Source organism: Streptomyces hoynatensis (assembly GCF_003626535.1).
GTDB classification, from domain to species: Bacteria; Actinomycetota; Actinomycetes; order Streptomycetales; family Streptomycetaceae; genus Streptomyces; species Streptomyces hoynatensis.
On the sequence record NZ_RBAL01000033.1, the window covers coordinates 1 to 51,855 of the forward strand.

The window sequence follows — 51,855 nt, forward strand, 5'->3', positions numbered from 1 at the left end:
AGCACATGAAGCTCCGGGCGGACAGGTTGATCTTGGTCGACAACCCATCTACCAGGAGCTTCACCCATCTCCGCATCCAGCCCTCACCCCAACCCCGCCTGCCCCCAACCAGGTTGGAAAAGGCCCAGTGCCTCGGCCTGGTTGGTCTTGATCGGGCGTAGGTTGGCAAGGTAGTCCCGGCGAGCGCGATTGTGGCGTTCGAGGGCTTGCTCGTCCAACAACTTCAGTTCATCCATGGTCAAGTCTTGTGGACGCGGTGGGTCCGGCGCCTCGGCGAATGCGGCGAAGCCTTCCTTCCTGGTCAAGGTCAGGTTGTCCAGGGCGAGGGCGGTCCAGGCTGGGTCTTGGGTTCCCGCTGCGTGCGGGGTCGGCAGAGTCAAAGGTCCTCCAGCGCGTCGGAGTAGAAGTCGTCCTCGTCGAACTCAACGGCGTCGCCTGGGGTATCGAAGTCGAGGGCGTCGTCGTCGCCTTCGAGTTCCGACTGTGGTGGCTCTGGAACCTTGGACCTGCGGGAGTCCTCCGTTTCGATAGGAAGGTCCGGCTGGTCCAGGGCCATGCGTAGCGCCATCCGCCGTTCCTGCCGTGTCATGCCGAGGCCGAGGTTCCAGCGCTCCAGAAGCAGCCCGACGGCCAACCGATCGTTGGGGAACTCGCACCTTGATGCGGCCAGCTTCCGCCCGAATCGCAAAGCGTCCAGGCTCAACGGCATATCCAGGCCAGCGGCGTGCTCCCAGGTCAGGACATGCCACTTCCGGTCGAGGTCCCGGAAGTACGCGTGGGTGATGTCGTCGGGGTTCACTTGGATAGGCCACTTCCGGTTCCGGTAGTGGCTGGTGTGGCCGGGCTTGTAGAGACCCTCGCCGGTATAGATGCACCCCAGCGCCTCGACGCCGTAGTGCTGCATGGTCCGCCACTCGGTTTGCAGGAACTCCAGCCCCAAGTAGGGATCGCGCGGGACCTCAATGAATCCCGCCCTGGCCATGCCATGCTCGAACATCTGCATGGGCGACATGCGGAACTTCGGCAGGCTCGGCTCCAGCAAGCCGTCGTGGGGCCTGCGGTGGTAGTCGGCCGCGATCCACTGCCGGATCTTGTCAGCCAGCTCGTCCAGGTAGAAGAACGCCTGGCTTTCGGGATTGACGCCGCGCGAGGCGAGGTCGGGGCCCTTGTAACCGGGCAGCGCGTGCAGCAGGTCCTGCCGCAGAGTCTTGAAGAATCGTTCGATCGGACCCTTGTCCCGGCCCGTGCGTAGCCGAGCCGGCTGGATGGAGATCCCCATCCGCGCGCACACGCTCGTCAGATGCGCCGAGACGTAGATCTTCCCGTGGTCCACCACGATCGTCTCCGGCACCACCGCGGGCCCCGCTGCTTTGGCGATGGGCCCGTCGATCGCGTTCCGGTCGAGCAGGACCTGCCGCGGGATGCCGTGCTCAGGCCAGACGGCCTGTGGCGGCCAGTTCGGCAGCACTCGCGGCGGCCGGTAGCACTGGTAGAGCACCATCGCCGCATCCACAGCCTTGGTCGACACCGGGGTGAGCCGCAATCCGACAATGCAGCGGGTGTACCAGTCCATGGCGACCGTCAGCTCACAGTTGACCCACTTCAGCGTCATCGGGTCGAGTGCGAAGACGTCCAGCCTCGTGGTGTCCATCAGCACGTACTCACCCGGCCTGGTCGGCCGGAGTTTGCCGTAGGCGCCCTTCGGGCGGTCGGCGATGTCGCGGTTCCGTTTCGTGCTCCGCCGGAACGTCGGGTGCCTCTTCTCCAACTCCTCCAGGGCCTTGTAAGCCTTGGACCGGCCCGGTATCTCCACCACGCCCTCGCCGTACCGCGCGATGACCCGGGCCTGCGTCTGGCTCAGGACGGTCTTGCCCATCGGGGTGGCCTCGTCGGTGTACTCGACCATCACCTCGACGGCGACTTCCACCCACCGCGGGTCGCACCGCGACAGCACCGTGTCGATGCGGATCGAGGGCGCCAGGCCCGCCTCGCCGTCTTCCCCGGCCGCGGCGACCCACCGACAGATTGTCCGCACCGACAGGCCAAGCTCGGCGGCCTTCGCCTCGTACCGAGCCATCCAGGGCAGGTCCGGAGCGTACTGGGGCCGCGGTTCCCCTGCGGCGGCCAGTTCAGCGCTTCCGGACTTGTAGCCGGTGCAGACCTCCCGAACATGCTCAGCCCGCTCCAGGAGCTTCGCCATTGTCTTCGTATGGACCTTGCCCGCGAACAGAGCCAGCACCGCGCCACTGAGTTCCTTGTCGTCGCTCGACGAGGGCCCCTGGCCGTCGGGCACGATCTGGGCCCGGTCCGAGAAGAGCAGCTCCCTGACGGCGACGCGGAGCAACCGTCCGAGCCGATCCTTCAGCACGACCTCGTTGCCCGCCGCCGTCGCGACGGTCTCGATGACCTCGACCGCCTCGCCGTCATAGAGCAACCGGGTGCCGACCTGCAGCCGAACCGTCCCGGCGGTCACCGCGTCCTCCGAACGACATGCTCTGGCGCGAGCGGGTGGTCCAGGTCCGTGGTCAGGCGGCCCGTCCAGAGCTGATAGAGCACTGCCGCGCGCACCAGGCGGGCGTCGAACTACGGCACTGCGGAGAACGCCTCGGCCAGCGTGCCACCGTCCAGATCGGCACGGTCCAACGCCGCCAGGATCTCAGAGTCGAACAGCCATCCGCGCCGATACCCAGCCAAGAAGCGGATGTTCTCCAACTGTGCGACCGGAGGCTCGCTCCACACCTCATAGCGCCAGCCCCGCGCCTCGATGACGGCACGCGACCAGGCAAAGCAGAAGGCGACCTTGTCATCTGACAGCTTGTGCGCAGGCTTGACGTCGACCACCACCGGCCCGGAGTCGGTGAGCAGTAGGTAGTCGGGGATGTGCCGGCGTTTCGCTCCGTCGACATGCGCTGTCATGTGGAACGGCTGCGCAATGATCCGCGTGACCCTCGGATCGAAGTCGGCGTACAGGACTCTGCTGAGCTCCAGCCGAGACTCGTAGATCACATGGGATGCTTCCGTGGCTGACCAGTAGGTTCCCGAATAGTGCGCCTGGCCCAGATACCAGCGAAACGTTCGCCACGGTGCCGCAGCGAACAACTCCTCCGGTCGTACCTCGCCGAACCCGTACAGCTCAGGCTCGTCCTTGCCGGGCTTCCGTACCTGTAACTCGGCCGTGGATATGACGTCTTGGCCCGACATGCCGATTCAGCCCCCTGCAGTGGCTTCTCAACCTTCATGTCCACAGTGGCGCGCGAGCCCGGCCTCGTCTGCAGCACCACCCCAACGTCACTCCAACGAGTGATGCTCCTGACCTGCACGTCCGCGGGGCATGTCAAATCCGACATTCGCTTGACACCTGAGCGCGGATTTTGACAGCGGAACGCGGATCCTACATGCGCGCTCAGAAGCCGCCCTCCATGTTGACGAAACGGGAGTAGTGGCCCTGGAAGGCGACGGTGATCGTGGCCGTCGGGCCGTTGCGGTGCTTGGCCACGATGAGGTCGGCCTCGCCCGCCCGCGGCGACTCCTTCTCGTACGCGTCCTCGCGGTGCAGCAGGATGACCATGTCCGCGTCCTGCTCGATCGAGCCGGACTCGCGCAGGTCGGAGACCATCGGCCGCTTGTCGGTCCGCTGCTCGGGGCCGCGGTTGAGCTGGGACAGCGCGACGACGGGGATCTCCAGCTCCTTCGCGAGCAGCTTCAGGTTCCGCGACATCTCGGAGACCTCCTGCTGGCGGCTCTCCGGCCGGCGGCTGCCGCCGGTCTGCATCAGCTGGAGGTAGTCGATGATCACCAACTGCAGGTCGTTGCGCTGCTTCAGGCGCCGGCACTTGGCGCGGATCTCCATCATCGAGAGGTTCGGCGAGTCGTCGATGTACAGGGGCGCCTCGTTGACCTCGGCCATCTGCCGCGCCAGGCGATTCCAGTCCTCGTCCGTCATGCTGCCGGAACGCATGTGGTGCAGGGCGACCCTGGCCTCGGCGGACAGCAGCTTCATCGCGATCTCGTTCCGCCCCATCTCCAGGGAGAAGATCACGCTCGGCAGCTTGTGCTTGATCGAACAGCAGCGGGCGAAGTCGAGGGCCAGCGTCGACTTGCCCATGGCGGGCCTGGCGGCGATCACGATCATCTGGCCGGGGTGCAGGCCGTTGGTCAGCGAGTCGAGGTCGGTGAACCCCGTGGGCACGCCGGTCATCTCGCCGCTGCGGTTGCTGATCGCCTCGATCTCGTCGAGCGTGCCCTCCATGATCTCGCCGAGCGGGAGGTAGTCCTCGCTGGTGCGCTGCTCGGTCACCGCGTAGATCTCGGCCTGTGCCGAGTTGACGATGTCGTCGACGTCGCCATCCGCCGCATAGCCCATCTGGGTGATGCGGGTGCCGGCCTGGACGAGCCGGCGGAGCACCGCGCGGTCGTGGACGATCTCCGCGTAGTACTCGGCGTTGGCCGCGGTGGGCACCATGTGCACCAGCGAGTGCACGTAGCCCGCGCCCCCGACCTTGGCGAGCTCCCCCCGCTTGGTCAGCTCGGCCGAGATGGTGATCGGGTCGGCCGGCTCGCCCTTGGCGTAGAGGTCGAGGATGGCGGAGTAGATCGTCTCGTGCGCCGGCTTGTAGAAGTCCGCGCCGCGCAGCACCTCCACCACGTCCGCGATGGCGTCCTTCGACATCAGCATGCCGCCGAGCACCGAGCGCTCGGCGTCCAGGTCCTGCGGCGGAACCCGCTCGAACGCGGCCCGCTCGTCGTCGGGCGGCGGCTCCTCGCCGCCCGTCCTCGGCCGCGCGACCGACAGCCGCTCCTCCGCCTCCGGGCCGCCCCACAGGGGGCCCACGTGCTCCAGGTCGGTCATCGTCCCGCCTCCTCCCCGGCCAGTCGAGCCGCGTCTCCCACGGCACAGTCATACGGCACAGCTCTGACACAGGGGCACAGAGCGGGCCCTACGCTACGGCCAGGAGGGAGGAGCACCAACCAAGTTATCCACAGGCTATGTGGATTTCAGATCGGACCCTGTGGATGACGCGGCGATTCCTGTGGACGAACCGGGGGACAACGCTGTGGACAACTTCGGGGCGCTCCCCACACTCCCGCTCTGACCTGCACGTTCTTCGTCCACCGCCTGTGTGCGGAAAAAAGTTCGCCCGATCGACGAGGTCACGTCAACGCTGCGGTGCCCCCGCCGCGACCACCCGGTAACGTAACGACCATAACCCCATTGCATCCCTTACCTGTGGATGTTTGGATCAGACCATGCCCTCAGCCACCTCGCCGGCCTCGCCCACCGACCCCGCCCCGCCGGCCGGGGCCGCCACGCCGCCCCCCGGCAAGACGAGCGCGCGCCGGCACGACCGGGAGATCCTCGCCCTGGCACTCCCCGCGTTCGGCGCGCTGGTCGCCGAGCCCCTGTTCCTGCTGGCGGACAGCGCCATGGTCGGCCACCTCGGCACCGCGCAGCTCGCCGGGCTCGGCGTGGCCGCCGCCCTGCTCACCACGGTCGTCAACGTCTTCGTCTTCCTCGCCTACGCCACCACCGCGGCCGTCGCCCGCAGCCTGGGGGCGGGCAACCTCCACCTCGCGCTCAGGCGCGGCCTGGACGGCATCTGGCTCGCCCTGCTGCTCGGCCTCGTCCTCCTGGCCCTCGCCCTCGCCACGGCCCCCGCCCTCGTCGACGCCTTCGGCGCCTCCCCCACCGCGGCCCCGTACGCCGTCACCTACCTGCGGATCAGCGCGCTCGGCGTCCCCGCCATGCTCATCGTGCTCGCCGCCACCGGGGTACTGCGCGGCCTCCAGGACACCCGCACCCCGCTGTACGTCGCGGTGGCCGGCTTCGCCGCGAACACCGCGCTGAACGCCCTCCTCGTCTACGGCCTCGACCTCGGCGTCGCCGGCTCCGCGTGGGGCACCGTCCTGGCCCAGCTCGGCATGGCCACCGCCTACCTCGCCGTCGTCCTCCGCGGCGCCCGGCGGCACGGCGCCGGGCTGCGGCCCGACCCGAGGGGCATCCGCGCCAACGCCAGGGCGGGCGTCCCCCTGCTGATCCGCACGCTCTCGCTGCGCGGCATCCTGCTGCTGACCACCACCCTCGCCGCCAGGATCGGCGACACCGAGGTGGCCGCCCACCAGGTCGCCCTCACCGTCTGGACCCTGCTCGGCTTTGCGCTCGACGCGATAGCCATCGCGGGCCAGGCCATCATCGGGCGGTACCTGGGCGCGGGAAACGCGGCCGGGGCGCGCCTGCTGTGCTGGCGGATGGTGTGGTGGGGAATCGTCGCCGGGCTCGCGCTCGGCCTGCTCGTGGCCGCGAGCTGCCCCCTGCTGCCGCGGCTGTTCACCGGCGACGCCGAGGTGCGGGAGGCGCTGCTGCCGGTGCTGATCGCCGTCGCGGTCACCCAGCCCATCGCCGGGGTGGTGTTCGTGCTCGACGGCGTGCTGATGGGCGCCGGGGACGGGCCCTACCTGGCCTGGGCGATGCTGCTGACCCTGGCCGTCTTCGCCCCCGCCGCGCTGCTGGTGCCCGCGCTCGGCGGCGGCGTCGCCGCGCTGTGGTGGGTGTTCGCCGGGCTGATGATGACGACCAGGCTCGCCACGCTGGTCCTGCGCGCCAGGCAGGGCCGCTGGCTGGTCACCGGGGCGGTCCACGGCTGAGCGCGACGCCGTGGCCGCGCCTGCGCCCGGTGTCTGCGCCCTGTGTCCGCCGGGGACGTGCTCCCCGGCCGGGGGCGCCGGAGTCCCGGGACGCCGCCCCCCGCCCGGGGGCGGTGGGGCGGCGTCCGCGGCGCGTTACTTCGCCGGCTCCACCTGGATGCCGACGCTGGCCACGACCTCGGGGTGCAGCCGGACCGAGATCCGGTGCGCGCCCAGGCTCTTGATCGGCGCGGTCAGCTCGACGCGGCGCTTGTCCACCTGGGGACCGCCCGCGTTCTTGACCGCGGTGACGATGTCGGCCGGGGTGACCGAGCCGAAGAGGCGGCCGCCGGAGCCGGCGCGCACCTTCAGCCGCACGGTCACGCCCTCGAGCTGGGCCTTCACGTCGTTGGCCTGCTCGATCGAGGCGATCTCACGGATCTTGCGGCCGCGGCGGATCTGCTCGACGTCCGCCTCGCCGCCCTTGGTCCAGCGAATGGCCACCCCGCGGGGGAGCAGGTAGTTGCGGGCGTACCCGTCCTTCACCTCGACGACGTCGCCCGCGGCACCGAGGCCGGAGACCTCGTTGGTCAGGATGATCTTCATAGCTGAGGCCACCCTTTCCTTAGCGAGCGGTCGAGGTGTAGGGCAGCAGCGCCATCTCCCGGCTGTTCTTCACGGCCGTGGCGACATCGCGCTGGTGCTGGGTGCAGTTGCCGGTGACCCGGCGGGCACGGATCTTGCCGCGGTCCGAGATGAACTTCCGCAGCAGGTTCGTGTCCTTGTAGTCGACGTAGGAGATCTTCTCCTTGCAGAACACGCAAACCTTCTTCTTCGGCTTGCGCGCAGGCGGCTTCGCCATGGTGTCTCTCCGATGAGTTCAAACAGAAGTGTGTGCTGCGCCGAGCGCGCCCGCGCGGCTCAGAACGGCGGCTCGTCCGAGTAGCCGCCGCCGGAACCGCCCCAGCCGCCGCCACCGCCGCCCTGCTGGCCACCGCCCGCCGGGGCCCCGGTGGCCCACGGGTCGCCCGCCGGGCCACCCTGACCACCCTGGCCGCCCTGGCCGCCGCCGGGGCCACCGCCCCAGCCGCCGCCACCGCCGCCCTGCTGGCCGCCGCGGCCCGCCGCCCTGGTGATCTTGGCGGTTGCGCTGCGCAGGCTGGCGCCGACCTCGTCGACCTCCAGCTCGAAGACCGTGCGCTTGACACCCTCCCGGTCCTCGTACGACCGCTGCTTCAGCCGGCCCTGGACGATGACGCGGGTGCCCTTGGTGAGGGACTCCGCGACGTTCTCCGCGGCCTGCCGCCAGACCGAGCAGGTCAGGAAGAGGCTCTCCCCGTCCCGCCACTCGCTGGTCTGCCGGTCGAAGACGCGGGGGGTGGACGCGACACGGAACTTCGCGACCGCCGCACCGGATGGGGTGAAGCGCAGCTCGGGGTCGTCGACCAGATTGCCGACCACCGTGATGACGGTCTCGCCTGCCATTGGAGGTACCTCTCGGCGGGGGTTAACTGCTGTTGCTGCGATGATTACGTATGGCACTGACAGTGCTACTCATGGCCACTGCCCATGACGGCCCGGCTACGGTGAGCAAGCCGCCCGAGCCGGGCCTGAGGCGTTCCGCCGCCCGTGCCGCTCGGCTGTGGACGTCCCGCGCTCAGTGGGTGGCGGGACGGAGGACCTTCGTCCGCATGACCGACTCGTTCAGGTTCATCTGCCGGTCGAGCTCCTTGACCACGCCGGGCTCGGCCCGCAGGTCGATCACGGAGTAGATGCCCTCGGGCTTCTTGTTGATCTCGTAGGCGAGCCGGCGGCGGCCCCAGGTGTCGACCTTCTCGACCTTTCCGTCGGCCTCGCGGACCACGGAAAGGAAGCTTTCGATCAGGGGGGCGACCGCGCGCTCCTCAAGATCGGGGTCGAGGATCACCATCACCTCGTAGTGACGCATGCGAAAACCCACCTCCTCTGGACTCAGGCGGCCACGGACGATCCGTGGCAGGAGGGTCGTGATGCGGTCCCACGCACGCGTGGGGACAGTACACCGTACCCGTTCCCGCCCTTCCGGTTGAAATCAGTGCGGAGACCGGAGCAATCTGGACAGGAAGGGAATATGCGCCTGGAGGTGCCTTCATGACACAGGCAGTGCATCACGGCCCCCTGTACCGCATCGAATCCCTGCTGAACACCGACGGCAGGCCACACCCGCTGCAAAACCGCACGGCGACGGCGACGCTGCTGCTCGGGCTGATCGCCGCGGTCACCTCGATCTTCCCCGGGCTGCACCTGATCAGCTCGTGGGTCGGGCTGGCCGGCATTCTGCTCGGCGGCTGGGCACAGTTGATCTCCGCGACGACGGCGCAGCGCTTCGTGACCGTCATCGGGCTCGGCGCGGCGGGAGTGGGTTTCTACATGGGGATGGCGAACGGCGGTCTCTTCGGGGGCGTCTTCGGCTGAGCGCGCCCCGGCGCCCGCCCCGCGCGCACGGGTGGGGGCGGGCGCCGGGGCACGCGGCTAACCGCCCCTACGGGCAACGGGATAGCGCGGGCGCCGTTAGGCTTCCGGCCAGACCCTGCGATTGACGCAGCCGGCGACCGGAGGAGCGCCCGTATGAGCCTGACCCTGAGGACCATCAGCCGCGAGGAGCATCTGGCGTACATCCGCTCCCTGCCGTCGGCCAGCCACATGCAGGTGCCGGCGTGGGGCGACGTCAAGGCGGAATGGCGGTCGGAGTCGCTGGGCTGGTTCGACGACCGGTCCGGGCAGCTGGTGGGCGTCGGGCTGGTGCTGTACCGGCAGATCCCGCGCATGAAGCGCTACCTCGCCTACCTCCCCGAGGGCCCGGTCATCAACTGGTTCGCGCCCAACCTGGAGGAATGGCTGCGGCCGATGCTCGACCACCTCAAGCAACGGGGCTCCTTCCTGGTGAAGATGGGCCCGCCGGTCGTGATCCGCCGCTGGGACGCCGCCGCCGTGAAGGCCGGCATCCAGAACCCGGACGTGAAGCGGCTGCGGGACGTGGAGGCGACGTTCATCGAGCCGCGGGCCTTCGAAGTGGCCGACCGGCTGCGGCGGATGGGCTGGCAGCAGGGCGACGACGGCGGGGCGGGCTTCGGCGACGTGCAGCCGCGCTACGTCTTCCAGATCCCGCTGCGCGGGCGTTCCCTGGAGGAGGTGCACAAGGGGTTCAACCAGCTGTGGCGGCGCAACATCAAGAAGGCCGAGAAGGCGGGCGTCGAGGTGGTGCGCGGCAGGTACGAGGACCTCGCCGAGTGGCAGCGGCTGTACGAGGTGACGGCCGAGCGTGACCGATTCCGCCCGCGCCCGTTGAGCTACTTCGAGCGAATGTGGCGGGTGCTGAACACCGAGGACCCCGACCGGATGCGGCTCTACTTCGCCCGGCACGAGGGCGAGGCGGTGGCCGCGGCGACCATGCTGATCGTGGGCGGTCACGTGTGGTATTCGTACGGAGCCTCCGCCAACCACAAGCGGGAGGTGCGGCCGTCCAACGCGATGCAGTGGCGCATGCTCCAGGACGCCTACGCGCTCCAGGCGGACGTGTACGACCTGCGGGGCATCGGTGACTCGCTGGAGGACACCGACCATCTCTTCGGCCTGATCCAGTTCAAGGTGGGTACGGGCGGCGAGGCGGCCGAGTATCTCGGCGAGTACGACTTCCCGCTCAATAAGCTTCTCCACAAGGCGTTCGACATCTACATGTCACGACGCTGAACCCGCACACCGGCCACACACAACCGGTCAGGCGGCTGGCAGGCCCAGGCAGAAAAGAAGAGGCAGACGAAGAGAAGGGGTCTCAACGGCCATGGCGCTCACCCTTTACGTCGAGACCGAGCGCTGGCGGGCGCATCAACGATCGGTGATGGCCGACTTCCCGGACCTGGTGCCGGTCTGCAAGGGGAACGGCTACGGCTTCGGCCACGACCGGCTCGCCGAGGAGACCTCGCTGCTCGGCACCGGCATCCTCGCGGTGGGCACCACCTACGAGGCCGAGGCCATGCGGGACCGGTACAGCGGCGACATCCTGGTGCTGACCCCCTACCGGCGGACCGAGGAGCCGGTGCCGCTGCCCGACCGGGTGATCAGGTCGGCCTCTTCCGTCGACGGCGTGTACGGGCTGGTGGGCTCCCGGGTCGTCGTCGAGGTGATGAGCTCGATGAAGCGGCACGGCGTGACCCCGCGGGACCTGGGCAAGCTCCAGGCCGCGCTGGACGAGGTGCGCCTGGAGGGCTTCGCGATCCACCTGCCGCTCGACCGCACCGACGGCACGGACGCGGTCGAGGAGGTCATCGGCTGGATGGACCAGCTGCGGGCGGCACGGCTGCCGCTCGACACCATGTTCGTCAGCCACCTCAGCGCGCAGGAACTGGCCCGGCTGCGCAGGCAGTTCCCGCAGACGCGCTTCAGGGCGCGGATCGGCACCCGGTTGTGGCTGGGCGACCACGGGGCGACGGAGTACCGCGGCGCGGTGCTTGACGTGACGCCGGTCGCCAAGGGGGACCGTTTCGGCTACCGGCAGCAGAAGGCGCCGGGCGACGGCTGGCTCGCGGTGGTGGCGGGCGGCACCTCGCACGGCGTCGGCCTGGAGGCGCCCAAGGCACTGCACGGGATGACCTCGCGCGCCAAGGGCATGGCCAGGGCGGGCCTGGCGACGGTGAACCGGAACCTCTCGCCCTTCGTGTGGGACGGCAAGCAGCGCTGGTTCGCCGAGCCGCCGCACATGCAGGTGTCGATCCTCTTCGTGCCCGCGGAGGCCAAGGCGCCGAAGGTCGGCGACGAGATGCGGGCGATCCTGCGGCACACCACGACGCAGGTGGACCGGCTGATGGACCGCTGAGCGGCGGCCGGCCGGCGTGCGAATCCCGCGGCGGGACGGGTGCGAGCCCCGGCGCGCGGAGTACCCGACAAGCGGCGGCAGCCCCGGGACCGGACCGGGGCTGCCGCTTTCTCTTCTCCGGGGCGGGCGTGCCTAGCGCTCGACCTCGCCGCGGATGAACTTCTCGACGTTCTCCCGCGCGACGTCGTCGAAGTACTGCACCGGCGGGGACTTCATGAAGTAGGACGAGGCCGAGAGGATCGGGCCGCCGATGCCGCGGTCCTTCGCGATCTTGGCCGCGCGCAGCGCGTCGATGATGACGCCGGCCGAGTTGGGCGAGTCCCAGACCTCGAGCTTGTACTCCAGGTTGAGCGGCACGTCGCCGAAGGCCCGGCCCTCGAGGCGGACGTACGCCCACTTGCGGTCGTCCAGCCAGGCGACGTAGTCCGAGGGCCCGATGTGCACGTTCTTCGCGCCGAGGTCCCGGTCGGGGATCTGCGAGGTGACGGCCTGGGTCTTGGAGATCTTCTTGGACTCGAGCCGGTCGCGCTCCAGCATGTTCTTGAAGTCCATGTTGCCGCCGACGTTCAGCTGCATCGTGCGGTCGAGGACGACGCCGCGGTCCTCGAAGAGCTTGGCCAGCACCCGGTGGGTGATGGTGGCGCCCACCTGGGACTTGATGTCGTCGCCCACGATCGGGACGCCCGCCTCGGTGAACTTGTCCGCCCACTCCTTGGTCCCCGCGATGAAGACCGGCAGCGCGTTGACGAAGGCCACCTTGGCGTCGATGGCGCACTGGGCGTAGAACTTGGCGGCGCTCTCGGAGCCGACCGGCATGTAGCAGACCAGAACGTCCGCCCTGCTGTCCTTCAGCACCTGGACGACGTCGACCGGGTCGAGGTCCGACTCGGTGATCGTCTCGCGGTAGTACTTGCCCAGACCGTCGTGGGTCTCGCCGCGCTGCACGGTGACGCCGGTGGGGGGCACGTCGCACAGCTTGATCGTGTTGTTCTCGCTGGCGCCGATGGCGTCGGCGAGGTCGATGCCGACCTTCTTGGCGTCGACGTCGAAGGCCGCCACGAACTCGATGTCCGAGATGTGGTAGTCGCCGAACCGGACGTGCATCAGGCCCGGGACCCGGGTGTCCGAGGCGGCGTCCTTGTAGTACTCGACGCCCTGTACCAGCGATGCGGCGCAGTTGCCCACGCCGGCGATGGCTACGCGAACCGAACCCATTCCGGTTGCTCCCTGTTGTGTGTTTCTGTCTCTCGACGAATGACCCCGCTTCTTCGCGGGGGCGTTAGGTGGTGGTGTCGCCTCGATCGCGCTGGTCGCGGCGATCGCGCTCCTCACGCTCGCTCTCGATGAGCTCGTTGAGCCAGCGGACCTCGCGCTCCACGGACTCCATTCCGTGGCGCTGCAGTTCGAGCGTGTAGGCGTCCAGCTTCTCGCGCGTGCGCGCCATCGAGGCGCGCATCTTGGCGAGGCGCTCCTCCAGCCGGCTGCGGCGGCCTTCCAGCACCCGCATGCGCACGTCGCGCGAGGTCTGGCCGAAGAAGGCGAAGCGAACCCCGAAGTGCTCGTCCTCCCAGGCGTCCGGGCCGGTCTGGGAGAGCAGCTCCTCGAAGCGCTCCTTGCCCTCGGCCGTCAGCCGGTAGACGATCTTGGCGCGGCGGTTCGACAGCGGCGTGCCACGGGGGTCGCCGGGGTCGCCGCCCGGCTCCTCGGCCAGCCAGCCCTGCTGGACCAGCGTCTTGAGGCAGGGGTAGAGGGAGCCGTAGCTGAACGCCCGGAAGACGCCGAGCGAGGTGTTGAGCCGCTTGCGCAGCTCGTACCCGTGCATCGGGGACTCGCGCACGAGTCCGAGGACGGCGAACTCCAGCACTCCGGAACGTCGGCTCACCGGAAAGCTCACCTCCCGTTCTCATCCGTCCGTGCCTTGCCTTCTCGCGGGTCTTCTTCCGGCCGGATCCGATCGTTTCCGACCGGTTGTGCGGCCTTCCCGCCCCGCCCGTTCCTGCATTGCCGTGGTGCCGCGGTGGCGTCACCGTCTCGCCTCGAACCGCCACTCCGGCTCGATACACCGCGCCGATGTATCGGCTCGATACATCCCGACGATAGAACGGCCTCACAGGTATCGGCAAGCGCAAGCGACGTCACAGGGGTCACATCTTCGATTACCGGCGAGCGATTTGCCCCAATTGATTTGCATACCAAGAAAGATGGGGTTTGTCGGTGCGTAGTCTTGGCCCGTGCGCACCACTGAGGCGGGAACCCGGCAAGGCGAGACGACGTCTCTTCTCGTGGTGCAGTGCGCCCTGATGCCGGGCCCCGCCGCACATCGGGGGACCAGAAGCAACCGGTAGTACCTGCCGTCACAGGCGAGCGCCGTCTGTCCGAGGAGTAGCTGTCCATGAGCGAGCACCGTCGCAAGCAGCCGCCATCCCGCGGTCGCCGTGCTGCGGCGTCATCCGGCCACCGGGCCGGCCCGCCACCCCCACCGCCGCCGGGGGCGGACGCGGCACCGGGAGCGTCGCCAGAGCGTCCCTATGGCAGCCGGGCGGAGGCCAGGCGAGCGGCGCAGCGCGGTGGGCGGCGCAGGTCCGGCAACGCGGCGGAGGCCGCCGGCAGGCGCCGGAGACCGCAGACGCCGCGAAAGAAGCGATTCATCGACTATCCCCGCTCGGGATACAGCGGCCTGCGCCGCTGGCTGCCCTCCTGGAAACAGGTCCTGGGCACCGCGATGGGCTTCTTCGGGCTGATGGTCGGTCTCGTCGGCATCGCCTACGCGATGATCGACATCCCGCAGGAGAACGAGATCGCCATCCAGCAGAGCAACGTCTACTACTGGGCCGACGGCACCCAGATGGTGCAGGACGGCGAGAACGGCGTCAATCGGCAGAACCTGTCGCTGGACGAGATCCCGCTCGACATGCAGGACTCCGTGGTCGCCGCGGAGAACGCCTCCTTCTGGAGCGACTCCGGCATCGACCTGATGGGCATCGGCCGCGCGGTGGTCAACATGGCGCGCGGCGGCGAGGTGCAGTCGGGTTCGACCATCACGCAGCAGTACGTCAAGAACATGTACCTGACGCAGGACCAGACGATCAGCCGCAAGGCGCGGGAGATCCTCCTGTCGATCAAGGTGGGGACCTCGGTCTCCAAGGAGGAGATCCTCCAGGGCTACCTCAACACCTCGTACTACAACCGCGGCGCCTCCGGCATCCAGGCCGCGGCGCAGGCGTACTACGGGATCGACGCGAAGGACCTGAACGCCAGCCAGTGCGCGTTCCTCACCACGGTCCTCAAGGGCCCGGCCCTGTACGACCCGTACAACAACGTCACCGGTGAGCTCGACGAGGAGAACCTGCAGCGGGCCGAGGAGCGCTGGGCCTGGGTGCTCGAGCGCCGCACCGAGGTGGAGATCGAGGGCAGGCGGCTGAGCCAGGAGGACTACCAGCACTGGATAGACGAGGGCTTCCCGATGCCGAACGAGCCCACGCCCCCGCAGCAGAAGGCGGGCCAGATCGGCTACCTGGTGGACCTCGCCAACCACTACATCATGGCGCACACCGACCTCACCCAGGAGGACCTGGACCGCGGCGGCTTCCAGATCCACACCACCTTCGACCAGACGATGGTGGATCAGATGGTGGACGCGGTGGAAAGCGTCCAGGACGAGTACATCGATCCCGAGGAACGCGACGCGGACCGGCACGTCCAGTTCGGCGGCGCGGCGGTGGTGCCGGGAGACGGGGCCATCCGGGCCATCTACGGCGGGCCCGACTGGACCGAGCACTTCACCAACAACGCGGACGACCCCCACGCCCAGGTGGGCTCGACCTTCAAGCCCTTCGCCCTCGCCGCGGCGCTCACCACCGGCATCAGAGACCCGGAGGGTTCGGCCGACCAGGGCGAGGACGAACGCATCGTGATCTCGCCGGAGAGCGTCTATCCCGGTAACGACGGGACCCTGATCGAGAACTACGACGGGAGTACCTGGCGCGGGGAGGACGAGGACGGCAACGAGGTCGAGCTGCACCAGAACAACGACGTCGACGAGAATCCGGGCGACATCACGCTGCGGGAGGCGATGGCGATGTCGGCCAACGTCCCCTTCGTGCAGCTGAACATGGACATCGGGCCGGCCCAGGTGGCCGATGCGGCGGTCGCCGCGGGCCTCAGCGAGGACAGCCTGGTCGAGGCGAACGACACCGTGCCCACCTTCGTGCTCGGCGTCTCGCACCCGGGGCCGATCCGGATGGCCTCCGCCTACGCCACCTTCGCGGCCAGCGGCGAGGAGAACGACCCCTACTCGGTCACCAGCTTCGACAACGACACCCGGGGCATCCACTGGGAGCACGAGGACAACCCGACCCAGGCATTCGACTCCGAGGTGGCCGACACGGTGACCGACGTGCTCAGGGACGTCGTCGAGAGCCCGGAGGGCACCGCCCACCGGGCGGCCGAACTCGGCATCCCCGTCGCGGGCAAGACCGGTACCACGGACGACAACAAGAGCGCCTGGTTCATCGGCTACACCAGGGAGCTGTCCACGGCGATCGGCATGTGGCGGGCGCCGGACGACGAGTCCGAGCTCACCCAGGAGGAGAAGGACGACAACGTCGAGGTCGGCGACTTCCTCTCCATGCGCGGGGTGGGCGGCCTCGACCAGGGCCGCATCAGCGGTAACTCGCTGCCGCTGAGCATCTGGATCAACTTCATGCAGCAGGCCACCGAGGGGCTGGCGAACGAGGACTTCCCCCAGCCGCCGGACGACCTCGGCGAGATCTACTGCGCCCACGGCGCCACCGGGCCCAACTGCCCCGGCCAGGAGCCACCCGAGCAGGAGACCGAGGACGAGCCCTCCGATCCCCCGGACCCGACCCAGTCCGAGTCGCCGCCGGAGAGCCCCGACCCGACCGACGATCCGACCGACGACCCGTCCGACGACCCGAGCCCGCCGTGCAACTGGCCGCTGTGCAACGACGGCGGCACGGCCGGCGACGACTCCGGCGCCGATCAGGGGACCTCGCAGGGCAACGGCGGCCCCGAGGGCGACTCCACCGGGGAATCCGACGCCGGGGGCACCGACTCGGGAGCCGACGCGGGCAGCGACCAGGGCGACAGCACGAGCGACCAGGGCGACACGGGCACGATCTTCGGCAGAAACGGATAGTCGTGCCCCGTCCCCTCGACGGGGGGCCGGTGGGGCAGGATGAGGGCATGGTGCATCCGAACCCACGACCGGCCGCCCGGCCCACCGTCGAGGACGAGGTGGCCGCCGCAGGCAGCGAGCTGATCGGCGGCCCCCTCGGCCGGCGTGCGGTGTCCGCCGGCGGGCCGCTGACCGCGGCCAGGGTCCTGGCCCTCGTGGCGATCGGGATGTTCGTCCTCGGGATGATCCAGAAGGCGCCCTGCTACCACAGCGGATGGTTCTTCGGCGCCGGCGCCCAGTACACCCACGCCTGTTACTCCGACATCCCCCACCTCTACTCGGGCCGCGGCTTCGCCGACGGCCTGATTCCGTATGTGGACCGCATTCCGACGGACAGCTCCGGGGGCATGGAGTACCTCGAATACCCGGTCCTCACCGGCCTCTTCATGGAGGTGGCCGCCTGGCTGACCCCGGGTTCCGGCGGGGGAATGGAGCAGGCGCAGGCCTACTGGCTGGTGAACTCCGGGATGCTGATGATCTGCGCGGTCATCGCCGTGGTCTGCGTCAGCCGGGTGCACCGCCACCGCCCCTGGGACGCCCTGCCGGTGGCCCTGGCCCCCGCCCTCGCCCTCAATGCCACGATCAACTGGGATCTGCTGGCGGTGGCCATGGTCTGCGGTGGGCTGCTGATGTGGTCGCGGGGGCACCCGCTCGCCTCGGGCGTGCTGCTCGGCCTCGCCACGGCCGCCAAGTTCTACCCCGCCCTCCTGCTCGGGCCGCTGCTCCTGCTGTGCTGGCGGGCGGGCCGCTGGCGGGAGTTCGGCGCCGCGCTGGCCGGGGCCATCGGCTCCTGGCTCGTGGTCAACGTCCCGGTGATGCTGGTGGCCCCCGAGGGCTGGGCGAAGTTCTACTCCTTCAGCGAGGAGCGGCCGGTCGACTTCGGCTCGCTCTGGCTGATCATCACCCAGCGCACCGGCTCCCCGATGCCCTCGGTCAACACCTACGCCACCGGGCTCTTCCTGCTCGGCTGCCTGGGGCTGGCCGTCCTCGCCCTGCGCGCCCCGCGCCGCCCCCGCCTGGCCCAGCTGGCGTTCCTGGTGGTCGCCCTCTTCGTGCTGACGAACAAGGTCTACTCCCCCCAGTACGTCCTGTGGCTGATCCCGCTGGCCGCCCTCGCCCGGCCCCGCTGGCGCGAGTTCCTGGTGTGGCAGACCTGCGAGGTGCTGTACTTCCTCGGCATCTGGATGTACCTGGCCTACCTCAACACCGAGAACCAGCGCGGCCTGCCGGTCGGCGGCTATCAGCTCGCCATCCTGGTGCACCTGGCCGGCACCCTCTACCTGTGCCTGGTCGTGCTCCGTGACGTGCTGCGCCCCGAGTACGACGTGGTGCGCCGCGACGGCTCGGACGACCCGAGCGGGGGCGTTCTGGACGGCGCCCCGGACGTCTTCACGCTGCGGTCCGAGCCCGCGCGGCCGTTCCCGCCGCTCGCGCCCCCGGCGGCCTACGTCGACTGGGGAGTCGAGCGGCCCCCGGTGGCGCCACCCGCGCCCGTGGACGTTTCACGTGAAACGCCGAGGGACGCGTGAGGGTGGAGACGGACGCGCCCCGGGGTGCCATGACGTCCGATCTCCGGGTCCTGCTGCGCCTCTCCGGCTTCCGGCGGCTGATGGGAGTCCGGCTGCTCTCCCAGTTCGCCGACGGCCTCTTCCAGGCCGGCCTCGCGGCCTACGTGGTGTTCTCGCCCGAGGAACAGACCTCAAGCGCCGACATCGCCGCCGCCATGGCCGTCCTGCTGCTGCCCTACTCCCTCCTCGGTCCCTTCGCCGGGGTGCTGCTCGACCGCCTGCGGCGGCGCCAGGTCCTGCTCCACGGGAGCCTGCTGCGCGGCGGCATGGCCGGGGTCACCAGCGCGCTCGTGCTGGCGGGCACCCCGCACTGGATGTTCTACCTCTGCGCGCTGCTGGTCACGGCCGTCAACCGCTTTGTCCTGGCGGCTCTCTCCGCGAGCCTGCCGCGGGTGGTGGACGCCGATCGGCTGCTCATGGCCAACGCGCTGTCACCCACCGCGGGAACCCTGGCCGCCACGACGGGCGCCGGCACGGCCTTCGTGGCCCAGTTCGTGGCGGGCTCCCAGGGCGGAAGGGACGCCACCGCCCTCCTGCTCGCCGCACTGGTCTACGTCCTCGCCGGCCTGGCCGCCCTCAGCATGAACCGGTCCCTGCTCGGCCCGCCCGAGGGCGCCCCCACTCCCCGGCTGGGCACGGCGCTGGCCGACACCGCCCGCGGGCTGGCGGCGGGTCTGCGCCACCTCGGCGCGCGGCCGAGGGCCTCCTGGACGCTCGGCGCCCTGGCCGTCACCCGCTTCTGCTACGGCGCCCTCTTCGTCACCCTGCTGATGCTCGCCCGCTTCTCCTGGACCGACGGCGGGGAGGAGGACGGGATGGCGCTGCTGGGCTTGGCGGTCGCCGTCTCCGGAGCCGGATTCTTCGTCGCCGCCCTGCTCACCCCGGCGGCCGCGGCGCGGCTCGGCGCACTGCGCTGGTTCTCGGCCTGCGCCCTGCTGGCCGCCGTCCTCGTGCCCGTCCTGGGGCTCGGCTTCCGGGTGGTGCCCGGCCTGATCGCGGCCTTCGTTCTCGGGCTCGTCTCCCAGGGAACGAAGATCGTGACCGACACCGTGCTGCAGTCCTCGATCGACGACGCCTTCCGCGGCCGGGTGTTCTCCCTCTACGACATGCTGTTCAACATCGCCTTCGTGGCCGCCGCCGGGCTGGCCGCGCTGGTGCTGCCGCACGACGGCAGGTCGGCCGCGTTGGTGATCGCCGTGGCGGCGCTGTACGCGGCCACCGCCGTGACCGCGCACCGGCTGCACGCGGGCGCTGTTTCACGTGAAACGGAAACGGCCCCGGGGCTCAGCCCTGAGCGGCCCACCACTCCTTGAGCGCGGCCACCGCCGCCTCGCGCTCCATCGGCCCGCGTTCCAGGCGAAGCTCAAGCAGATGCTGGTACGCCCGCCCCACCTGCGGCCCTGGCCGGATGCCGAGGATCTCCATGATCTCGTTGCCGTTGAGATCGGGCCGGATCGCGTCGAGTTCCTCTTGCTCCCGGAGGCGCTCGATCCGCTCCTCCAGGCCGTCGTAGGCCCGGGAGAGGGCTTGGGCCTTCCGCTTGTTCCGCGTCGTGCAGTCCGACCGGGTCAGCTTGTGGAGCCGGTTCAGCAGGGGCCCCGCGTCCCGCACGTAGCGGCGCACGGCCGAGTCGGTCCACTCGCCGGTGCCATAGCCGTGGAATCGCAGGTGCAGCTCCACCAGCCGCGCGACATCCTTGATCATCTCGTTCGAGTACTTCAGCCGCGTCATCCGCTGCTTCACCAGCTTCGCGCCCACCACCTCGTGGTGGTGGAAGGAAACCCGGCCGTCCGGCTCGAAGCGGCGCGTACGCGGCTTGCCGATGTCGTGCAGCAGGGCGGCGAGCCGCAGCACCAGGTCGGGACCGTCCTCCTCCAGGTCGATCGCCTGCTCCAGCACCGTCAGGCTGTGCTCGTAGACGTCCTTGTGCCGGTGGTGCTCGTCGCGTTCCAGGCGCAGCGCCGGCACCTCGGGCAGCACCCTGGCCGCCAGCCCCGTCTCGACCAGCAGCTCGATGCCCTTGCGCGGGTGGTCGCTCAGGAGCAGCTTGTTCAGCTCGTCCCTGATCCGCTCCGCCGAGACGATCTCGATCCGCTCCGCCATGTCCTTCATGGCGGAGCGCACGGGCTCCGCGACCGTGAAGTCCAGCTGGGCAGCGAAGCGAGCCGCGCGCAGCATCCGCAGCGGGTCGTCGGAGAAGGACTCCTCCGGGGTGCCCGGCGTGCGCAGCACCCGCCGCGCCACGTCCCCGAGGCCGTCGTAGGGGTCGACGAACTCCTTGTGCGGCAGCGCGACCGCCATGGCGTTCACCGTGAAGTCGCGGCGGCGCAGGTCCTCCTCCAGGGAGTCACCATAGGCGACGTCCGGCTTGCGGGAGTTCCGGTCGTACGCCTCGGACCGGTAGGTGGTGATCTCCAGCTGATAGTCCCGAAGGCCCGCCTCCTCGCCGCCGCGGCCCCCGGCGCCGGACCCGACGGCCTCGGGGCCCCTCTTGCGGCAGCCCACCGTGCCGAAGGCGATCCCGACGTCCCAGACGGCGTCCGCCCAGGGCCGGACGATCCGCAGCACGTCCTGCGGCCGCGCGTCGGTGGTGAAGTCCAGGTCGTTGCCGAGTCGCCCCAGCAGCGCGTCCCGCACCGAGCCGCCGACGAGGGCCAGCGAGAACCCGGCCCGGGTGAAACGCTCGGCGAGATCATCGGCGACGGGGGAGACCCTCAGCAGCTCCCCCACGGCCTGTCGCTGCGCCTGCCCGAGTTCGGGGGCGGGCCGGTGGGCGCGAGTGTCTTTGGTGTCGTTCGGCACAGCAGCACAGCGTACGTGCCCGGCGCGGGGGCGGGCGTCCCCGCCCGGTCGCCGCCTCCCCGGCCGCCCGGCCGGGCCCCGGCACGGCGCGCTCGCCCGGGCCCGTCGCGCGGCGTTCCCCGGCGGTGTCGCGGCATTGTCCCGACTGCGTCCTGCCTGTGTCCCGACTGCGTCCTGGCTGTGTCCTGGGTCCGCAAACCCCGGCACGGACACATGGCGATCATCGTTACCATGAGGGCGGCTTGCTGACGAGGGAACGGGGCTGAGGCGTGGCAGAGGTGGCCGAGACGACGTCCCGTGCCCGCCGGGGGCGGCGCGCGGGGACGGCGAGTCGCCGGGGACGGCTGAGTTCCCTGGCGGCCACGGCGCTGGTCCTCCCCCTGCTGACCGGCCTCGGCCCGGCCGCCGCGGGCCAGCCCTCCCAGGCCCCCGCCGAGGAGGCGATCGACGACCACACGGCGACGGTGTCGATCACCGAGGTCAGCCCCGAGGTACCCGACGAGGACGACACCCTCACCATCCGGGGCACGCTCACCAACGACGGCAGCTCACCGATCCAGGAGAGCTCGGTCGCCGCCCGTCAGCCGGTCGCGCTGTCGAGCCGCGAGGCCATGGACGAGGCCATGGCGCGCACCGGCTTCGGCAACACCGTCCTGGACGGCGCGATAGTACGCAACCACGGCCAGGACATCGGCACGATCGAGCCCGGGATGTCCCGCACCTTCGTCCTCCACGTCCCCGTCTCCGAGCTCACCCTCGGCGAGGACGGGGTCTACCAGCTCGAGGTCTCGCTCCTCGGCCACACGGAGGACCGGCAGTGGGACCAGAACCTCGGCATCGGCAGGACCCTCCTGCCCTGGCACCCCGACGGCTCGGGCGCCGCGCTTCCCACGAAGCTGACCGTGCTGTGGCCCCTCATCTCCACCACCCACCTGACCTCCAACACCGGCTCCGACGCCACCCAGACCCCCGAGTTCCTCGACGACTCCCTGCTGTCCGAGATCTCCCCCGGCGGCAGGCTCTACGAGATGGTCAAGCTCGGCGCCGAGCTGCCCGTGACCTGGGTCGTTGATCCCGACCTCCTCGCCTCGGTCGACGCGATGACCGAGGGCTACCTCGTGCCCGCGGAGGAGGGCGACGAGCTGGTCGCCGGCACCGGCCAGGACGAGGCCAGGGCCTTCCTGCTCGCCCTCCGCAACGCGGTCCGCGACCAGGAGGTCGTCGCCCTCCCCTTCGGCGACCCCGACGTGGCCTCGCTGGCGCACCGCGGGGAGGACGTCCGCGGGGCCCTCGGCCACTTCACGTCGGCGAGCGCGATGGCCGCCGACACCGTGGAGACCGTCCTGGACGTGACGCCGAGCACCGACTACGCCTGGCCGGTGGAGGGCGCCCTCGACCCGGAGATCGTCTCGGTGGCCACCTCGGCCGGCGCGGACCACGTCATCGCCCGCAGCGACAGCCTCCGGCCGGGCGACATCTCCTACACGCCCAACGCGGTGCGGTCCATCGGCGGCGGCACCTCGGCGATCGTGGCCGACGCCGGGCTCTCCACCCTCTTCGAGGGCGACATGAGCCGCACCGGCAGCGCCGCGCTCGCCCAGCAGGAGCTGCTCGCGCAGACCCTCGCGATCACCGGGGAGGCCCCCTCGGAGCAGCGCAGCATCGTCCTCGCGCCGCAGCGGATGCCCACCGCGGCCCAGGCCGACGCCATGGCCGCCGCCCTGACCACCCTGGAGGAACAGGCCGGCTGGGTCGAGCTCACCGGCCTGTCGGACGCCGCCGCGGCCGAGCCGGACCCGGCGGCCAACCACCGGGTCCCCAGCGCCCGCGACTACCCCGAGCGCCTGCGTGACCAGGAGCTGCCCACCAGCGCCTATCAGTTCATGCGTGAGACCAACCGCACCCTGGACGACTTCACGGTCATCCTCAGCCAGCCGGACCGCGTGGCGGCCCCGGTCGGCAACGCCATCCGCCGCGAGATGTCCACCTCGTGGCGCGACGACAGCGAGGCGGCCGAGGCGTACCGCACGGCCGTCCAAAGCGACCTGGACGACCTGATCGGCCAGGTCCACCTCGTGCAGAAGTCCCCCATCACTCTCTCGGGGCGCAGCGCCACCATCCCCGTCACCGTGCAGAACAACCTGGTGCAGGACGTCCAGGGGCTCGAGCTGCGGCTCACGTCCAGCCGCAGCCTCAGCCTCCAGGTCGACGACGCCGAGGACGTCGCCATCAGCGGCGGCCACAGCCAGTCGGTGAAGCTCTCCGCCACCGCCAGGTCCAACGGAAAGACGGTTCTCCAGGCGCAGCTCTTCACCGCCGACGGCACGCCCCTCGGCGAGCCCATGACCTTCCAGGCCGACGTCACCTCCATCACCTCCGCGGTGATGATGGTGATCGCGGGCGGGCTGCTCCTGGTGGTTCTGGCGGGGATCAGGATGTACACCCAGCGCAAGCGGGCCGCCCGCATATCGGGCTCCGAGGATCCCGAGGCCGGTGCTCCCGCGGGTGAGACCCCCGCCGACACCGACGAGGAGAGCGGCAGCACCCTCCCCGAGAGTGAGAAGCTGGGCCGCAACGATTGAGCTGCCAGCCGGATGCGTAGGACGCCGGCCCGGAAATCCTTTGAGGTGGGGTAGCGATGCAAGCGCCGTACGACCGTGAACGCGGCCAGGCGCCGGGTGGCGGTGACCCGTCCGGTTGGCAGGACCACCAGCCCGAGCGTCCTGAGCAGCCCGGCGCGCACGGCCCGCGGCCCCCGGCCCAGGAGCCGGGACCCTACGACGGCGGCTACGACCCCTACGCCCAGCCCCAGCCCGGCCAGGGTGGCCCCGGCTACGGCCAGGGCTACGCCCCCTCCCCGGGCCAGTCCCCCTACGACCAGCCCGGCTACCACCCCGGCTACGACCCGCGCACCTACCCGCAGGCCCCCCAGCCCGACGCCTACGGCGGCCACCAGGCCCAGCCGGGCGCCCACCAGGGCTACCCCGGATACCAGGAGCAGGGCTACTACCAGGCCCCCTACCCGGGCGGCGCGCCCACCCCGCCCGGCCCCGCCCAGGACGGCTTCTACGACCAGGCCGCGCACCCGCCGCCGTACGGCGCGGGCCACGACCCCGGGTACTACGGCCGGCCCGATCCCTATGCCGCCGGCCCCACTTCCCCCGGCCCGGCGGGCTGGTCCCCCGGCGCGGGCTCCTACGGAGAGCCGGCGGAGCAGACCCAGTACACCAACATCGACGACCTGATGAGCCGGGCCCAGGAGCGGCCTGGCCCAGGTCAGCCCGTCGAGCGCCCGCCGGTCGACGAGGCCTTCGCACACCTCTTCCGCGACCAGCAGGCGACCCCCAGGGGGAGCGCGGCCCCGGGGGCCGCTCCGGCCGCGGCCGCCGCGCAGGGTCCTCCGCCGGCCGCGCAGCCCGCCCCGGCGGCGGGTCCCCCGGCCGCCAAACGGCCCAGCCGCGCCGCGAGCCTGCTGCGTTCCAGCGCGATAATGGCCGCCGGCACCCTGGTCTCCCGGCTCACCGGCTTCATCCGCCAGCTCGTCACCGTGGCCGCGCTCGGCGCCGCGGTGCTCGGCGACACCTACACCGTCGCCTGGGCCCTCCCCTCGATGATCTACTTCCTCATCATCGGCGGCGGCCTCAACTCCGTCTTCGTCCCCCAGCTGGTCCGGGCGATGAAGGACGACGCGGACGGCGGCCAGGCCTACGCCAACCGCCTCCTCACCCTGGTGATGGCCGCCCTCGCCGGCCTGGTCGCCATCGGCATGCTGGCCGCGCCGCTGCTGATCAGGCTGCAGTCCCCGAGCATCGCCGACGACCCGGCGGCCAACGAGGTCACCATCACCTTCGCCCGCTACTTCCTGCCCACGATCTTCTTCACCGGCGTCTACACGGTGATCGGCCAGATCCTCAACGCCAAGGGCTACTTCGGCGCGATGATGTGGACCCCGGTGCTGAACAACATCGTGGTCATCTTCACCTTCGGCATGTTCATCTGGGTCTTCGGCACCCAGAGCAACTCGCACATGGGGGTCTCCACCATCACCCCCGAGGGGGTGAGGCTGCTGGGCGTGGGCACGCTGCTCGGCCTCGTCGTCCAGGCCCTTGCGATGCTCCCCTACCTGCGGGCCGCGGGCTTCCGCATCCGCCCCCGCTTCGACTGGCGCGGCCACGGCCTCGGCAAGGCGGCGCGGCTGGCCAAGTGGACGGTGCTGTTCGTCTTCGCCAACCAGGCCGGACTCATCGTCGTCACCGAGCTCACCACCTGGGCCGGCGACAAGGCGGCGGACCAGGGCTACCCGGGCACCGGCTTCATCGCCTACAACAGCACGCTGCTCATCTGGCAGATGCCCCAGGCCATCATCACCGTCTCGGTCATGGCGGCCCTGCTGCCGCGGCTGTCCCGCTCGGCGGCCGACGGGGACGTGGCCGCCGTCCGCGACGACCTCTCCCACGGACTGCGCACCTCGGCGGTGGCCATCGTGCCCATCGCCTTCGCCTTCCTGGCCCTCGGCGTGCCGATGTGCACCCTGCTCTTCGGCACGGCGGGCGAGGAGGGCGCCAAGTCCTTCGGCTACGTCCTCATGGCGTTCGGCCTCGGCCTGATCCCCTACTCGGCCCAGTACGTCGTGCTGCGCGCCTTCTACGCCTACGAGGACACCAGGACGCCCTTCTACAACACGGTCATCGTCTCCGTCGCCTGGATGGCCCTCTCCGGCCTCAGCTTCGTGCTCCTGCCCTACCGCTGGGTGGTCGTCGGCGTGGCCTTCAGCTACGGCGTCGCCTACGCCCTCGGCGTCCTGGTCGCCTGGCGCCGCCTGCGCGCCCGGATGAGCACCGACCTGGACGGGGCCCGGGTGGTGCGCACGTACATCCGGCTGACCGGGGCGAGCATCCCGGCGGCGGCGCTGGGTGGCCTCGCCGGATTCGGGGTACTCGGCGCGCTCGGAGAGGGACTCGTGGGCTCCCTGGCGGCGCTCGCCGCCGGCGGTCTCGTCCTGCTGGCACTTTTCTACGTCGCCGCCCGCCGGATGCGCGTCGAGGAACTCACCGCCCTCATCGGGATGGTCAGGGGCCGCCTCGGCCGCTGAGCAGGCCCTTCATACGGCACTGACGCAGCTTCTCAGGGCGCACGACACCCGCCGGCCACGCACCGTACAACCTCCGGCCGTACTCACATGTCGTGCACTGTGACGGACTACCGGCACAATGAGTCTGGCAGTGTCAACAGCCCGACAGCCGAGAACGGGGAGGCGGAAAGCACGGTGGCCGAACGGAGCACGGCGACGAGCCCTCCGCAGGACCAAGCCAGCGCCCCGAGTACGTCAGGCCCAGAGGGCACCGCGGACGGTACGCGCGCGGACACGGAGACCGTCTCCCTCGTGGCGGGACCGGCCAAGCAGGCCGCGGCCTCGGTGACCCCCTCGAAACCGAAGGCCAGGAACGGCACCGCACGACCCGCCGCCTCGCCGACGCCGTCGACTCCCGCGAGACCCGGCCCCGCCGATGCCCCCACGACGCCCCGGCCCGGCGGCGCCACGACGAGCCCCGGCAACACGAGTGCCAAGGCGGCGGGGACTCCACCCGAAACGAGGGAAACGCAGGAAACGGCCGCGGAGGCGCCGGCGAAGGAAGCGCCCCCCGAAGGGGCCGGTGCCGCCGGCGCCGCGGAGGCCGCCCCGACGACGGCCGAGGCCCTCCCCGCCCGCGAGGCCGCCGAGGCGCCCGAGGCCCCCCGGGACGAGCTCTCCGGGGCCGCGGGCCCCGCCACCCGGGCGCCCGCGGCGGAGGCCGGGAAAACGGCCGTGCCCGAGGCCCAGGGCGCCACGGCAGGGGAAGCCGCGGCCGGGCCCGCGGAGGCACGCCCGCGCCGCGCGGAAAAGGCCGTGCAGGCGCCGAGGCCGGTCGAGTTGCACAGCGGCCACCGGCTCGCCAGGCGCTACCGGCTCGAGGAGTGCATCACCCGGCTGGACGGGTTCAGCAGCTGGCGCGCCGTGGACGAGAAGCTGCGCCGGGCCGTCGGCGTCCACGTGCTGCCCGCCGGGCACGAACGAGCCTCCGCCGTGCTGTCCGCGGCCCGCGCCACCGCCCTGCTGGGCGACCCGCGCTTCGTCCAGGTCCTGGACGCCGTGGAAGAGAGCCGGCAGGTCTACGTCGTCCACGAGTGGCTGGCCGACGCCACGCCGCTGAGCACCGTCCTGGCCACCGGCCCGCTCGACCCGCACGAGGCACAGGCCATGGCCACCCAGGTCGCCCAGGCCATGGCCGCCGCACACCGCAAGGACCTGGCGCACCTGAGGCTGACGCCCGCAACCGTCCTGCGCACCGGCCCCGGCCAGTTCCGCATCCGCGGCCTGGCCGTGGACGCCGCCCTGCGCGGCATCACCGCGGACAACCCCCGCCGCACGGACACCGAGGCCATCGGCGCCCTGTTGTACGCCGCCCTCACGCAGCGCTGGCCCTACCCGGAGGGTGCTCACGGCCTGCAGGGCGTGGCGGGTCTCAGCAAGGGCTCACGCAACTTCCTGGCCGCTCCCGAGCAGGTCCGGGCCGGGGTACACCGTGGGCTCTCGGAGCTGGCGATGCGCGCCCTGGTGAACGAGGGCGCCACCGCGGCCAGTCAGAAGCCGCCGTACACCACCCCGCAGGAGCTGGCCGAGGCGCTCGCGGCGATGCCCCGCATCCGTCCTTCCGCGCCGACGCCCACCGCCCTCGCCGGGTTCCAGCCGACCACCTACCAGCGCGGCACCCTCGGGCCGAGCCGCCCCGCCGCCCCGGTGCGCGTCCCGGCGGCGGCCGCTCCCGCGCTGCCCGGCCGCACCGGCACCGTGCTGAAGTGGGGCGTCTCGGCGCTGCTCATCGCCGCCCTGGGCCTGGGCAGTTGGCAGCTCGCCGACGCCCTGCTGAAGGGCGACGGCTCGGGCAAGACCACCGAGCAGACGAGTCCCTCCCCCGAGCCCAGCCAGCCGCCGCCGGCGACCGGCCCCATCGCGGTGCAGGACAGCATCGAGTTCGACCCGGAGAGCACTCTCGGCGGGCAGAACCCGGAGTTGGTGGGTAATGTCATCGACGGCGATCCGGACACGGACTGGCACACCAAGAGCTTCTACGGCCCCCACTTCGGGAACTACCGGAGCGGTCTCGGCATCATCCTCGACCTCGGGGAGACCCAGGAGGTCGGCTCCGTCACGGTGAACGCCGTCGGGGACACCCCGATGGAACTCCGCGCCGCTCCCGCCGACGCGACCGAACCGCCCGGCGACCCGGACGACTTCGAGGTCCTCGCCTCCGGTTCCGGAGAGACCGTCACGCTGAGCGCCGAGGAGCCGGTCGAGACCCGCTTCGTTCTCGTCTGGCTCACCGACCTGCCGCAGAGCGACGATGGCCAGTACCGTGGCCGCATCACCGACATCACCGTCTCGCACTAGCAGGGCAGCCGACGACATCGGCCGGCCGCACCGGCCGGCCGGGGAAGAGGGGAGGTCCCGTCGTGGGCGACCGTGCGCCACGCGAGCCTGCCGCTGCCGTCGACAGCGACGCGGATCTCCTGGCCCGGCACGCTGCCGGTGACGAGCACGCCTTCGCCGAACTCGTCCGCCGCCACCGCGACCGTCTGTGGGCGGTGGCGCTGCGGACCCTCGGCGACCCCGAGGAGGCGGCCGACGCCCTCCAGGACGCCTTCGTCTCGGCCTACCGCGCCGCCCACACCTTCCGGGGACAGGCGGCGGTCACCACCTGGCTGCACCGGATCACGGTCAACGCCTGCCTGGACCGTGCGCGCAAGGCGAAGAGCCGCCGCACCTCGCCCATGCCGGAACCGGAGAAGCTGGAAGACCTGATGGAGCCCCACGAGTCCGCCGCGGCTCCGGCGGAACGCCAGGACCTCCGTCGGCAGTTGCAGGTCGCCCTCGCCGAGCTGCCCGTCGAGCAGCGGGCCGCCCTCGTGCTGGTCGACATGCAGGGCTATCCCGTTGCCGAGGCCGCGCGCATCCTCGGGACGCCCGTCGGCACCGTCAAGAGCCGCTGTGCCCGGGGGCGCGCCCGCCTGCTCCCCCTGCTGCGGCATCTCCATCCGCGGGCTCCCGAGCCGCGGGCCCCCGAAGACGAGGCTTCCGGACGGAACCGGACACCAGGTACATCCGTCCCACCTGCGAGAGATTCGGGTAGGTCGAGAACTTGGCGGGGAGGAGGGGGCCAGCCGTGAGCGCGACACACCCGGAACCGGCGGACATCGCCGCACTCGACGAGGAGCTGCTGGCCGCCGACGAGGCAGGACGACTTCGCGAGCACCTCGCGCGCTGCGTGACCTGCTCCGCGGTCCGCACCGATCTGGCCGCCCTCCGCGACACCCTTGCCCACGTGCCCGCGCCCACCATCCCGGAGCACGTCGCCGCCCGCATCGACGCGGCACTGGATCGGGAGCGGCATCCGTCCGGGCCGGGAGCGTCCTCCGTTTCACGTGAAACGGAGGCAGGGGAGTCGTCCCCCGCAGCGGAAGCCGGCCGTCCCCGCAGGAGCGCCGCGGGCGGCCACGTGCGTCGGTGGTGGCGTCCGCAGCTGGCGCTCGCCGCGGCGGGCGCTCTCGTCCTCCTCGGCGCCGGCGCGCTGGGGCTTCGGTCCCTCGGCGAGGGGCAGCAGGCGCCCGACGAGGCGGTCGTCGCCGAGGACCACGGCCGGCTCGAACTGGCCGGACGCCCCCTGGAAGACCAGGTGCACGAGCTCCTCGACCAGGTGGACGCCCCCCAGACCCTGGAGGCGCCCACGACGCCCGACACCTCGCCCACCAGGCCCCTCCCGAGCGAGACACCGAGCGAGGAGTCCCCCGTCCCCGAGGAGACCACCGGGGAGGACACCGCCCCCTCCCAGGAGGCGCAGACCGAGGACTCGGCCGAGCCCGGCGTCGACGCCGAGGCCACGCCCGCCGAGGTGCCCTCCTGCGTCGAGGCGGCCATCGGGCGCCGGGAGACCCCGCTGGCCGCGGGGGAGGAGCGGTACCGGGGCGCGGTGACCTACCTGGTGGTCTTCGCTCACCGCGTCGACCCGGACCAGGTGGATGCCTACGTCGTGGACGCCGACTGCATCACGGCCACCCCGCCCACCTCCGGAGAGGTCCTGGCGCAGGAGAGTTACCCGCGCGACTAGGGTCTTGCGCTCGGACCGAGGCGGCCCCGCGGCGATCCGAACGACGCGGCCGAGCGCGGCGCTCCTCGCGGATGTCGCCCGGAGCGGCCGCGGGGAATGTCTGGGACCCTAGGAACCGTTACTGGACTGTGGGCCCCGGCCGGGGCCCCGGGTGAGAGATCCCGAGACAAGGAAGAATCCCGTGAGCGACGTCCGCAACGTGATCATCATCGGCTCCGGACCCGCGGGGTACACCGCCGCGCTGTACACGGCACGCGCCTCCCTCAACCCGCTCGTCTTCGAGGGGTCGGTGACCGCGGGCGGCGCCCTGATGAACACCACCGAGGTCGAGAACTTCCCCGGGTTCAAGGAAGGGATCATGGGCCCGGATCTCATGGACGGCATGCGGGCCCAGGCCGAGCGCTTCGGGGCCGAGTTGGTACCCGACGACGTCGTCTCCGTGGACCTGGGTGGCAGCGTCAAGAAGGTCACCGACAGCGCCGGCACCGTCCACGAGGCGCGGGCCGTCATCGTCGCCACCGGCTCCCAGCACCGCAGGCTGGGTCTGCCCAACGAGGACACGCTCTCCGGCCGCGGCGTCTCCTACTGCGCCACCTGCGACGGCTTCTTCTTCCGTGAACAGGACATCGCCGTGGTCGGCGGCGGGGACACCGCCATGGAGGAGGCCACCTTCCTGAGCCGCTTCGCTCGCAGCGTCACCATCGTGCACCGCCGTGACGCGTTGCGCGCCTCCAAGGCGATGCAGGAGCGGGCCTTCGCCGACCCGAAGATCAGCTTCAGCTGGGACAGTGAGGTCGCCGAGATCCACGGCACCGACGGAAAGCTCTCCGGGCTGACGCTCCGCAACACGCGGACCGGGGACACCTCGGAGCTGCCGGTGACCGGCCTCTTCGTTGCCATCGGCCACGACCCCCGGGTCGAGTTGTTCAAGGGGCAGCTCGATCTCGACGAGGACGGCTACCTGAGCGTGGACGCGCCGACCACTCGCACCAACATCCCCGGCGTCTTCGCCGCCGGCGATGTCGTCGACCACTCCTACCGTCAGGCGATCACCGCGGCGGGCACCGGCTGTGCCGCGGCCCTGGACGCCGAACGGTACCTCGCGGCCCTGACCGACGCCGAGACCGTCGCCTCCGACGTCGCGGCCTGACTTCCCCTCCCCCTCACCGATCCACAGTTTAAGGAGATGCACCATGGCCGGTGCCACCGTAACCGCCACTGACGCCGACTTCGAGGAGAAGGTCCTCCAGAGCGACAAGCCCGTGCTGGTCGACTTCTGGGCCGAGTGGTGCGGTCCTTGCCGCATGGTCGCTCCGGCGCTCGAGGCCATCGCCGCGGAGCACGCGGACAAGCTCACCGTCGTGAAGCTGAACATCGACGAGAACCCGACGACCGCCGCCCGGTACGGGATCATGTCGATCCCGACGATGAACGTCTACAAGGGCGGCGACGTCGTCAAGACCATCGTCGGCGCCAAGCCCAAGGCCGCCATCGAGCGGGACCTCAACGAGTTCATCGCCTGAGCCCCCGGCAAGGCATGACGAAGGGCCGGGTGCGTTTCACGTGAAACGCACCCGGCCCTTCGTCATGAGTTCGGGCCGGCCCTGCGCCCCGCCCCGGGCTCAGGAGGGGCGCAGGGCCGGGCGCGCCTTGGCGCCCAGCAGCAGATCCAGGGCCAGCTCCACGTCGGCCCGCCAGGAGATCGCCCGCTTCAGCTCCAGCCGCAGCCGCGGATGGGCGACGTGGTCACGCACCACCTCGAAGCCGACCGCCCGCAGGTACTCCGTCGGCAACACGCAGGCCGGTTCCTTCCACCGCGAGTCGCCGAAAGCCTCGATCGCCCGCACGCCCCGGCTCAGGAGATCCTTGGCGACCGTCTGCATCAGCACGCGCCCCAGCCCCTGCCCCTCGAACTCCGGCAGCACACGGGCCGTCAGCAGTTGCACGGCGTCCGCCGACACCGGGCTGGTGGGGAACGCCTGGGAGCGCGGGACGTAGGCGGGTGGGGCGTAGAGCGCGAAGCCGACGGGGCGCTGATCCACATGGACAACGCGGCCGCAGGAGCCCCACTCGCGCAGGACGGTCGCGATCCAGGCCGCCTTCTCCTGCGCAGCCCGGCCCGCCCGCTCCGCCGCCGCCCCGCCGACCGGCGTCAGTTCCCAGAAGGCGCAGGCGCGGCAGCGAGCGGGCAGGTCGGAGAGGCTTTCCAATGTGAGCGGCACAAGCTGACGCCCCATGGAACCATCGTATCCATGGGGCGTCTGCGAGGATCTGATTTCCTGCCTCAGGCGGGGTCCTCCGCGGATTCGCCCTCCGCCCGGCCGCGCTCCAGCACCGGGCCCTCACCGGGCGCGAGCTGGGTGAGGATGCGGTCCAGGTCCTCCATGGACGCGAACTCGACGACGATCTTGCCCTTGCGCTGCCCCAGGTCCACCTTCACCCGCGTCTCGAAGCGGTCCGAGAGACGCCCGGCGAGGCTGTCCAGCGCGGGGGAGATCAGCTTCCCCGCCCGGGGGCCGCGGGAGCGCGAGGGCTTCTTCTTCGACTCCTTGGACTGGAGGGTGACGATCTCCTCCACCGCGCGGACCGACAGCCCCTCGGCGACGATGCGCTTGGCGAGGCGCTCCTGCTCCTCCGCGTCCTCCACCGCCAGCAGCGCCCTCGCGTGTCCCGCGGACAGCACGCCGGCGGCGACCCGGTTCTGCACCTGCGGCGAGAGCCGCAGCAACCGCAGGGTGTTCGTCACCTGCGGCCGGGAGCGGCCGATGCGCTCGGCCAGCTCGTCGTGCGTGCACTTGAAGTCACGCAGCAGCTGGTCGTAGGCGGCGGCCTCCTCCAGCGGGTTCAGCTGTGCCCGGTGGAGGTTCTCCAGCAGGGCGTCGAGGAGCATCTTGTCGTCCTCGGTGGCCCGGACGATCGCCGGAATGCTCTCCAGGCCGGCCTCGCGGCAGGCCCGCCACCGGCGCTCGCCCATGATGAGCTCATAGCGCTCCGGGCCCAACTGCCGGACGACCACCGGCTGGAGAAGACCGACCTCCTTGATGGAGGTCACCAGCTCGGCCAGCGCGTCCTCGTCGAAGACCTCCCGCGGCTGTCGCGGGTTGCGGGTGATCGCGTCGATCGGCACCTCCGCGAAGTGCGCCCCGACCACGCCGCGTTCGGCCCCCGCGGGCTCCGGGGGACGCTCCTGCGGCGATGTTTCACGTGAAGCCGCCTCCCGCTCGGTGCTCTCCGAGAAACCGGGCACCGCCATGCCCCGCTCCTGGGTGAGCACCGGCACGGAGCCCGGCGAGAGCGAGGCTCCCGACTCCTCGCGCGGCGCCTCGGTCGCCTGAGGCGCCTCCGGGATCAGCGCGGCAAGCCCTCGGCCGAGGCCCCTACGTCGTTCACTCACTGTGTCCCCTCCACCGGACCGCGCTGTTCCTGCTGCGGCAGAACATGCTGAGACGTCACGCCCCGCAGGGCGATCTCCCGGGCCGCCTCCAGGTAGGACAGCGATCCACTGGAGCCCGGGTCGTAGGTGAGCACCGTCTGCCCGTAGCTGGGCGCCTCGGAGATGCGCACCGACCGCGGGATGTTCGTCCGCAGCACCTCGGTGCCGAAGTGGCTGCGCACCTCCTCGGCCACCTGCGAGGCGAGCCGGGTCCTGCCGTCGTACATGGTCAGCAGGATCGTCGAGACGTGCAGCCGGGGGTTGAGATGCCCTCGTACCAGCTCCACGTTTCGCAGCAGCTGTCCCAGGCCCTCCAGGGCGTAGTACTCGCACTGGATCGGGATGACGACCTCGGCCCCGGCCACCAGGGCGTTGACCGTCAGCAGGCCGAGCGAGGGCGGGCAGTCGATCAGGATGTAGTCCAGCGGCTGTTCATAGGCGTTGATGGCGCGCTGCAGCCGGCTCTCCCGGGCCACCACGGAGACGAGCTCGATCTCGGCTCCCGCCAGGTCGATGGTCGCCGGGGCACAGAACAGGCCCTCCACGTCCTGCACCGGCTGGACCACGTCGGACAGGGTGCTGTTCTCGACCAGCACGTCGTAGATCGACGGCACCTTGGCGTGGTGGTCGATGCCGAGGGCGGTCGAGGCGTTCCCCTGGGGGTCCAGGTCGATCACCAGGACCCGGGCGCCGTGCAGGGCGAGCGAGGCGGCCAGGTTCACCGTCGTGGTGGTCTTGCCCACGCCACCCTTCTGGTTGGCGACGACCATGATCCGTGTCTCGTCCGGCCGGGGGAGGCTCCCCCGGGACCGGTACATGGCCTCGACCGCCAGCTGGGCCGCCCGGCCGACCGGGGCGTTGCCTGTGGGCGGCGGCGCGCCGGGGGCGATGTCGACCGCTCCCCCCGGGGCATCCGCCGATTCGGACCGAGGGCCGGGGACCGGATCGGCCGTCGGCCCAGCGATGTTGGCGTCGGACCGCAATGGTTCACTCTCCTCGACACGCGCAGCCTTCGTGAGTTCAAAGCCTGCCATGTCCTGGGGGGTGTGAACCACCGAGGAGGGATTACTTGTGGATAGCCGGCCGTCTGTGGATACCGGAGGCACACGTGTGGGTGAGGTGGGGCGAGGGCGACGTTCGCGCGGCTCGGCGGCGGCTCGGCCTCGGCTGATGATTCCCTGGAGCAGCGAGCGGCGTTTCACGTGAAACACGATGCCCATCGCCGCCGCCGCCTCGCGGAACGACACTCCGCCTCGGGACGATCTGCGGCTCTTTACCGTCGCATCGGACGAACCCGCCCCCGGGTCCCCACGTGGGCTCAGCGAGCCCCGCGCCCGGCCCGGTTTCCGCGCCGCGCCGCCTTGGCACGCTTGGCCGCGAACCTCACGCCACCCGGGCTCTCCCCGACCTCGGCGCGCACCACCGTGGAGGGCGGCTCGACGAGGCCGACCCCCGCGCGCAGCACCTCGCTGTGCACCACGCCGAGCCTGCCGAGGGCGGCCCGTGCCCGCCGGAGCTCCTCCTCCGCGGTGTCCCCCTTGATCGCCAGCATCTCGCCATAGGGCCGCAGCAGCGGCACGCCCCAACCGGCGAGCCGGTCCAGCGGTGCCACCGCCCGCGCGGTGACCACGTGCACCGGCGCGAAGCTGTTCAGTACCTCCTCGGCCCGCCCGCGCACCACCGAGACCTGCTCCTCGAGGCCGAGCAGCTCCACCACCTCCTGGAGGAAGGTGGTGCGCCGCAGCAGCGGCTCCAGCAACGTGATCCGCAGGTCGGGACGGACCAGGGCGAGCGGGATGCCGGGCAGTCCGGCCCCGGAGCCCACATCGCAGACGGTGACGGCCTCCGGTACCACCTCGGAGAGCACGGCGCAGTTCAGCAGGTGCCGCTCCCACAGGCGCGGCACCTCGCGCGGGCCGAGCAGGCCACGGCGGACGCCCGCCTCGGCGAGCAGCTCGGCGTACCTGACGGCATCGGGCAACCGCTCGCCGAAGATCTCCCGGGCCACCTCGGGCGGGGACGGCGGATTCGGCTCCGGCCGTCCCTCACCGGGAAGAGCGCTCACGGGAGGACGACCACGCGGCGCTGCGGCTCCTCGCCCTCCGACTCGCTGCGCAGCCCGGCCGCGGCCACGGCGTCGTGCACGACCTTGCGCTCGAAGGGCGTCATCGGCTTCAGCTTCACCGGCTCGCCCGCCTCCTTGGCCTGCTGGGCGGCCTGGGTGCCGAGCACGGTCAGCTTCTCCCGCTTGCGGGCCCGGTACCCGGCGATGTCCAGCATCAGCCTGCTGCGCTCCCCGGTCTCCCGGTGCACGGCCAGCCTGGTCAGCTCCTGGAGCGCGTCCAGCACCTCGCCGTCCCGGCCGACGAGCTTCTGCAGGTCCCGGGACTGGCCGTCGGCGACGACCGACACCGACGCCCGGTCGCCCTCGACGTCCATGTCGATGTCGCCGTCGAGATCGGCGATGTCGAGGAGCCCCTCCAGGTAGTCGGCCGCGATCTCACCCTCCTGTTCCAGGCGGGTCAGGTTGTCGCCGGCCTCCTCTTCCGAGGTGGAGGCGGGCGAGGCCGTCGAGGTGGTGTCGGTCACGGGTGGGGCTCCTTCTTATTTCTTGCTGTTCGAAGAGGACGGCTTGGACTTGCCCGACGGGGCCTTCTTGGCCTGCTGCTTCTTGGACTGCTGCCCCCGCGGCCCCTGAGCGTTCTGCCGGGCCTGCCCGCCGTTCTGGCTCTGCTGGGCCTGCCGGTTCTGCTGTCCCGAGGTGCCGGGCCGCTGCCCCGGCTGGGCCTGCTTCTTCGGCTGCTGGCCGGTGCCCGACTGGCGCTGCGCCTTGGTCTGCCGCTTGGGCTGCACGCGGGCGGTCTTGGCGGCCTCCGCCGCCTTGCCGGCGTCGGTGGCGGCGGGCTGCTCGACGCCGATGCCCTTCTTGCGCAGCCGCTCCTGGCGCTGCTTGTAGGCCAGGCTGCCCGGGGTGGGGTTGCGCTGGATCACGTACAGCTGCTGCCCCATCGACCAGACGTTGGTGGTCAGCCAGTAGATCAGCACGCCGACGGGGAAGTTCACGCCGAAGACGGCGAACATCAGCGGGAAGATGTACATCAGCATCTTCTGCTGGTTCATGAACGGGGACTTCACCGAGAGGTCCACGTTCTTCGTCATCAGCTGCCGCTGGGTGAAGAACTGCGAGGCCGACATCAGCACGATCATGACGATCGTGACGGTCCTGACGGTGCCCAGCGAGGCGCCCAGCTCGGCCAGCTTGTCCGCGCCGTCCATGAAGCGCGAGGCGATCGGGGCCCCGAAGATCGTGGCCTGCCGGGCGCTGTCGACCTGGCTCTGGGTGAGCACGCCCACGGTCTTGTCGTTGGAGATGTGGCTCAGCGTCTGGAAGAGCGCGATGAAGAACGGCGACTGCGCGAGGATCGGCAGGCAGCTCGCGAGCGGGTTGGTCCCCGTCTCCCGGTACAGCTTCATCATCTCTTCGGACTGACGCTGCCGGTCGTTCTTGTAGCGCTCCTGGATCTTCTTCATCTGCGGCTGGAGCGCCTGCATGTTCCGCGTTGCCTTGATCTGCCGGACGAACAGCGGGATCAGGCAGATCCGGATCACGACCACCAGGGAGACGATCGACAGGCCCCAGGCCCAGCCGCTGTCCTCATCGAAGATCAGGCTGTAGAACGCGTGGAACTGGACGATGATCCACGAGACAGCGATATAGAGGGGACTGAGGATCGTATTGATCGTTCCCACGGGTCAGGCTCCTTGGGCATTGTTGGGGGCACCCCCGGGCGAGGCGTCGGCGAGCGTCCGGTGCCGCAGGCGATCGCGCAGGCGCTGATGCCAGACCGGACGCTTACGGGGAGGAACGTGATCGACTCCACCGGGCGACCAGGGGTTGCAGCGCAGGATGCGCCACGCGGTCAGAGCCGTCCCCTTGACGGCCCCATGCCGGTCGATCGCGCTGTACCCGTAGTGCGAGCAGGACGGGTAGTAACGGCAGACCGGACCCAGCAGCGGGCTGACGGTCCACTGATACAGCTTGATCAACAGCAGCAGTGGGTACTTCATGGCCGTACCCCTCCCAGCAGCCGCGCCAGCGCGGCATCGAGCTCCCGGGCCAGCTGATCGTAGGCGGCATCGCCCGCACCAGGCAGGGCCCGCACAACAACCAGGCTACCGGCGGGCAGCCCGTTCAACCGGGGCCGTATCAGATGGCGCAGCCGTCGCTGCACGAGGTTGCGGACCACAGCGTTCCCCACGGCCTTGCTCACGACGAAACCCGCACGCGGCGGAGAGGGGGTCTCTCCTGCCGGGTGCGGGTACGTTGCACCGCGCAGCTGGGCGCTCAGTTGATCGCACAGATGGACAACGAGGTGCGGGCGTCCGGCCCTGCGCCCTCGACGCATCGCGGTCGCGAAGTCCTCGCGCCGCCTCAGCCGGTTCTCGGGGGGCAGCACCGCATGGACCTGTGGTCGGGCACGTCAGGCCGACAGGCGGGCGCGGCCCTTGCTGCGGCGGTTCGCGATGATCGCGCGGCCGGCCCGCGTCCGCATCCGCAGCCGGAAGCCGTGGGTCTTGGCGCGACGCCGGTTGTTCGGCTGGAAGGTGCGCTTGCTCACTCGGGGACTCCCACAATTCTTCGGTGCCCCGGCAGCCGGGCCGCCTGGACACATCGAGATGATCGAACCAGATCGAGACAGACCGAAGACCGATGAGGTACGGCCCGCCGAACAGCTGTCACCGTGCGCCCACGAGGAGCTCGCAACGCCCGAGTCAGCCCCCTTGACGACCTACGGAGGGCGACGCCCCAGCTGAGGCGGCCATCGATAGGCAGGCGGCAGCAGCCGTCGACGACTCGACCTGGCAACGGTACGCGGGAGGCGTCCTGCCGGTCAAACTCGCCCGGCGGCCGGTTGTACACACCCTGTGGACAACGACTTGATGTGCGCGCACCGGCCTGACTACCGTGACTGAACTCGACACCGATCACCCGACGTCCCGACCGTCCCGGCGCGCAGTGCCGCGGGCGCCCGTCAAGCCAGCGCCACCTCGGCGAGTGAGAGAGCGTGCCTCGTGGCCGACCTACCAGTAGATCTTGCCGCGGTCTGGCCACGGGCACTGACAGCGATGCTCTCCGACGGTCAGCGCCTGGAGAGCAAGGACCACCGCTGGCTGCAGGACTGCCAGCCCCTCGCCCTCGTCTCCGGCACGGCGCTCCTCGGCGTGTCGAACGAATACGCGAAAAGCGTGCTCGAGGGCCGGCTGGCCCCCCTGATCAGTGACGTCCTCAGCCGGGAGTGCGGCCAGCCGGTGCGGCTGGCGATCACGGTGACCGCGCCGCCGCCCGAGCCGCCGGCCCACGCGCCGCAGCAGGCTCCCGCCGAGCCGGCCCCCCCGCAGCCCGCGCGGCACGAGCCGGAGCCGCCGCGGCACGAGGGCTACCGCGGCCCCGCGTACGGCGGCCCCGTCGCCAGGCCCGCCTATCCCGACCACCCGCAGGCCCCCCGCCCCGACGACCGCACGGACTGGCGGCAGCCCACGCCCCCGGCCCAGCTTCCCGAGTACGCGCCCTACGGCCGCCCCGAGCCGTACGAGCAGCAGTCCTTCGACCAGCCCTCCCGGTACGGCGGCTCCCCCGGGCAGGTGCCCGCCCAGCCGGCCCCGGCGGGCGGCCCCGGCGAGCCGACCGCGCGGCTGAACCCGAAGTACCTCTTCGACACCTTCGTGATCGGCGCCTCGAACCGCTTCGCCCACGCGGCCGCGGTCGCGGTCGCCGAGGCGCCGGCCAAGGCGTACAACCCGCTGTTCATCTACGGCGAGTCCGGGCTCGGCAAGACGCACCTGCTGCACGCCATCGGCCACTACGCCCGCAGCCTCTACCCGGGCACCCGGGTGCGGTACGTGAGCTCGGAGGAGTTCACGAACGAGTTCATCAACTCGATCCGGGACGGCAAGGCCGACGCCTTCCGCAAGCGCTACCGCGACATGGACATCCTGCTGGTGGACGACGTCCAGTTCCTGGCGAGCAAGGAGTCGACGCAGGAGGAGTTCTTCCACACCTTCAACACCCTGCACAACGCCAACAAGCAGATCGTGCTGTCCTCCGACCGGCCGCCCAAGCAGCTGATCACCCTGGAGGACCGGCTTCGCAACCGCTTCGAGTGGGGCCTGATCACGGACGTCCAGCCGCCCGAGCTGGAGACGAGGATCGCGATCCTGCGCAAGAAGGCGGTGCAGGAGCAGCTCAACGCGCCCCCCGAGGTGCTGGAGTTCATCGCCTCCCGCATCTCCCGCAACATCAGGGAGCTCGAGGGCGCGCTGATCCGGGTCACGGCCTTCGCCAGCCTCAACCGGCAGCCGGTCGACCTGGGCCTGACGGAGATCGTGCTGAAGGACCTGATCCCCGGCGGCGAGCACGCCACCCCTGAGATCACCGCGGACGCGATCTCCTCGGCCGTCGCCGACTACTTCGGGCTGACCATGGACGATCTCGAAGGCTCCTCGCGCAGCCGCATCCTGGTCACCGCCCGGCAGATCGCGATGTACCTGTGCCGGGAACTGACCGATCTCTCGCTGCCCAAGATCGGTCAGCACTTCGGCGGCCGGGACCACACGACCGTCATGCACGCGGACCGGAAGATCAGGGCGCTGATGGCGGAGCGGCGCTCGATCTACAACCAGGTCACGGAACTCACCAACCGCATCAAGAACGGCTGAGCGCCGGCGGACCCCTGCCCCCGGGCGGGCCCGGGCGGACCCGCGCCCCCTTGCGCTTCGGCACGCCCGCAACGCCACCGCCGGCCGCCCCCACGCGCTGCACGCCCCCACGCGCCCCACGGCCGCCCGCCCTCGTCCCCACGCACCCCACGGCCGCCCGCCGCCGCCCCCCTGCCCACGCCGCGGCGCACCTCGCCGTGCCTCGGCCCCCGCGGCGCCCCCGCGGCGCCTCGGGAAGCCGCCCGAACGCCGCGGGGAACGCCGCGGGGGCGCCGTTCGATTACCGCCCCGTGGGCGGCAGTTCTCCACAGAATCGCCCGGCCACGGCCGTCCACACCCTGTGGGCGGCCGGAGTTGTCCAGAACTCCGTCCACAGGGCGCCGGGGAAGCGGGCGTTCCCGCAGGTGAGGTGCGTGTGGAAATGTGGATTGCGGACTTCCACAGACTGTGGACGGGGCTGGTGTGACGGATGGGGCGGAAGAAGTTGTCCACCGGCCGCCCACAGGAAAAGGGGAGTTGTGCACAGGCAATCCACAGCCTTGTCCACTGTTCGGCAACCCAACGCGCCCTCTCACCGGCAGGAGTGAATCAGGTCACAGCCCGGGCGCACAGAGCCTGTTGAGAACCCTCCCGAATCTGGGGATGGATCTGTTGAGAACTCGCGCTCCGCTGTGGATCCGCTGTGGACGACCGCGCGCCATCCACAGCCACCCCCGGTTCATCCACGGGTCCACCCACAGGCCCTGTGTACAAAATTCCGCCGCTGACCAGGGAAGACGAGGTTTTCCACGGTTTCCACAGGGCCTACTACTACGACTACGGAGATAAGCCGCGAGACTCGATTCGAAGTGGGGGCTGTGGACAGGCGGGCCCGGCCGGGGTCTACCCCTCTCAAGTCGATTTGACTCACGCGGGCCTCTACTGTCAGTGCCGTGGGCCAGACTGGAGCCCGTAGGAAGCCAGCAGGCGAGCGGCCAGCAACAGCGGGAGGCGGCTGAAGTGAAGATCCGGGTGGAACGCGATGTGCTCGCGGAGGCGGTGGCGTGGGCCGCCCGCAGCCTGCCGGCACGCCCGCCGGTGCCCGTTCTCGCGGGCCTCCTGCTGAAGGCGGAGGAGGGCACGCTGAGCCTCTCCGGCTTCGACTACGAGGTGTCCGCGCGCGTCTCGGTCGAGGTGGACGTGGAGGAGGGCGGGACCGTCCTGGTCTCCGGCCGCCTGCTCGCCGACATCTGCCGCTCCCTGCCCAACCGGCCGGTGGAGATCTCCTCCGACGGGGTCAGGGCGACCGTGGTCTGCGGCTCCTCCCGGTTCACCCTCCACACCCTGCCGGTCGAGGAGTACCCCTCCCTGCCCCAGATGCCGACCGCCACCGGCACCGTCTCCGCCGAGGTCTTCGCCTCGGCCGTCTCGCAGGTGGCCATCGCGGCCGGCCGCGACGACACGCTCCCGGTGCTCACCGGCGTGCGCGTGGAGATCGAGGGCGACCTGGTGACGCTGGCCTCCACCGACCGGTACCGCTTCGCGGTGCGCGAGTTCCTGTGGAAGCCGGAGACCGCGGACGTCTCCGCGGTGGCCCTGGTCCCGGCCAAGACGCTGCTCGACACGGCCAAGTCGCTCAGCGGCGGCGACACCGTCTCCCTGGCGCTCTCCGGCTCGGGCGCGGGCGAGGGCCTCATCGGCTTCGAGGGCGCCGGCCGCCGCACGACGACCCGGCTGCTCGAGGGCGACCTCCCGAAGTACCGGACGCTGTTCCCCACGGAGTTCAACTCGGTGGCCGTCATCGAGACCGCGCCCTTCGTCGAGGCGGTCAAGCGCGTCGCCCTGGTCGCCGAGCGCAACACCCCGGTCCGGCTCGGCTTCGAGCAGGGCGTCCTCACCCTGGAGGCGGGGTCGAGCGACGATGCACAGGCTGTGGAACGCGTGGACGCGCAGCTGGAGGGCGACGACGTCTCGATCGCCTTCAACCCGGGCTTCCTGCTGGAGGGCCTGAGCGCGATCGACTCCCCCGTCGCCCAGCTGTCCTTCACCACGCCGACCAAGCCGGCCCTGCTCAACGGCCGGCCCGCGGTGGACGCGGAGGCCGATCAGGCCTACAAGTACCTGATCATGCCGGTCCGCCTGTCGGGCTGAGCCGGGCAGGGGCGGCCGCGGGGGCGGGCGTAGGCTCGGGCTCAGGTCACAGACGTCATGAAGGAGTCCTGATGGAGCTCGGTCTCGTCGGTCTCGGCAAGATGGGCGGGAACATGCGCGAGCGCATCCGCCGAGCCGGACACACCGTGGTGGGATACGCCCACGAGGCGGACGTGGCGGATGTCCACAGCCTCAAGGACATGGTGGACGCGCTCGCCGCGCCGCGGGTGGTCTGGCTGATGGTGCCCGCCGGCGCCGCCACCCAGTCGACCGTCGACGAGCTCGCCGAGCTGCTCTCGCCGGGCGACGTCGTCGTCGACGGCGGCAACTCCAGGTGGTCCGACGACGCCAGGCACGCGGAGCAGCTGGCGGCCAAGGGCATCGGCTTCGTCGACTGCGGCGTCTCCGGCGGCGTGTGGGGGCTGGAGAACGGCTACGCGCTGATGTACGGCGGCGACGCGGAGCACGTCGCCAAGGTGCAGCCGATCTTCGACGCGCTCAAGCCCGAGGGCGAGTTCGGCGCGGTGCACGCCGGCAAGGTGGGCGCGGGCCACTTCGCCAAGATGGTGCACAACGGCATCGAGTACGCGATGATGCAGGCCTTCGCCGAGGGCTGGGAGCTGCTGGAGGCGGCCGACGAGGTCACCGACGTGCGCGAGGTCTTCCGGTCCTGGCAGCAGGGCACCGTCATCAGGTCCTGGCTGCTGGACCTGGCCGTCAGGGCGCTGGACGCCGACGAGCACCTGGAGGAGCTCAAGGGCTACGCGGCCGACTCGGGCGAGGGCCGCTGGACGGTCGAGGCCGCGATCGACAACGCCGTGCCGCTGCCGGCGATCACCGCCTCGCTCTTCGCCAGGTTCTCCTCGCGGCAGGACGACTCGCCGCAGATGAAGATGATCGCCGCGCTGCGCAACCAGTTCGGTGGCCACGCGGTCGAGAGCTCCAAGTAGGCCGGGGGCGGGGGAGGCTGGCGTACCACCGTGCATGTCACGCATCTCTCACTGGCCGACTTCAGGTCGTATGCCCGGGCCGAGGTGGAACTCGGCCCGGGCGTTTCGTCCTTCATCGGGCCGAACGGCCAGGGGAAGACGAACCTCGTGGAGGCGATCGGGTACCTGGCCACCCTCGGCAGCCACCGCGTCTCCACGGACGCGCCGCTGGTGCGGATGGGCGCCGAGCGGGCGGTGGTGCGGGCGGCGGTGACCGAGGGGGACCGCAGGCAGCTGGTGGAGCTCGAGGTGAACCCGGGCCGGGCCAACCGGGCGCGGCTGAACCGGTCCGCCCAGGTCCGGCCGCGGGACGTGCTCGGGGTGGTGCGCACGGTGCTCTTCGCGCCGGAGGACCTGCACCTGGTGAAGGGGGACCCGGGGGACCGCAGGCGGTTCCTCGACGAGTTGGTGACGGCGCGGGCGCCGCGGCTCGCGGGGGTGCGCTCGGACTACGACCGGGTGCTGCGCCAGCGGAACTCGCTGCTGCGGTCGGCCGCGATGGCCAGGCGCCACGGGGGGCGCGGCGCCGACCTGTCCACCCTCGACGTGTGGGACCAGCACCTGGCGCGCTTCGGCGCCGAGTTGCTGGCGCAGCGGCTGAGCCTGGTGGCGGCGCTCCGGCCGCTGGCGGACAAGGCGTACGAGACGCTCGCGCCCGGCGGGGGGCCGGTCGGCCTCGAGTACCGGGGCCCGGTGGCGGAGCTGGGCGGCGCCTCGCGCGAGGAGCTGTACGAGCTGCTGCTCGGCGCGCTGGGCGAGGCCAGGAAGCAGGAGATCGAGCGCGGGGTCACGCTGGTGGGCCCGCACCGGGACGATCTGCTGCTGCGGCTCGGGGAGTTCCCGGCGAAGGGTTACGCGAGCCACGGGGAGTCCTGGTCGCTGGCGCTCGCGCTGCGGCTGGCCTCCTTCGCGCTGCTGCGGGAGGAGGGGCCGCAGCCGGTGCTGGTGCTTGACGACGTGTTCGCCGAGCTGGACGGGCGGCGGCGGGAGCGGCTGGCGGAGCTGGTGGCCCCGGGGGAGCAGGTGCTGGTCACGGCCGCGGTGCCCGAGGACGTGCCCGGGCTGCTCGCGGGGGCGAGGTTCGCGGTGACGGAGGGGCGAGTTGAGCGCGAGTGACCGGTCGGCCGGCGAGGCCGGGGAGGCGGCGGGCGCCGCCCCGCAGCCCGCGGGCGGGGGCAGCGGCGCAGCGGAGCCCGGGCCCTCGGGCGTGGATCTGGCGCGGGTGGCCCTGCGGGCGGCCAAGCAGCGGGCGCGGGAGCGGGGCACCGCGGCGCAGCAGCGCCGGCAGGCGCGCGGCGGCGGAGGTCTGCGCTCCGGCGCGCGCGCCGGAGGCCGGGACCCGCTGCCGCTGGGGGCGGCGGTGGCGCGGCTGACCGTGGAACGCGGCTGGGAGATGCCGCTGGCGGTGGGGGGAGTGCTGGGGCGCTGGCCCGAGCTCGTGGGCCCCGAGGTGGCGCAGCACTGCGCGCCCGAGGGGTACGACGAGGAGGCCAGGGTGCTGACCGTGCGCTGCGACGCGACGGCGTGGGCGACGCAGCTGCGGCTGCTCGCGCCCCAGCTGTTGCGGCGGCTGAACGCCGATCTCGGCCAGGGCACGGTGAAGTTGATCAAGGTGCTCGGGCCTGCGGGGCCCACCCGCGCCCCGGGCCGGCTGCGGGCCCCGGGCAGCCGTGGCCCGGGTGACACCTACGGCTAGGCAGCCGGGAGCGACGCGGGTGGCCGGGCGTTTCCCCGTGGGGACGCGCGGGGCTGGAGTGATCCCGGTCACGTGTGCAGAGGTTGACAGGCGAAGGCGCTGAGCGCCGCTGTGAGCGGATCAGGCCCCCTGGCCGCATATAGGGACCCACCGGATGCCAGTTCAGGGCGGCACATGCGGACTGAGACCCCGGCAAGCCGCCATTACGGGTGGCGCTACCGGTAGACTGGAGAGAGCCGCCCTGTTGCGGACCATGTTGATTCACGTTGATTGAAGTCGATTGACACTGAACGACACAGCCGCTCCCCCCGATGTGCCGGAGTTGGCTCGTGCTGTGCCAGAAAGGGCGCTTCGTGGCCGACTCCGGCGATGCCAACAAGAACCCCGCGACCCCCGCCGAGCCCGCGGACGGTCTCCCTTCGTATGACGCCAGCGCGATCACGGTCCTGGAGGGGCTCGACGCCGTCCGCATGCGGCCGGGCATGTACATCGGATCGACCGGCGAGCGCGGCCTGCACCACCTCGTGCAGGAGGTCGTGGACAACTCGGTGGACGAGGCCATGGCGGGGCACGCGGACACCATCGACGTGCGGCTGCTCGCGGACGGCGGCGTGCGCGTGGTGGACAACGGCCGTGGCATCCCGGTGGACATGGTCCCCTCCGAGGGCAAGCCCGCGGTGGAGGTCGTGCTCACCGTGCTGCACGCCGGCGGCAAGTTCGGCGGCGGCGGCTACTCGGTCTCCGGCGGCCTGCACGGCGTGGGCGTCTCCGTGGTCAACGCGCTCTCCCGCCGGGTGGCGGTCGAGGTGCGCAGGGACGGGTACCGCTGGAGCCAGGAGTACGAGCTCGGCGTGCCGACGGCGCCCCTGCGGCGCGGCGAGGCGACGGAGGAAACCGGTACGGTCGTCACCTTCTGGGCGGACCCGGACATTTTCGAGACGACGTCCTACTCCTTCGAGACGCTCTCGCGCCGCTTCCAAGAGATGGCCTTCCTCAACCGGGGCCTGACCATCTCGCTGACCGACGAGCGGGCGGCGGCGAAGCAGACCTCGGGCGCGGACACCGCCGAGTCCGCCGAGGACGACAAGCCGCGCTCGGTGACCTTCCACTACGAGGGCGGCATCTCCGACTTCGTGCGCCACCTCAACTCCCGCAAGGGCGAGACGGTGCACCCCTCGGTGATCGAGATCGACGGGGAGGACACCGAGCGGAAGATCTCCGTGGAGATCGCGATGCAGTGGAACACCCAGTACAGCGAGGGGGTCTACAGCTTCGCGAACACCATCCACACGCACGAGGGCGGCACCCACGAGGAGGGCTTCCGCGCGGCGCTGACGGCGCTGGTGAACAAGTACGCGCGGGAGAAGAAGCTGCTGCGCGAGAAGGACGACAACCTCGCCGGCGAGGACATCCGCGAGGGCCTGACGGCGATCATCTCGGTCAAGCTCGGCGAGCCGCAGTTCGAGGGCCAGACGAAGACGAAGCTGGGCAACACCGAGGCCAAGACCTTCGTGCAGAAGATCGTCTACGAGCACTTCTCGGACTGGCTCGACCGGAATCCGACCGAGGCCGCCGACATCATCCGCAAGGGCATCCAGGCGGCCACCGCCCGGGTCGCCGCCCGCAAGGCGCGCGACCTCACCCGCCGCAAGGGCCTGCTGGAGACGGCCTCGCTGCCCGGCAAGCTCAGCGACTGCCAGTCCAACGACGCGGCCAAGTGCGAGATCTTCATCGTGGAGGGAGACTCGGCCGGCGGCAGCGCCAAGGCCGGCCGCGACCCGCAGTACCAGGCGATCCTGCCGATCCGCGGCAAGATCCTCAACGTGGAGAAGGCCCGCATCGACCGGGTCCTGCAGAACACCGAGGTGCAGGCGCTGATCTCCGCCTTCGGCACCGGCATCCACGAGGACTTCGACATCGCCAGGCTCCGCTACCACAAGATCATCTTGATGGCGGACGCCGACGTCGACGGCCAGCACATCAACACCCTGCTGCTGACCCTGCTCTTCCGCTTCATGCGCCCGCTGGTGGAGGCCGGCCACGTGTTCCTCTCCCAGCCGCCGCTCTACAAGATCAAGTGGGGCCGGGACGAGTTCGAGTACGCCTACTCCGACCGGGAGCGCGACAGCCTCATCCGGCTCGGCCGGGAGCGCGGCAAGCGCATCCGCGAGGACTCGATCCAGCGCTTCAAGGGCCTCGGCGAGATGAACGCCGAGGAGCTGCGCGTGACCACCATGGACGTGGCGCACCGCGTGCTGCGCCAGGTGACGCTCGACGACGCCGCCGCCGCGGACGACCTGTTCTCCATCCTGATGGGCGAGGACGTGGAGGCCAGGCGGTCGTTCATCCAGCGCAACGCCAAGGACGTGCGGTTCCTGGACATCTGACGGCCGCGGAGCCGGTCACGCGACCCCACAGCTTCTGAAAGGAATCGGACGCCAACCATGGCCGAGGTCACTCCTCCCACCGACAGCCCCGAGCCCCAGGGCGAGGGCGCGCTGCGCATCGAGCCGGTGACGCTCGAGACGGAGATGCAGCGCTCCTATCTCGACTACGCGATGAGCGTGATCGTCTCCCGCGCGCTGCCCGACGTGCGGGACGGTCTCAAGCCGGTGCACCGGCGCGTGCTCTACGCGATGTACGACGGCGGCTACCGCCCGGAGCGCGGCTACTACAAGTGCGCCAGGGTCGTCGGCGACGTGATGGGTACCTACCACCCCCATGGCGACACCTCGATCTACGACGCGCTGGTCAGGCTCGCCCAGCCCTGGGCGATGCGCATGCCGCTGGTCGACTCCAACGGCAACTTCGGCTCGCCGGGCAACGACCCGGCCGCCGCCATGCGGTACACCGAGTGCCGGATGGCCCCGCTGGCCATGGAGATGCTGCGGGACATCGACGAGGAGACCGTCGACTTCCAGGACAACTACGACGGCCGCAACCAGGAGCCGACGGTCCTGCCGTCCCGCTTCCCTAACCTGCTGATCAACGGCTCGGCCGGGATCGCGGTCGGCATGGCCACCAACATCCCGCCGCACAACCTGCGCGAGGTCGCCGCCGGCGCGAAGTGGTACCTGGAGCACCCCGAGGCCGACGCCGACCAGCTGCTCGACGCCCTCGTCGAGCGGATCAAGGGCCCCGACTTCCCCACCGGCGCGCTGATCGTCGGCCGCCGCGGCATCGAGGAGGCGTACCGCACCGGGCGCGGCTCGATCACGATGCGCGCGGTCGTGGAGGTGGAGGAGATCCAGGGCCGCCAGTGCCTCGTGGTCACCGAGCTGCCCTACCAGGTCAACCCGGACAACCTGGCCCAGAAGATCGCCGAGCTGGTCAAGGACGGCCGGGTCAGCGGCATCGCCGACGTCCGCGACGAGACCTCGTCGCGCACCGGCCAGCGCCTGGTCATCGTGCTGAAGCGGGACGCCGTCGCCAAGGTCGTGCTCAACAACCTCTACAAGCACACCGACCTGCAGACGAACTTCGGCGCCAACATGCTGGCGCTCGTCGACGGGGTGCCGCGCACCCTGTCGCTCGACGCGTTCATCAGGAACTGGGTCACGCACCAGATCGACGTCATCGTGCGGCGCACCCGCTACCGGCTGCGCAAGGCGGAGGAGCGGGCGCACATCCTGCGCGGCCTGCTCGCCGCCCTGGACGCGATCGACGAGGTCATCGCCCTGATCCGGCGCAGCGAGACCGTCGAGGTGGCCCGCGAGGGGCTGATGGGCCTGCTGACGATCGACGAGGTCCAGGCCAACGCGATCCTGGAGATGCAGCTGCGGCGGCTGGCCGCCCTGGAGCGGCAGAAGATCACCGCGGAGCACGACGAGCTGGAGACGCGCATCCGGGAGTACCACGCGATCCTCGCCTCGCCGGAGCGGCAGCGGGCGATCATCGGCGAGGAACTCACCGCGATCGTCGAGAAGTTCGGCGAGGACCGGCGTACGGCGCTGATCCCCTTCGAGGGCGACATGTCCATCGAGGACCTGATCGCCGAGGAGGACATCGTCGTCACGATCACCCGCGGCGGCTACGTCAAGCGCACCAGGACCGACGACTACCGCGCCCAGAAGCGCGGCGGCAAGGGAGTGCGCGGCACCAAGCTGCGCGAGGACGACATCGTCGACCACTTCTTCGTCTCCACCACGCACCACTGGCTGCTGTTCTTCACCAACAAGGGCCGGGTCTACCGCGCCAAGGCCTACGAGCTGCCCGACGCGGGACGCGACGCGCGGGGGCAGCACGTGGCCAACCTGCTGGCGTTCCAGCCCGACGAGCGGATCGCCGAGATCCTCGCGATCCGCGACTACGAGGCGGCGCCCTACCTGGTCCTGGCGACCAAGTCGGGGCTGGTGAAGAAGACCGCGCTCAAGGACTACGACTCCCCCCGCTCCGGCGGCGTCATCGCGATCAACCTCAGGGAGATGGAGGACGGCCGCGACGACGAGCTGATCGGCGCCGAGCTCGTTTCCGCCACCGACGACCTGCTGCTGATCAGCAAGAAGGCCCAGTCGATCAGGTTCACCGCCTCCGACGACACGCTGCGGCCGATGGGCCGGGCGACCTCGGGCGTGAAGGGCATGAGCTTCCGCGAGGGGGACGAGCTCCTCTCGATGAACGTCGTGCGCGAGGGCACCTTCGTGTTTACCGCCACCGACGGCGGGTACGCCAAGCGGACCCCGGTCGACGAGTACCGGGTCCAGGGCCGGGGCGGTCTGGGCATCAAGGCCGCCAAGATCGTCGAGGACCGCGGCTCCCTGGTGGGCGCGCTGGTGGTGGAGGACTCGGATGAGATCCTGGCCATCACGCTCGGCGGCGGAGTGATCCGCACGCGGGTCAATGAGGTCAGGGAGACCGGCCGTGACACCATGGGTGTCCAGTTGATCAACTTGGGGAAGCGGGACGCCGTCGTCGGCATCGCCCGCAACGCCGAGGCCGGCCGCGAGGCCGAAGAGGTCGACGCCGAGGAGACCGGCGCTCAGGCACCGGCGGCCGAGTCCGCCGGAGAGGCCGTCGCGCGGCCCGCCGAAGGCGCGGACAATGAGGAGTGACGCGTGAGTGGAGCCACAGGTGCCCCGGGAGGCGGCAGGGAGGGCGAGGGCTGGTCACCGCCGGCCACGCCCCCCTCGCCCCCGCAGGGCCAGGGCACCGCAGGCGCCGCAGGCCCCGGGGGCACCCGCCGCCGGGGTGATACCCAGGAAGCGACTCGTGGGGGCTCCACGATGACGAGTGCCAGACCGGTGGATCCGTACGCCCACGGGGGCCAGGGCTATCCCGAGCAGGATTCGCAGCACTACCACCCCCCGCAGGCATACCCGGCCCCGCCGGGAGCCGCGCCCACGGTGGGGCCGCAGCAGGGGGGCCAGCAGGCCGCCCCGCAGTCCTCCCGGCCGAACGCCGTGCGCGTCGCGCGCACCGGCGCGCGGACGGTCCCGCGCACCCGCAAGGCGCGGCTACGGGTGGCCAAGGCCGACCCCTGGTCGGTGATGAAGGTCAGCTTCCTGCTGTCCATCGCGCTCGGCATCTGCACGATCGTCGCCGTCTCGGTCCTGTGGCTGGTGATGGACGCCATGGGGGTCTTCTCCACCATCGGCAAGACCATCAGCGAGGCCACCGAGACGGACACCGAGAGCGGCTTCGACCTGGTGGCGTTCCTCTCGCTGCCCAGGGTCGTGATGTTCACCTCGGTCATCGCCGTGATCGACGTGGTCCTCGCCACCGCGCTCGCCACCCTCGGCGCCTTCATGTACAACCTGTCGGCCGGCTTCGTCGGCGGCATCGAGGTGACCCTCGCCGAGGACGAGTAGCCAGGTCGGCCGCGGGCCTTGGCCCCGGCCAACCGATTTGGGCCCTGAGGCCGGATGCGCTAGCCTTTCCGTGCGCGCGGGGCTATAGCTCAGATGGTTAGAGCGCATCCCTGATAAGGATGAGGCCACAGGTTCAAGTCCTGTTAGCCCCACAGCAACGGCGGCCCCGGTCTTCGTGACCGGGGCCGTTTCGCGTCTGCGGGCCGGCGGCGGCCCGCCTGCTCCTTCCCGCCTGCCCGTGCGGCTGCGCGTCCCGTTCCGCGATGAGTTTTCCGGCGCCGGGCCGTCTACCGTACGACAGCTCGATCGGGACGGAACGAGGAGACGACATGAGCACCACGCAGACCGCCGCGACCACAGGCTTCTCCTACACGCTGCGCCGCACGCTGGACGCCCCCGCGGCCGCCGTGTGGCAGGCGTGGACGAGCCCGGACTCGTACGCCCGGTGGGCGCACGCCGTTCCCGGCTCCGTCGAGATGGACGTCAGGGCCGGCGGGAAGTGGCGGGCCACGATGCTCACCCCCGACGGCGGCAGCTTCCCGCTGACCGGCTGCTACCTGGAGGTCGCGGAGAACCGGCGCCTGGTGACCGGCATGGACGTTCCCGGCCGGCCCGAGCCCGCGGCCATGAGCCTGGAGCTCACGGAACGGGAGGGCAACCGCACCGAGATCGTCCTCCGCCAGACCTGCGAGACGGCCGAGGAGCGGGACATGGCCGAGCAGGGCAGCACCATGCTGCTCGACGGCCTGGGTGCCTTCCTGGCCGGGGAGCGGGATTCCTAATGGAGATGTCAAGCGGCGGCCGTGACGGGCGGTATGGGCTCGTAGCACCGTCCGTCACGCAGGAGGGCCCACAGGACGTTGACCCGTCGGCGGGCGAGCGCGAGCACGGCTTGGACAT

42 protein-coding genes, 1 tRNA gene and 1 pseudogene are annotated in these 51,855 nt (G+C 71.0%); 24 read left to right on the forward strand and 20 right to left on the reverse strand.

Features of this window, described 5'->3' with window-relative positions:
• Nucleotides 1-83: 83 nt before the first annotated feature.
• From D7294_RS31725 to dnaB, 4 genes are all read right to left on the reverse strand, one after another.
• Nucleotides 84-305: a hypothetical protein gene (locus D7294_RS31725; protein WP_147450943.1), complete on the reverse strand. Its 222-nt coding sequence runs from the start codon at nt 303-305 to the stop codon at nt 84-86.
• Nucleotides 306-376: 71 nt separating this feature from the next.
• On the reverse strand, nt 377-2,473 hold the full coding sequence (locus tag D7294_RS30060; RefSeq protein WP_120684983.1) for a DDE-type integrase/transposase/recombinase: 2,097 nt from the start codon (nt 2,471-2,473) through the stop codon (nt 377-379).
• 110 nt (nt 2,474-2,583) lie between these two features.
• Entirely contained in the window at nt 2,584-3,201 is a 618-nt protein-coding gene (locus D7294_RS30065) for a TnsA-like heteromeric transposase endonuclease subunit (protein WP_241562729.1), read from the reverse strand.
• 202 nt (nt 3,202-3,403) lie between these two features.
• Nucleotides 3,404-4,849 (reverse strand): replicative DNA helicase, encoded by a 1,446-nt coding sequence (gene dnaB / locus D7294_RS30070; RefSeq protein WP_120684984.1) that lies wholly within the window; start codon nt 4,847-4,849, stop codon nt 3,404-3,406.
• A 398-nt stretch (nt 4,850-5,247) separates the two neighbouring features.
• Between dnaB and D7294_RS30075 the strand changes: the two genes are divergently transcribed.
• Entirely contained in the window at nt 5,248-6,642 is a 1,395-nt protein-coding gene (locus D7294_RS30075) for an MATE family efflux transporter (protein ID WP_120684985.1), read from the forward strand.
• A 135-nt stretch (nt 6,643-6,777) separates the two neighbouring features.
• Here D7294_RS30075 and rplI read toward each other — a convergent pair whose 3' ends face one another.
• The 4 genes from rplI to rpsF form a co-directional block, all read right to left on the reverse strand.
• Nucleotides 6,778-7,227 carry a 50S ribosomal protein L9 gene (gene rplI / locus D7294_RS30080; protein WP_120684986.1) on the reverse strand — a complete coding sequence of 150 codons (450 nt, stop codon included), beginning with the start codon at nt 7,225-7,227 and terminating at the stop codon, nt 6,778-6,780.
• A gap of 19 nt (nt 7,228-7,246) precedes the next feature.
• Nucleotides 7,247-7,483: a 30S ribosomal protein S18 gene (gene rpsR / locus D7294_RS30085; RefSeq protein ID WP_003978893.1), complete on the reverse strand. Its 237-nt coding sequence runs from the start codon at nt 7,481-7,483 to the stop codon at nt 7,247-7,249.
• Between the two features lie 59 nt (nt 7,484-7,542).
• On the reverse strand, nt 7,543-8,106 hold the full coding sequence (locus D7294_RS30090) for a single-stranded DNA-binding protein (RefSeq protein ID WP_120684987.1): 564 nt from the start codon (nt 8,104-8,106) through the stop codon (nt 7,543-7,545).
• 172 nt (nt 8,107-8,278) lie between these two features.
• Complete coding sequence (gene rpsF / locus D7294_RS30095) at nt 8,279-8,569, reverse strand: 30S ribosomal protein S6 (RefSeq protein ID WP_120684988.1); 291 nt, start codon at nt 8,567-8,569, stop codon at nt 8,279-8,281.
• A 182-nt stretch (nt 8,570-8,751) separates the two neighbouring features.
• Between rpsF and D7294_RS30100 the strand changes: the two genes are divergently transcribed.
• From D7294_RS30100 to D7294_RS30110, 3 genes are all read left to right on the forward strand, one after another.
• Nucleotides 8,752-9,075: a hypothetical protein gene (locus tag D7294_RS30100; protein ID WP_120684989.1), complete on the forward strand. Its 324-nt coding sequence runs from the start codon at nt 8,752-8,754 to the stop codon at nt 9,073-9,075.
• Nucleotides 9,076-9,228: 153 nt separating this feature from the next.
• Nucleotides 9,229-10,350, forward strand: a complete 1,122-nt coding sequence (locus D7294_RS30105) for a lipid II:glycine glycyltransferase FemX (protein WP_120684990.1) — start codon at nt 9,229-9,231, stop codon at nt 10,348-10,350.
• A 91-nt stretch (nt 10,351-10,441) separates the two neighbouring features.
• Nucleotides 10,442-11,473, forward strand: a complete 1,032-nt coding sequence (locus D7294_RS30110) for an alanine racemase (RefSeq protein ID WP_120684991.1) — start codon at nt 10,442-10,444, stop codon at nt 11,471-11,473.
• A gap of 132 nt (nt 11,474-11,605) precedes the next feature.
• On the opposite strand, the gene D7294_RS30115 is transcribed toward D7294_RS30110, so the two are convergent.
• Both D7294_RS30115 and D7294_RS30120 read right to left on the reverse strand, forming a co-directional pair.
• The gene (locus D7294_RS30115) at nt 11,606-12,688 is read right to left on the reverse strand and encodes an inositol-3-phosphate synthase (protein ID WP_120684992.1); all 1,083 of its coding nucleotides are present in this window, start codon (nt 12,686-12,688) and stop codon (nt 11,606-11,608) included.
• Between the two features lie 64 nt (nt 12,689-12,752).
• Nucleotides 12,753-13,355, reverse strand: coding sequence for a PadR family transcriptional regulator (locus tag D7294_RS30120; RefSeq protein WP_120684993.1), 603 nt, complete (start codon nt 13,353-13,355; stop codon nt 12,753-12,755).
• An 840-nt stretch (nt 13,356-14,195) separates the two neighbouring features.
• Between D7294_RS30120 and D7294_RS30125 the strand changes: the two genes are divergently transcribed.
• From D7294_RS30125 to D7294_RS30135, 3 genes are read left to right on the forward strand one after another with little or no spacing between them, the layout of a single operon-like run.
• A complete protein-coding gene (locus D7294_RS30125) occupies nt 14,196-16,631 on the forward strand; it encodes a transglycosylase domain-containing protein (protein WP_241562730.1) in 2,436 nt (811 codons plus the stop codon).
• A gap of 47 nt (nt 16,632-16,678) precedes the next feature.
• On the forward strand, nt 16,679-18,199 hold the full coding sequence (locus tag D7294_RS30130; RefSeq protein ID WP_120684995.1) for a glycosyltransferase family 87 protein: 1,521 nt from the start codon (nt 16,679-16,681) through the stop codon (nt 18,197-18,199).
• 29 nt (nt 18,200-18,228) lie between these two features.
• Entirely contained in the window at nt 18,229-19,551 is a 1,323-nt protein-coding gene (locus D7294_RS30135; RefSeq protein ID WP_120685020.1) for an MFS transporter, read from the forward strand.
• Here the strand turns inward: D7294_RS30135 and D7294_RS30140 are convergent.
• Nucleotides 19,523-21,040 (reverse strand): CCA tRNA nucleotidyltransferase, encoded by a 1,518-nt coding sequence (locus tag D7294_RS30140; RefSeq protein ID WP_120684996.1) that lies wholly within the window; start codon nt 21,038-21,040, stop codon nt 19,523-19,525. The two genes, D7294_RS30135 and D7294_RS30140, sit on opposite strands and share 29 nt — an antisense overlap.
• A gap of 269 nt (nt 21,041-21,309) precedes the next feature.
• On the opposite strand from D7294_RS30140, the gene D7294_RS30145 reads away from it, so the two are divergent.
• The 7 genes from D7294_RS30145 to trxA all read left to right on the forward strand — a co-directional run bounded on the left by D7294_RS30145 (nt 21,310) and on the right by trxA (nt 31,706).
• Complete coding sequence (locus D7294_RS30145; RefSeq protein WP_241562731.1) at nt 21,310-23,622, forward strand: DUF6049 family protein; 2,313 nt, start codon at nt 21,310-21,312, stop codon at nt 23,620-23,622.
• A 56-nt stretch (nt 23,623-23,678) separates the two neighbouring features.
• Nucleotides 23,679-26,132 carry a murein biosynthesis integral membrane protein MurJ gene (gene murJ, locus D7294_RS30150; protein WP_120684997.1) on the forward strand — a complete coding sequence of 818 codons (2,454 nt, stop codon included), beginning with the start codon at nt 23,679-23,681 and terminating at the stop codon, nt 26,130-26,132.
• A gap of 714 nt (nt 26,133-26,846) precedes the next feature.
• A complete protein-coding gene (locus tag D7294_RS30160) occupies nt 26,847-28,469 on the forward strand; it encodes a protein kinase family protein (RefSeq protein WP_120684999.1) in 1,623 nt (540 codons plus the stop codon).
• A gap of 62 nt (nt 28,470-28,531) precedes the next feature.
• Nucleotides 28,532-29,245 (forward strand): RNA polymerase sigma factor SigM, encoded by a 714-nt coding sequence (sigM, locus tag D7294_RS30165; RefSeq protein WP_120685000.1) that lies wholly within the window; start codon nt 28,532-28,534, stop codon nt 29,243-29,245.
• Entirely contained in the window at nt 29,242-30,183 is a 942-nt protein-coding gene (locus tag D7294_RS31730; RefSeq protein ID WP_147450944.1) for an anti-sigma factor, read from the forward strand. The genes sigM and D7294_RS31730 overlap by 4 nt, the downstream gene beginning before the upstream one ends.
• Nucleotides 30,184-30,364: 181 nt before the next feature.
• Entirely contained in the window at nt 30,365-31,333 is a 969-nt protein-coding gene (gene trxB / locus D7294_RS30175; protein ID WP_120685002.1) for a thioredoxin-disulfide reductase, read from the forward strand.
• 43 nt (nt 31,334-31,376) lie between these two features.
• Complete coding sequence (trxA, locus tag D7294_RS30180; RefSeq protein ID WP_120685003.1) at nt 31,377-31,706, forward strand: thioredoxin; 330 nt, start codon at nt 31,377-31,379, stop codon at nt 31,704-31,706.
• A 99-nt stretch (nt 31,707-31,805) separates the two neighbouring features.
• Here trxA and D7294_RS30185 read toward each other — a convergent pair whose 3' ends face one another.
• The 9 genes from D7294_RS30185 to rpmH all read right to left on the reverse strand — a co-directional run bounded on the left by D7294_RS30185 (nt 31,806) and on the right by rpmH (nt 38,235).
• Nucleotides 31,806-32,420 carry a GNAT family N-acetyltransferase gene (locus D7294_RS30185; RefSeq protein ID WP_120685004.1) on the reverse strand — a complete coding sequence of 205 codons (615 nt, stop codon included), beginning with the start codon at nt 32,418-32,420 and terminating at the stop codon, nt 31,806-31,808.
• A gap of 47 nt (nt 32,421-32,467) precedes the next feature.
• Nucleotides 32,468-33,577 (reverse strand): ParB/RepB/Spo0J family partition protein, encoded by a 1,110-nt coding sequence (locus D7294_RS30190; RefSeq protein ID WP_120685005.1) that lies wholly within the window; start codon nt 33,575-33,577, stop codon nt 32,468-32,470.
• Nucleotides 33,574-34,650, reverse strand: coding sequence for a ParA family protein (locus tag D7294_RS30195; protein WP_120685006.1), 1,077 nt, complete (start codon nt 34,648-34,650; stop codon nt 33,574-33,576). Before D7294_RS30195 ends, D7294_RS30190 begins: the two co-directional genes overlap by 4 nt.
• 284 nt (nt 34,651-34,934) lie before the next feature.
• Nucleotides 34,935-35,681: a 16S rRNA (guanine(527)-N(7))-methyltransferase RsmG gene (rsmG, locus tag D7294_RS30200; protein WP_120685007.1), complete on the reverse strand. Its 747-nt coding sequence runs from the start codon at nt 35,679-35,681 to the stop codon at nt 34,935-34,937.
• On the reverse strand, nt 35,678-36,205 hold the full coding sequence (locus tag D7294_RS30205; protein WP_120685008.1) for a Jag family protein: 528 nt from the start codon (nt 36,203-36,205) through the stop codon (nt 35,678-35,680). The genes rsmG and D7294_RS30205 overlap by 4 nt, the downstream gene beginning before the upstream one ends.
• A gap of 15 nt (nt 36,206-36,220) precedes the next feature.
• On the reverse strand, nt 36,221-37,357 hold the full coding sequence (gene yidC / locus D7294_RS30210) for a membrane protein insertase YidC (RefSeq protein WP_120685022.1): 1,137 nt from the start codon (nt 37,355-37,357) through the stop codon (nt 36,221-36,223).
• A 12-nt stretch (nt 37,358-37,369) separates the two neighbouring features.
• Complete coding sequence (gene yidD, locus D7294_RS30215) at nt 37,370-37,684, reverse strand: membrane protein insertion efficiency factor YidD (protein WP_120685009.1); 315 nt, start codon at nt 37,682-37,684, stop codon at nt 37,370-37,372.
• Nucleotides 37,681-38,073, reverse strand: a complete 393-nt coding sequence (gene rnpA, locus D7294_RS30220; protein WP_120685010.1) for a ribonuclease P protein component — start codon at nt 38,071-38,073, stop codon at nt 37,681-37,683. The genes yidD and rnpA overlap by 4 nt, the downstream gene beginning before the upstream one ends.
• Before the next feature lie 24 nt (nt 38,074-38,097).
• Nucleotides 38,098-38,235 (reverse strand): 50S ribosomal protein L34, encoded by a 138-nt coding sequence (rpmH, locus tag D7294_RS30225; RefSeq protein WP_016472057.1) that lies wholly within the window; start codon nt 38,233-38,235, stop codon nt 38,098-38,100.
• A 532-nt stretch (nt 38,236-38,767) separates the two neighbouring features.
• Here rpmH and dnaA point away from each other — a divergent pair.
• From dnaA to D7294_RS30280, 10 genes and pseudogenes are all read left to right on the forward strand, one after another.
• Nucleotides 38,768-40,333 (forward strand): annotated as a pseudogene (gene dnaA, locus D7294_RS30235) (chromosomal replication initiator protein DnaA); the annotation flags it as partial.
• A 999-nt stretch (nt 40,334-41,332) separates the two neighbouring features.
• Nucleotides 41,333-42,463 carry a DNA polymerase III subunit beta gene (gene dnaN, locus D7294_RS30240; protein WP_120685012.1) on the forward strand — a complete coding sequence of 377 codons (1,131 nt, stop codon included), beginning with the start codon at nt 41,333-41,335 and terminating at the stop codon, nt 42,461-42,463.
• A gap of 71 nt (nt 42,464-42,534) precedes the next feature.
• Nucleotides 42,535-43,413, forward strand: coding sequence for a phosphogluconate dehydrogenase (NAD(+)-dependent, decarboxylating) (gene gnd / locus D7294_RS30245; RefSeq protein ID WP_120685013.1), 879 nt, complete (start codon nt 42,535-42,537; stop codon nt 43,411-43,413).
• A 30-nt stretch (nt 43,414-43,443) separates the two neighbouring features.
• A complete protein-coding gene (recF, locus tag D7294_RS30250; RefSeq protein WP_120685014.1) occupies nt 43,444-44,568 on the forward strand; it encodes a DNA replication/repair protein RecF in 1,125 nt (374 codons plus the stop codon).
• Nucleotides 44,555-45,148 (forward strand): DciA family protein, encoded by a 594-nt coding sequence (locus tag D7294_RS30255; RefSeq protein WP_120685015.1) that lies wholly within the window; start codon nt 44,555-44,557, stop codon nt 45,146-45,148. The genes recF and D7294_RS30255 overlap by 14 nt, the downstream gene beginning before the upstream one ends.
• Nucleotides 45,149-45,477: 329 nt before the next feature.
• Nucleotides 45,478-47,535, forward strand: coding sequence for a DNA topoisomerase (ATP-hydrolyzing) subunit B (gyrB, locus tag D7294_RS30260; protein WP_120685016.1), 2,058 nt, complete (start codon nt 45,478-45,480; stop codon nt 47,533-47,535).
• Between the two features lie 57 nt (nt 47,536-47,592).
• Nucleotides 47,593-50,199, forward strand: coding sequence for a DNA gyrase subunit A (gene gyrA / locus D7294_RS30265; RefSeq protein ID WP_120685017.1), 2,607 nt, complete (start codon nt 47,593-47,595; stop codon nt 50,197-50,199).
• Between the two features lie 3 nt (nt 50,200-50,202).
• Entirely contained in the window at nt 50,203-50,955 is a 753-nt protein-coding gene (locus tag D7294_RS30270) for a DUF3566 domain-containing protein (protein WP_422070759.1), read from the forward strand.
• Nucleotides 50,956-51,033: 78 nt separating this feature from the next.
• Nucleotides 51,034-51,107: transfer RNA gene (locus D7294_RS30275), tRNA-Ile, on the forward strand.
• A 177-nt stretch (nt 51,108-51,284) separates the two neighbouring features.
• Nucleotides 51,285-51,737 (forward strand): SRPBCC family protein, encoded by a 453-nt coding sequence (locus tag D7294_RS30280; protein ID WP_120685019.1) that lies wholly within the window; start codon nt 51,285-51,287, stop codon nt 51,735-51,737.
• Nucleotides 51,738-51,855: the final 118 nt, after the last annotated feature.

Bases quoted from the DNA above. Each gene is read 5' to 3' on its own strand.
- D7294_RS30280 (WP_120685019.1), top strand. From the start codon at position 51,285: ATGAGCACCACGCAGACCGCCGCGACCACAGGCTTCTCCTACACGCTG.
- murJ (WP_120684997.1), top strand. From the start codon at position 23,679: ATGCAAGCGCCGTACGACCGTGAACGCGGCCAGGCGCCGGGTGGCGGT.
- gyrA (WP_120685017.1), top strand. From the start codon at position 47,593: ATGGCCGAGGTCACTCCTCCCACCGACAGCCCCGAGCCCCAGGGCGAG.
- D7294_RS30110 (WP_120684991.1), top strand. From the start codon at position 10,442: ATGGCGCTCACCCTTTACGTCGAGACCGAGCGCTGGCGGGCGCATCAA.
- D7294_RS30135 (WP_120685020.1), top strand. From the start codon at position 18,229: ATGACGTCCGATCTCCGGGTCCTGCTGCGCCTCTCCGGCTTCCGGCGG.
- gnd (WP_120685013.1), top strand. From the start codon at position 42,535: ATGGAGCTCGGTCTCGTCGGTCTCGGCAAGATGGGCGGGAACATGCGC.
- D7294_RS30185 (WP_120685004.1), bottom strand. From the start codon at position 32,420: ATGGGGCGTCAGCTTGTGCCGCTCACATTGGAAAGCCTCTCCGACCTG.
- D7294_RS30100 (WP_120684989.1), top strand. From the start codon at position 8,752: ATGACACAGGCAGTGCATCACGGCCCCCTGTACCGCATCGAATCCCTG.
- dnaB (WP_120684984.1), bottom strand. From the start codon at position 4,849: ATGACCGACCTGGAGCACGTGGGCCCCCTGTGGGGCGGCCCGGAGGCG.
- D7294_RS30195 (WP_120685006.1), bottom strand. From the start codon at position 34,650: ATGGCAGGCTTTGAACTCACGAAGGCTGCGCGTGTCGAGGAGAGTGAA.
- trxA (WP_120685003.1), top strand. From the start codon at position 31,377: ATGGCCGGTGCCACCGTAACCGCCACTGACGCCGACTTCGAGGAGAAG.
- rpsR (WP_003978893.1), bottom strand. From the start codon at position 7,483: ATGGCGAAGCCGCCTGCGCGCAAGCCGAAGAAGAAGGTTTGCGTGTTC.
- D7294_RS30105 (WP_120684990.1), top strand. From the start codon at position 9,229: ATGAGCCTGACCCTGAGGACCATCAGCCGCGAGGAGCATCTGGCGTAC.
- rplI (WP_120684986.1), bottom strand. From the start codon at position 7,227: ATGAAGATCATCCTGACCAACGAGGTCTCCGGCCTCGGTGCCGCGGGC.
- yidD (WP_120685009.1), bottom strand. From the start codon at position 37,684: ATGAAGTACCCACTGCTGCTGTTGATCAAGCTGTATCAGTGGACCGTC.
- D7294_RS30065 (WP_241562729.1), bottom strand. From the start codon at position 3,201: ATGTCGGGCCAAGACGTCATATCCACGGCCGAGTTACAGGTACGGAAG.
- D7294_RS30130 (WP_120684995.1), top strand. From the start codon at position 16,679: ATGGTGCATCCGAACCCACGACCGGCCGCCCGGCCCACCGTCGAGGAC.
- D7294_RS30075 (WP_120684985.1), top strand. From the start codon at position 5,248: ATGCCCTCAGCCACCTCGCCGGCCTCGCCCACCGACCCCGCCCCGCCG.
- D7294_RS30125 (WP_241562730.1), top strand. From the start codon at position 14,196: ATGGGCTTCTTCGGGCTGATGGTCGGTCTCGTCGGCATCGCCTACGCG.
- D7294_RS30115 (WP_120684992.1), bottom strand. From the start codon at position 12,688: ATGGGTTCGGTTCGCGTAGCCATCGCCGGCGTGGGCAACTGCGCCGCA.
- rpsF (WP_120684988.1), bottom strand. From the start codon at position 8,569: ATGCGTCACTACGAGGTGATGGTGATCCTCGACCCCGATCTTGAGGAG.
- D7294_RS30090 (WP_120684987.1), bottom strand. From the start codon at position 8,106: ATGGCAGGCGAGACCGTCATCACGGTGGTCGGCAATCTGGTCGACGAC.